Source organism: Actinacidiphila glaucinigra (assembly GCF_035918135.1).
Taxonomy (GTDB): domain Bacteria; phylum Actinomycetota; class Actinomycetes; order Streptomycetales; family Streptomycetaceae; genus Actinacidiphila; species Actinacidiphila glaucinigra.
This window is the reverse complement of sequence record NZ_CP109144.1, coordinates 5,552,844-5,607,369: the sequence shown is the minus strand read 5'-3', so window position 1 is coordinate 5,607,369 and position 54,526 is coordinate 5,552,844. Positions and strand designations below refer to the sequence as shown.

At 72.3% G+C, this 54,526-nt stretch carries 57 protein-coding genes, 4 tRNA genes and 1 riboswitch (2 of these 62 only partly in view); of the genes, 39 read left to right on the top strand and 22 right to left on the bottom strand.

The features are described from left to right. The 4 genes from OIE69_RS25205 to OIE69_RS25190 form a co-directional block, all read left to right on the top strand. Positions 1 to 216 carry the 3' end of an AAA domain-containing protein gene (locus OIE69_RS25205; RefSeq protein WP_326575866.1) on the top strand. 1,110 nt of this gene lie to the left of the window's left edge, so only the last 216 of its 1,326 coding nucleotides appear in the window; its start codon lies off the left edge, out of view; the stop codon is at positions 214 to 216. Between the two features lie 79 nt (positions 217 to 295). Next, positions 296 to 667 (top strand): hypothetical protein, encoded by a 372-nt coding sequence (locus OIE69_RS25200; RefSeq protein ID WP_326575864.1) that lies wholly within the window; start codon positions 296 to 298, stop codon positions 665 to 667. Positions 668 to 779: 112 nt separating this feature from the next. Further along, on the top strand, positions 780 to 1,328 hold the full coding sequence (locus tag OIE69_RS25195) for a bifunctional DNA primase/polymerase (RefSeq protein WP_326575862.1): 549 nt from the start codon (positions 780 to 782) through the stop codon (positions 1,326 to 1,328). A 53-nt stretch (positions 1,329 to 1,381) separates the two neighbouring features. After that, positions 1,382 to 1,454, top strand: a tRNA-Lys gene (locus tag OIE69_RS25190). A gap of 93 nt (positions 1,455 to 1,547) precedes the next feature. On the opposite strand, the gene OIE69_RS25185 is transcribed toward OIE69_RS25190, so the two are convergent. After that, positions 1,548 to 2,753, bottom strand: coding sequence for a M6 family metalloprotease domain-containing protein (locus tag OIE69_RS25185; RefSeq protein WP_326575860.1), 1,206 nt, complete (start codon positions 2,751 to 2,753; stop codon positions 1,548 to 1,550). Between the two features lie 31 nt (positions 2,754 to 2,784). Next, complete coding sequence (locus tag OIE69_RS25180; RefSeq protein ID WP_326575859.1) at positions 2,785 to 3,924, bottom strand: M6 family metalloprotease domain-containing protein; 1,140 nt, start codon at positions 3,922 to 3,924, stop codon at positions 2,785 to 2,787. Between the two features lie 426 nt (positions 3,925 to 4,350). Here OIE69_RS25180 and OIE69_RS25175 point away from each other — a divergent pair, with 426 nt between their 5' ends. Continuing rightward, positions 4,351 to 6,228 carry a putative bifunctional diguanylate cyclase/phosphodiesterase gene (locus tag OIE69_RS25175; RefSeq protein ID WP_326575857.1) on the top strand — a complete coding sequence of 626 codons (1,878 nt, stop codon included), beginning with the start codon at positions 4,351 to 4,353 and terminating at the stop codon, positions 6,226 to 6,228. A 67-nt stretch (positions 6,229 to 6,295) separates the two neighbouring features. Further along, positions 6,296 to 7,390, top strand: coding sequence for an LLM class flavin-dependent oxidoreductase (locus OIE69_RS25170; RefSeq protein WP_326575855.1), 1,095 nt, complete (start codon positions 6,296 to 6,298; stop codon positions 7,388 to 7,390). Positions 7,391 to 7,456: 66 nt separating this feature from the next. Here the strand turns inward: OIE69_RS25170 and OIE69_RS25165 are convergent, their stop codons facing one another. Then, on the bottom strand, positions 7,457 to 7,963 hold the full coding sequence (locus OIE69_RS25165; protein WP_326575853.1) for a hypothetical protein: 507 nt from the start codon (positions 7,961 to 7,963) through the stop codon (positions 7,457 to 7,459). A gap of 202 nt (positions 7,964 to 8,165) precedes the next feature. Next, complete coding sequence (locus OIE69_RS25160) at positions 8,166 to 9,650, bottom strand: NAD-dependent succinate-semialdehyde dehydrogenase (RefSeq protein ID WP_326575851.1); 1,485 nt, start codon at positions 9,648 to 9,650, stop codon at positions 8,166 to 8,168. A 141-nt stretch (positions 9,651 to 9,791) separates the two neighbouring features. Between OIE69_RS25160 and ehuB the strand changes: the two genes are divergently transcribed. The 5 genes from ehuB to OIE69_RS25135 all read left to right on the top strand — a co-directional run bounded on the left by ehuB (position 9,792) and on the right by OIE69_RS25135 (position 13,841). Next, positions 9,792 to 10,709, top strand: a complete 918-nt coding sequence (gene ehuB, locus OIE69_RS25155; RefSeq protein ID WP_326575849.1) for an ectoine/hydroxyectoine ABC transporter substrate-binding protein EhuB — start codon at positions 9,792 to 9,794, stop codon at positions 10,707 to 10,709. A gap of 48 nt (positions 10,710 to 10,757) precedes the next feature. Beyond that, positions 10,758 to 11,435 carry an ectoine/hydroxyectoine ABC transporter permease subunit EhuC gene (ehuC, locus tag OIE69_RS25150; RefSeq protein ID WP_326581406.1) on the top strand — a complete coding sequence of 226 codons (678 nt, stop codon included), beginning with the start codon at positions 10,758 to 10,760 and terminating at the stop codon, positions 11,433 to 11,435. Next, entirely contained in the window at positions 11,435 to 12,070 is a 636-nt protein-coding gene (gene ehuD / locus OIE69_RS25145) for an ectoine/hydroxyectoine ABC transporter permease subunit EhuD (RefSeq protein WP_326575847.1), read from the top strand. The genes ehuC and ehuD overlap by 1 nt, the downstream gene beginning before the upstream one ends. Then, complete coding sequence (gene ehuA / locus OIE69_RS25140) at positions 12,060 to 12,869, top strand: ectoine/hydroxyectoine ABC transporter ATP-binding protein EhuA (RefSeq protein WP_326575845.1); 810 nt, start codon at positions 12,060 to 12,062, stop codon at positions 12,867 to 12,869. Before ehuD ends, ehuA begins: the two co-directional genes overlap by 11 nt. A 216-nt stretch (positions 12,870 to 13,085) precedes the next feature. Continuing rightward, a complete protein-coding gene (locus tag OIE69_RS25135) occupies positions 13,086 to 13,841 on the top strand; it encodes an IclR family transcriptional regulator (protein ID WP_326575843.1) in 756 nt (251 codons plus the stop codon). Positions 13,842 to 13,920: 79 nt separating this feature from the next. Here the strand turns inward: OIE69_RS25135 and OIE69_RS25130 are convergent. From OIE69_RS25130 to OIE69_RS25120, 3 genes are all read right to left on the bottom strand, one after another. Next, a tRNA-Lys gene (locus OIE69_RS25130) sits at positions 13,921 to 13,993 on the bottom strand. A gap of 666 nt (positions 13,994 to 14,659) precedes the next feature. Continuing rightward, positions 14,660 to 15,088: a hypothetical protein gene (locus OIE69_RS25125; protein WP_326575841.1), complete on the bottom strand. Its 429-nt coding sequence runs from the start codon at positions 15,086 to 15,088 to the stop codon at positions 14,660 to 14,662. Positions 15,089 to 15,142: 54 nt separating this feature from the next. After that, positions 15,143 to 15,493: a hypothetical protein gene (locus tag OIE69_RS25120; protein WP_326575839.1), complete on the bottom strand. Its 351-nt coding sequence runs from the start codon at positions 15,491 to 15,493 to the stop codon at positions 15,143 to 15,145. Here OIE69_RS25120 and OIE69_RS44775 point away from each other — a divergent pair. From OIE69_RS44775 to glxA, 5 genes are all read left to right on the top strand, one after another. Beyond that, positions 15,405 to 15,728: a LuxR C-terminal-related transcriptional regulator gene (locus tag OIE69_RS44775; protein ID WP_392567677.1), complete on the top strand. Its 324-nt coding sequence runs from the start codon at positions 15,405 to 15,407 to the stop codon at positions 15,726 to 15,728. The genes OIE69_RS25120 and OIE69_RS44775 overlap by 89 nt on opposite strands. Next, positions 15,691 to 15,763, top strand: a tRNA-Lys gene (locus OIE69_RS25115). Before OIE69_RS44775 ends, OIE69_RS25115 begins: the two co-directional genes overlap by 38 nt. Before the next feature lie 135 nt (positions 15,764 to 15,898). After that, complete coding sequence (locus OIE69_RS25110) at positions 15,899 to 18,013, top strand: SpoIIE family protein phosphatase (RefSeq protein WP_326575837.1); 2,115 nt, start codon at positions 15,899 to 15,901, stop codon at positions 18,011 to 18,013. 431 nt (positions 18,014 to 18,444) lie between these two features. After that, the gene (locus OIE69_RS25105) at positions 18,445 to 20,247 is read left to right on the top strand and encodes a glycosyltransferase family 2 protein (RefSeq protein WP_326575835.1); all 1,803 of its coding nucleotides are present in this window, start codon (positions 18,445 to 18,447) and stop codon (positions 20,245 to 20,247) included. After that, positions 20,244 to 22,172, top strand: coding sequence for a radical copper oxidase GlxA (gene glxA, locus OIE69_RS25100; RefSeq protein WP_326575833.1), 1,929 nt, complete (start codon positions 20,244 to 20,246; stop codon positions 22,170 to 22,172). The genes OIE69_RS25105 and glxA overlap by 4 nt, the downstream gene beginning before the upstream one ends. 21 nt (positions 22,173 to 22,193) lie before the next feature. Here the strand turns inward: glxA and OIE69_RS25095 are convergent, their stop codons facing one another. After that, complete coding sequence (locus OIE69_RS25095) at positions 22,194 to 23,231, bottom strand: glycoside hydrolase family 6 protein (RefSeq protein WP_326575831.1); 1,038 nt, start codon at positions 23,229 to 23,231, stop codon at positions 22,194 to 22,196. A 172-nt stretch (positions 23,232 to 23,403) separates the two neighbouring features. Here OIE69_RS25095 and OIE69_RS25090 point away from each other — a divergent pair, with 172 nt between their 5' ends. The 3 genes from OIE69_RS25090 to OIE69_RS25080 all read left to right on the top strand — a co-directional run bounded on the left by OIE69_RS25090 (position 23,404) and on the right by OIE69_RS25080 (position 25,328). After that, positions 23,404 to 24,144 carry a GAF and ANTAR domain-containing protein gene (locus OIE69_RS25090; protein ID WP_326575829.1) on the top strand — a complete coding sequence of 247 codons (741 nt, stop codon included), beginning with the start codon at positions 23,404 to 23,406 and terminating at the stop codon, positions 24,142 to 24,144. A gap of 154 nt (positions 24,145 to 24,298) precedes the next feature. Next, entirely contained in the window at positions 24,299 to 24,652 is a 354-nt protein-coding gene (locus OIE69_RS25085) for an STAS domain-containing protein (protein ID WP_326575827.1), read from the top strand. A 247-nt stretch (positions 24,653 to 24,899) separates the two neighbouring features. Continuing rightward, complete coding sequence (locus OIE69_RS25080) at positions 24,900 to 25,328, top strand: hypothetical protein (RefSeq protein ID WP_326575825.1); 429 nt, start codon at positions 24,900 to 24,902, stop codon at positions 25,326 to 25,328. Positions 25,329 to 25,407: 79 nt separating this feature from the next. Here OIE69_RS25080 and OIE69_RS25075 read toward each other — a convergent pair whose 3' ends face one another. Continuing rightward, entirely contained in the window at positions 25,408 to 26,478 is a 1,071-nt protein-coding gene (locus OIE69_RS25075; protein WP_326575823.1) for a Gfo/Idh/MocA family oxidoreductase, read from the bottom strand. Between the two features lie 47 nt (positions 26,479 to 26,525). Between OIE69_RS25075 and OIE69_RS25070 the strand changes: the two genes are divergently transcribed. Next, positions 26,526 to 27,731, top strand: coding sequence for an ROK family transcriptional regulator (locus OIE69_RS25070; RefSeq protein ID WP_326575821.1), 1,206 nt, complete (start codon positions 26,526 to 26,528; stop codon positions 27,729 to 27,731). Continuing rightward, entirely contained in the window at positions 27,728 to 28,717 is a 990-nt protein-coding gene (locus tag OIE69_RS25065; RefSeq protein WP_326575820.1) for a hypothetical protein, read from the top strand. Before OIE69_RS25070 ends, OIE69_RS25065 begins: the two co-directional genes overlap by 4 nt. Here OIE69_RS25065 and OIE69_RS25060 read toward each other — a convergent pair. Continuing rightward, positions 28,701 to 28,943, bottom strand: a complete 243-nt coding sequence (locus OIE69_RS25060; RefSeq protein ID WP_326575819.1) for a hypothetical protein — start codon at positions 28,941 to 28,943, stop codon at positions 28,701 to 28,703. The genes OIE69_RS25065 and OIE69_RS25060 overlap by 17 nt on opposite strands. Before the next feature lie 200 nt (positions 28,944 to 29,143). Continuing rightward, on the bottom strand, positions 29,144 to 29,923 hold the full coding sequence (locus tag OIE69_RS25055) for an HAD-IIA family hydrolase (RefSeq protein WP_089225846.1): 780 nt from the start codon (positions 29,921 to 29,923) through the stop codon (positions 29,144 to 29,146). A gap of 193 nt (positions 29,924 to 30,116) precedes the next feature. Between OIE69_RS25055 and OIE69_RS25050 the strand changes: the two genes are divergently transcribed. Both OIE69_RS25050 and OIE69_RS25045 read left to right on the top strand, forming a co-directional pair. Next, positions 30,117 to 31,091, top strand: a complete 975-nt coding sequence (locus tag OIE69_RS25050) for a hypothetical protein (protein ID WP_326575818.1) — start codon at positions 30,117 to 30,119, stop codon at positions 31,089 to 31,091. Between the two features lie 4 nt (positions 31,092 to 31,095). Continuing rightward, complete coding sequence (locus OIE69_RS25045) at positions 31,096 to 31,737, top strand: class F sortase (RefSeq protein ID WP_326575817.1); 642 nt, start codon at positions 31,096 to 31,098, stop codon at positions 31,735 to 31,737. Positions 31,738 to 31,757: 20 nt separating this feature from the next. On the opposite strand, the gene bcp is transcribed toward OIE69_RS25045, so the two are convergent. Continuing rightward, positions 31,758 to 32,225 (bottom strand): thioredoxin-dependent thiol peroxidase, encoded by a 468-nt coding sequence (gene bcp / locus OIE69_RS25040; protein WP_326575816.1) that lies wholly within the window; start codon positions 32,223 to 32,225, stop codon positions 31,758 to 31,760. A gap of 100 nt (positions 32,226 to 32,325) precedes the next feature. On the opposite strand from bcp, the gene OIE69_RS25035 reads away from it, so the two are divergent. The 3 genes from OIE69_RS25035 (at position 32,326) to OIE69_RS25025 (ending at position 33,422) form a co-directional block, all read left to right on the top strand. Next, complete coding sequence (locus OIE69_RS25035) at positions 32,326 to 32,649, top strand: DUF3618 domain-containing protein (protein WP_326575815.1); 324 nt, start codon at positions 32,326 to 32,328, stop codon at positions 32,647 to 32,649. Between the two features lie 10 nt (positions 32,650 to 32,659). Next, positions 32,660 to 32,998, top strand: coding sequence for a GroES family chaperonin (locus OIE69_RS25030; RefSeq protein ID WP_026251892.1), 339 nt, complete (start codon positions 32,660 to 32,662; stop codon positions 32,996 to 32,998). Between the two features lie 7 nt (positions 32,999 to 33,005). Continuing rightward, a riboswitch (guanidine-III (ykkC-III) riboswitch) is annotated at positions 33,006 to 33,067 on the top strand. A 34-nt stretch (positions 33,068 to 33,101) separates the two neighbouring features. Further along, positions 33,102 to 33,422, top strand: a complete 321-nt coding sequence (locus OIE69_RS25025) for a DMT family transporter (protein ID WP_326575814.1) — start codon at positions 33,102 to 33,104, stop codon at positions 33,420 to 33,422. Between the two features lie 79 nt (positions 33,423 to 33,501). On the opposite strand, the gene OIE69_RS25020 is transcribed toward OIE69_RS25025, so the two are convergent. Next, the gene (locus OIE69_RS25020) at positions 33,502 to 35,733 is read right to left on the bottom strand and encodes a transglycosylase domain-containing protein (protein ID WP_326575812.1); all 2,232 of its coding nucleotides are present in this window, start codon (positions 35,731 to 35,733) and stop codon (positions 33,502 to 33,504) included. A gap of 272 nt (positions 35,734 to 36,005) precedes the next feature. On the opposite strand from OIE69_RS25020, the gene OIE69_RS25015 reads away from it, so the two are divergent. Genes OIE69_RS25015 through OIE69_RS25005 form a run of 3 tightly spaced genes read left to right on the top strand, consistent with a single transcriptional unit; the run spans position 36,006 to position 38,579 of the window. Next, positions 36,006 to 36,806 (top strand): ABC transporter permease, encoded by an 801-nt coding sequence (locus tag OIE69_RS25015; protein ID WP_326575810.1) that lies wholly within the window; start codon positions 36,006 to 36,008, stop codon positions 36,804 to 36,806. Further along, positions 36,799 to 37,602, top strand: a complete 804-nt coding sequence (locus OIE69_RS25010) for an ABC transporter permease (RefSeq protein WP_326575808.1) — start codon at positions 36,799 to 36,801, stop codon at positions 37,600 to 37,602. Before OIE69_RS25015 ends, OIE69_RS25010 begins: the two co-directional genes overlap by 8 nt. After that, complete coding sequence (locus tag OIE69_RS25005) at positions 37,602 to 38,579, top strand: ABC transporter ATP-binding protein (RefSeq protein WP_326575806.1); 978 nt, start codon at positions 37,602 to 37,604, stop codon at positions 38,577 to 38,579. The genes OIE69_RS25010 and OIE69_RS25005 overlap by 1 nt, the downstream gene beginning before the upstream one ends. A 358-nt stretch (positions 38,580 to 38,937) precedes the next feature. Here OIE69_RS25005 and OIE69_RS25000 read toward each other — a convergent pair whose 3' ends face one another. Then, the gene (locus tag OIE69_RS25000) at positions 38,938 to 40,050 is read right to left on the bottom strand and encodes an aminotransferase class V-fold PLP-dependent enzyme (RefSeq protein ID WP_326575804.1); all 1,113 of its coding nucleotides are present in this window, start codon (positions 40,048 to 40,050) and stop codon (positions 38,938 to 38,940) included. A gap of 25 nt (positions 40,051 to 40,075) precedes the next feature. Further along, the gene (locus OIE69_RS24995; RefSeq protein ID WP_326575802.1) at positions 40,076 to 41,401 is read right to left on the bottom strand and encodes an SGNH/GDSL hydrolase family protein; all 1,326 of its coding nucleotides are present in this window, start codon (positions 41,399 to 41,401) and stop codon (positions 40,076 to 40,078) included. Between the two features lie 173 nt (positions 41,402 to 41,574). Between OIE69_RS24995 and OIE69_RS24990 the strand changes: the two genes are divergently transcribed. From OIE69_RS24990 to OIE69_RS24955, 8 genes are all read left to right on the top strand, one after another. Then, positions 41,575 to 42,882 (top strand): DUF445 domain-containing protein, encoded by a 1,308-nt coding sequence (locus OIE69_RS24990; RefSeq protein ID WP_326581405.1) that lies wholly within the window; start codon positions 41,575 to 41,577, stop codon positions 42,880 to 42,882. A 71-nt stretch (positions 42,883 to 42,953) separates the two neighbouring features. Continuing rightward, complete coding sequence (locus OIE69_RS24985) at positions 42,954 to 43,715, top strand: class E sortase (RefSeq protein WP_326575800.1); 762 nt, start codon at positions 42,954 to 42,956, stop codon at positions 43,713 to 43,715. Between the two features lie 47 nt (positions 43,716 to 43,762). Beyond that, on the top strand, positions 43,763 to 44,074 hold the full coding sequence (locus OIE69_RS24980; RefSeq protein WP_392567565.1) for a DUF6412 domain-containing protein: 312 nt from the start codon (positions 43,763 to 43,765) through the stop codon (positions 44,072 to 44,074). Between the two features lie 104 nt (positions 44,075 to 44,178). Continuing rightward, positions 44,179 to 44,850 (top strand): YidC/Oxa1 family membrane protein insertase, encoded by a 672-nt coding sequence (locus OIE69_RS24975; RefSeq protein WP_326575798.1) that lies wholly within the window; start codon positions 44,179 to 44,181, stop codon positions 44,848 to 44,850. A 58-nt stretch (positions 44,851 to 44,908) separates the two neighbouring features. Continuing rightward, positions 44,909 to 45,766 carry a fumarylacetoacetate hydrolase family protein gene (locus OIE69_RS24970; protein ID WP_326575796.1) on the top strand — a complete coding sequence of 286 codons (858 nt, stop codon included), beginning with the start codon at positions 44,909 to 44,911 and terminating at the stop codon, positions 45,764 to 45,766. A 138-nt stretch (positions 45,767 to 45,904) separates the two neighbouring features. Next, positions 45,905 to 46,531: an HNH endonuclease signature motif containing protein gene (locus tag OIE69_RS24965; RefSeq protein WP_326575794.1), complete on the top strand. Its 627-nt coding sequence runs from the start codon at positions 45,905 to 45,907 to the stop codon at positions 46,529 to 46,531. Then, complete coding sequence (locus OIE69_RS24960; RefSeq protein ID WP_326575792.1) at positions 46,528 to 47,196, top strand: HNH endonuclease; 669 nt, start codon at positions 46,528 to 46,530, stop codon at positions 47,194 to 47,196. The genes OIE69_RS24965 and OIE69_RS24960 overlap by 4 nt, the downstream gene beginning before the upstream one ends. Before the next feature lie 53 nt (positions 47,197 to 47,249). Continuing rightward, positions 47,250 to 47,335: transfer RNA gene (locus OIE69_RS24955), tRNA-Leu, on the top strand. A gap of 46 nt (positions 47,336 to 47,381) precedes the next feature. Here the strand turns inward: OIE69_RS24955 and rdgB are convergent. The 4 genes from rdgB to OIE69_RS24935 all read right to left on the bottom strand — a co-directional run bounded on the left by rdgB (position 47,382) and on the right by OIE69_RS24935 (position 49,536). After that, positions 47,382 to 47,990 carry an RdgB/HAM1 family non-canonical purine NTP pyrophosphatase gene (gene rdgB, locus OIE69_RS24950; RefSeq protein ID WP_089225831.1) on the bottom strand — a complete coding sequence of 203 codons (609 nt, stop codon included), beginning with the start codon at positions 47,988 to 47,990 and terminating at the stop codon, positions 47,382 to 47,384. Between the two features lie 15 nt (positions 47,991 to 48,005). Then, a complete protein-coding gene (locus OIE69_RS24945) occupies positions 48,006 to 48,401 on the bottom strand; it encodes a hypothetical protein (protein ID WP_326575790.1) in 396 nt (131 codons plus the stop codon). A 56-nt stretch (positions 48,402 to 48,457) separates the two neighbouring features. After that, on the bottom strand, positions 48,458 to 49,204 hold the full coding sequence (gene rph, locus OIE69_RS24940) for a ribonuclease PH (protein WP_018564025.1): 747 nt from the start codon (positions 49,202 to 49,204) through the stop codon (positions 48,458 to 48,460). 98 nt (positions 49,205 to 49,302) lie between these two features. After that, on the bottom strand, positions 49,303 to 49,536 hold the full coding sequence (locus OIE69_RS24935) for a glucose PTS transporter subunit EIIB (RefSeq protein ID WP_018564026.1): 234 nt from the start codon (positions 49,534 to 49,536) through the stop codon (positions 49,303 to 49,305). A gap of 139 nt (positions 49,537 to 49,675) precedes the next feature. On the opposite strand from OIE69_RS24935, the gene OIE69_RS24930 reads away from it, so the two are divergent. Further along, entirely contained in the window at positions 49,676 to 51,004 is a 1,329-nt protein-coding gene (locus tag OIE69_RS24930) for a PTS transporter subunit EIIC (protein ID WP_326575786.1), read from the top strand. Between the two features lie 120 nt (positions 51,005 to 51,124). After that, entirely contained in the window at positions 51,125 to 52,378 is a 1,254-nt protein-coding gene (locus OIE69_RS24925; RefSeq protein WP_326575784.1) for a PTS transporter subunit EIIC, read from the top strand. 76 nt (positions 52,379 to 52,454) lie between these two features. Here OIE69_RS24925 and OIE69_RS24920 read toward each other — a convergent pair whose 3' ends face one another. The 3 genes from OIE69_RS24920 to OIE69_RS24910 all read right to left on the bottom strand — a co-directional run. Further along, a complete protein-coding gene (locus OIE69_RS24920) occupies positions 52,455 to 53,207 on the bottom strand; it encodes an MBL fold metallo-hydrolase (protein WP_326575782.1) in 753 nt (250 codons plus the stop codon). 228 nt (positions 53,208 to 53,435) lie between these two features. After that, positions 53,436 to 54,386 (bottom strand): PLP-dependent cysteine synthase family protein, encoded by a 951-nt coding sequence (locus OIE69_RS24915; RefSeq protein WP_326575780.1) that lies wholly within the window; start codon positions 54,384 to 54,386, stop codon positions 53,436 to 53,438. Further along, positions 54,386 to 54,526, bottom strand: the 3' end of a protein-coding gene (locus tag OIE69_RS24910) for a MoaD/ThiS family protein (RefSeq protein WP_326575777.1). 165 nt of this gene lie beyond the right edge of the window; 141 of the gene's 306 nt are visible here — the last part of the coding sequence; its start codon lies beyond the right edge, outside the window; its stop codon occupies positions 54,386 to 54,388. Before OIE69_RS24910 ends, OIE69_RS24915 begins: the two co-directional genes overlap by 1 nt.

Here is a 54,526-nt window from a genome sequence, read left to right as displayed (position 1 = left end):
TTCCACCTGGAGACCGGACGCCTGTGCGTGCTGGCCTCGCGCCACCGGCACGCGTGCATCGTGGTGTGCCGGGCGGGGGTCTCGGAGCTGCTGGACGAGCACCCCTCGACGGAGCCGGTGCAGCTGGGCGTGACGGTGAAGTTCCCGGACGGCTGGGAGGCCAACCACGCCGTGCTGGCCCACCTGTCGGAGCACCGCGTGACCTGGCGGCCGTAGCGCGCCCCCGCCGTCCGCCCGGGGCACTCTTGCGCGGGGCGGGACAATGGAAGGCGCCGACGATCCTGGAGGTACGTTCATGTCCGAGCCGCAGTCGGCTCACAGCGCGGCGGGAAAGCAGCCCGCCCCGCGCCTGAAACCCGCCCAGCTGCTGTTCGAGCCCGCCGCCCTGGCCGAGGACGAGGAGCACTTCTTCGACCTGGAGTCCATCGAGGACCCCCGTGAGCTCCTGGGCCGCGCGTCGGAGCTCGCCCTCGCCTTCCGCGCGGCCGCGGACCGGGCGACGGAGTTCCAGGCCATAGCAGCCGCCCAGCTCGCCGACCCCAAGCGTTTCGACCGGCTGACCCCCGCCGCCATCGGTGAGCAGGCGGGCTGGTCGGAGGACTATGCCAAGCGGATGATCGAGTTCGGCGAGGGCCTGATGCGGGGCGGCGACGCGGCGCTGTCCTGACGGCGCACCTGGCATATGCGTGCGGGGCAAGGTACCCGACACATGGCGGGCGTGTCCGGCCTTCGGGCGATGTCGCGTAGCGAAACGTTCACTCACGGTAGTTGTATGGGTCATGAGTGATCGGCAGTGGCACACATGGCCGGGGGGCGTGCCGGAGTCCGCCTCCCACCCATCCCCGTACGCGCAGTACCCCACCCCCGACGGGGCCGACTGGCTCGCCTCCGCCAGCGCCTTCCCGCGCAGCGTGCGCGCCCTGTGGTCCGCACGGCCCACGGCGCCCAGCGTGCTGCCCTGCGGGACGGCCTTCGACGCGGTGAACCTCCCGGCCCTGTTCGGACGCAAGGTCCTGGAGCACCTGTGGTCCGCGGGCCCGGGCTCCGGCCCGGCCGCCACGCTGCGCGGACGGCTGCTGCTGCTCGCAGAGCCGGGCACCGCCGCACGCCTCCCCTCACTGCTGACCTGGGAGGAGTGGGGGCCGGCGGTGCCACCGGTGCTGTGCCACGGCGCCGGGGACTTGGTGGCGCTGCCCCCGCCGTACAGCGACACCGGCCACGGGCGCTCGCGCTGGCTGGTGGCCCCCGACACACGCCGTCCCTGGCTCCCCGGGGCCGACGTCCTGCTGTGGGCCTGCGTCCGCGCGGCCCGCGCGGAGGCCGGTTGATTATCGATTTTCACCCGCCCGCAAGCGGATGCTAATGTCTACGACGTCAGCGAGCGCCGCTAGCTCAACTGGCAGAGCAGCTGACTCTTAATCAGCGGGTTCGGGGTTCGAGTCCCTGGCGGCGCACTCACGGCAAGGCCGTTGACCAGGGCGCTCTCCCATCGGGAGGGCGCCTTTCGTCATGTCCGGCCGCGTCTTCGACCGCGGGTCCCGAAAGTCCTAGGGGCCGTCCCACAGCGGGCGCGAGGTGGTGATCCGCACGGTCCAGCCCTCGTCCTCCGGGTCGCGGCCGAGCACCTCGACGGTGAGGCCGCGGGCGCGGTCGGTGAAGCGTCCGCCGGAGGAGAACGGGGCGTCGTTGAGCGCGTTGAAGGTGGCGCTGCTGTACTCGCAGGCGGTCGTGCGCGGGTGGGCGTCCTCGACGGTGACGGGCCCGTGCCCCGAGTCGACGTCGGTGCGCACCTGGTAGACCAGCACCCCCTCACGGCAGGCCTCGCTGTCGTTGCCGCGGGTGGCGCGCGCCTCGACCACGTACGCCCGGGTCCGGCCGAGGGGGATGACGGCCGCCTTGCGGCCGCCGGGCACCTCGACCGGTGTGAGGTGCACCGAGCGGGCGCCCGGGTCGCGGACGCAGACGACCTGCCAGTCGTCGAGCCAGCCCAGCCGCCACTTGTGCCAGGCGAAGAGATCGCCCTGCAGCCCCCAGTCCAGGGACATGCTGTCCCACTGGCCGGCGAGGGTGTCGGTGCGCCCGAAGTCCTCGACGGAGTACAGGTCGGGCAGCCCGAAGGCGTGTCCGTTCTCGTGGCTGAGCACCCGCGCGCCGGACTGGTCGTGGCCGTAGACCAGCGAGACCCGGTCCAGGCCCGCGCCGTCGTCGGTGGTGGCGGCCGAGGCGCCGGTCCAGGTCACCGAGAGGACGGCCTGTTCGGCGGGCGGACCGGCGTTGGGCGTCACCAGGACGTTGACCAGGTCGTACCCGGAGAAGTCGATCTGCCGGTCGGCGACGCGCAGCAGGTCCCGCATCATGGCCGTGTGCGTGCGCCAGTCGTAGCCGCGCCCTATCCCGTACGAGTGGAAGGGCTTCGGCATGCGGATGTAGCGCAGCACCGGCGTGGAGACGTAGCGCAGCTTCCCGTACGAGGCGCGGTAGAACCAGTGCCGCACGGCGGGGAAGAACTCGCTGTAGCGCTCGGCGGCGCTGTACGGGGCGTGCTTGTCGGGGAAGTCGACGAGCAGGGTGAGGGCCCGCACCTCGCCGGTGGCGCGGGCGAACTGACGGCCGTCCGCGCCGCCGAACCCCTCGGACATCGTGACGCCCGGCGCGGCGCGCAGCGCGCAGGGACGGTCGGCCGGCGGGGCCGCGGCGGGCACGCCCTCGGTGACGGCGGTGCTGCCGGCCGCGAGCAGGAGCACTGTTGCCACGACCGCGAGTGCCCGGGGACCGCGCATCGCCTCAGCCCTGGGTGACCTGGACGGTCCAGGACCCGTCGGAGTGGCGGTCGGCGACGTGGACGCGCGCCGACCGGCCGAGGGCGTACGTCTCCCCCGTCCGCAGCGGCGCGTCGGCCAGCGGCGGGTACACCGAGGACTCCCGGCAGCCGTCGCTGGCCGGGTGGGCGTCGACGACGTCCACGGGGCCGTCGCCTGACGACACGTCGGCCCGGACGCGGTACATCAGCACACCCTGGCTGCAGGTGAGGCGGTCGTTGCCGAGGGCGGCGCGGGCCTCGATGGCGACGGCGCCCTCCAGGCCCGCGGGCAGCACCAGCAGCTTGGTGCCGCCGGGCTGCTCCACGGGGCTCAGGCGGAAGGTGTGCGTGCCGCCCTCGGTGACGCAGCGGACCTGCGACTGCCGGAGCCAGCCCAGCTTCCACTTGTGCCAGGCGAAGAAGTCCGGGGACAGACCGAACTGACTGCCCATGAGGTCCCAGTCGCCGACGTGGGTGTCCCAGTCGGCGTTGCTGCCCGCGGGTGGCCGGTAGTAGAGGTCGGGCAGGTCGAAGGCGTGCCCGGTCTCGTGGGCCAGCACGTTGATGTCCGGGGGGTGGCCCTCGAAGACGGTGACGAAGCGGTGCAGGTCCGCGCCGTCGACCCGGACCGGCCGGCCCAGGTTGACCACCTTGGTGGCGTCCGGGTCGACGCCCGGCGCGTCGGGGTCGGCGACCAGGTAGACGACCCCGTACCGGGAGAAGTCCACCTGCCCGTCGGCCGCCACCACGGCATCGCGCAGGTAGCGGGCGCGCAGGGCGGGGCTCCAGTCCCGGCCGATGCCGTACGCGGTGGACGGCGCGGGCATGCGCAGCCAGTACGGCAGGAGGCGCGGCCGCAGCCGGAAGGTGCCGTACGAGGCCTTCGCGAAGAAGTCGGCGGTGGCCGGGAAGTGATCGGCCGCCAGTTCGCCCGGGCTGATGGTGGGTGCGGCGTCGGGGAACGCCAGGAACACCATCAGCGCGTCAACGTCGCCACGGGCCCGCGGGTAGGCGGTGTTCCAGGCGCTGACGCCCTCGGAGTGGTGGGCCCGGGTCCGCGACAGGGCGCACAGCGAGGAGTCCGAGCCCCCTGCCGCGGGGCCGGTGACCAGCGTCCACGCCACGACGGCCGCGAAGACGCTGACGGCGGCGACGACCGCCCGGAGCCCACCGTGGGCATGCCCGCGGACGCTCCGGCGGAACCGCCGATGCGCACGTATGGGTAGCCCTGACAGCGGCACGTGGACCTCCCGTACGGGGTCGGGACACCCACATCACGCTGCTACGGTTTGCTATGTTTTGCCCTGTTGTGCTGCGCCGCCCGGGTTACCGTCCGATCACTACAGTGCGTAATGAGTGACGAAAACCGATCAATGGAATTCAGCGGCCAATCACAAATGATCAAGATCGTCTACCGCGTGCCGAGAATCACCACGACGGCGGTGGCCGCACCAATTCCCCAACGTCTATGATCGGCACATTTCCAGCATGAACGCCGCCTCTTGGCGGTCATTCGATTCCTCCACGACCACGTGTGCGAGACGACAGATATGCGGGAGCCAGCGGTGGGCGGACCCTCGGGAGGCCCGGACCTCGAACCCGAGGCGACGGCCACGACGGTCACTCAGCGTCATGCTCCGGCCCCGGAACGGTCAGTCCCGGAGAGATCGGACCCGGAGGTGCGCGACTACCGCGCCGCCTTCAACGTGGCGCGGCTGCCGATGGCGCTGGTCGACTCCGACGGCCGGGTGCGCGAGGCCAATCCGGCGTTCGGCGCGCTGCTCGGCGCGGACCCGGTACTGCTCACCACCCGCACCGCGGCGGAACTGGTCGGCCTCACCGGCGCCGGCGGCGAGGCGCCCCCGCTCGGGGAGAGCCCGGAGTACGCCGAGTACGAGGACGTGCTGACCGGACGGCGCGGGGAGTTGCGCCGCACCAGACCCGTGTGCGGACCGGACGGGCGCACGGTCTGGGCCGAGGTCGTCGTGGTGCCCGTCCCCGGCGGAGCGCTGATGTCCGTGGAGGACCTGGGCGAGACCCGCGAACTGCGCGAGCAACTGCGCCACTTGCGGATGCACGACCCGGTCACCCGGCTCCCCAACCGGCAGTTGTTCTTCGAGCGCCTCGCCACCGCGCTGGAGGGCGCCGACAGCCGCACCGGCCGGATCGGCCTGTGCTACCTCGACCTCGACGGCTTCAAGGCCATCAACGACACCCTCGGCCACCGGGTCGGCGACCGGCTGCTCAAGGCAGTCGCCGGCCGGCTGTCGGACTGCGCGGCCCGCCTCGCGCGGAGCGGGACCCTCGTCGCACGGCTGGGCGGGGACGAGTTCGCCGTCCTCGTCGAGGACTCCACCGGCACCGGGCAGGCCACCGGCCTCGCCGAGTCCGTACTGACGGCGCTGCAACTGCCGTTCGACCTCGCCGGGCAGCGCCTGGCGGTCTCGGCGAGCATCGGCGTCGTCGAGCGCGAGGCCGCCGGGGCCACCGCCACGGGCATCATGCAGGCCGCCGACACCACGCTGTACTGGGCCAAGGCCGACGGCAAGGCCCGCTGGACGCTCTTCGACCCCGAGCGCAACGCCCACCGGATGACCAAGCAGGCGCTGTCCAGCACCCTGCGGCAGGCCGTGGAGCGCGGGGAGTTCGCGCTGGAGTACCAGCCACTGGTCGAGCTGGGCAGCGGAAGTCTGCGCGGGGTCGAGGCGCTGGTGCGCTGGCGGCACCCGCACTTCGGGCTGCTCGGGCCGAACCGGTTCATCCCGCTGGCGGAGGAGAACGGCTCCATCGTCCAGCTCGGCCGCTGGGTGCTCGCCGAGTCGTGCCGCCAGGCCCGGCAGTGGCAGAAGGACTGGCCGGACGACCCGATCTTCGTCAGCGTCAACGTCGCCGTGCGCCAGGTCTGGGACTCCGACCTGGTCGCCGACGTCGCGGAGATCCTCGACGACACCGGGCTGCCGGCCGGGCTGCTGCAGCTGGAGCTCACCGAGTCCGCGGTGATGGGCTCGGCCGGCCGGCCGCTGCAGGCGCTGCACGCCCTGCAGGAGATGGGCGTACGCATCGCCATCGACGACTTCGGCACCGGCTACTCCAATCTGGCCTACCTCAGCCGGCTGCCGGTCTCCGCGCTCAAACTCGACGGCAGCTTCGTGCACGGCTTCCGGGACGGCCTGCACCCCAACCCGGCCGACGAGACGATCGTCGAGGCGCTGGTGCAGCTCGCCCACCGGCTCGGGCTGACCGTGACCGCCGAATGCGTGGAGAACGCCGAGCAGGCGGAGCGGCTGCGCCGGATCGGCTGCGACACCGGACAGGGGTGGCTGTACTCGCGTCCCGTGCCGCCCGAGGGGATCGCCGCGCTGCGCGGCGACGTGCCGGGCCGCGGGCCGGGCCCCGGCGTAGAGCCCGGCGAAGAACCCGGGGAATAGCCGGAGCCGCCGCCGGGTTGGTCGTTGCCGTAGGCAAGGAACCGGCCGCAGGAGGCGACACAGGCACGTGGACACGAACGACCCGGTACGAGGCACGACCCTCGGCAGCGCACCCGTCCCGCTCTCCGTCCTCGACCTGGCGGGCGTCGGCAGCGGCCTGACCGCGAGGGACGCCCTCCTCGCCGGGGTCGCACTGGCCCGACTCGCAGAGGCCCGCGGCTACCACCGCTACTGGGTCGCCGAGCACCATTCGATGCCCGGGGTCGCGTCCTCCTCCCCCGCAGTGATCCTCGCCCACCTCGCCGCCCACACCGAGCGGATACGCCTCGGCTCCGGCGGTGTCATGCTGCCCAACCACGCGCCGCTGGTCATCGCCGAGCAGTTCGGCACCCTTGAGGCCCTGGCGCCGGGCCGGATCGACCTCGGCCTCGGCCGTGCCCCCGGCACCGACGGCGCCACCGCCGCCGCGCTGCGCCGCACCGACCGGCTGAACGAGGGCGCCGACGAGTTCCCGCAGCAGCTGTCCGAGCTCATCCGCTTCCTGGACGACGACTTCCCCGACGGCCACCCCTACGCCCGCATCCACGCCATCCCCGGTCCCGTTCAGGGCACCGTGCCGGGCGGCGTGCAGTCGTCCGCGCGCCCGCCGATCTGGCTGCTCGGCTCCAGCACCTTCAGCGCCCGGCTGGCCGCGGTCCTCGGACTGCCCTTCGCCTTCGCCCACCACTTCTCCGCGGCGAACACCGAACCGGCGCTGGAGATGTACGCCAGGTCCTTCCGGCCCTCCGAGGTGCTGGACGAGCCGTACGCGCTGATCGGCGTGGCGGCACTGGCTGCGGAGGAGGAGAAGGACGCCCGCCGGCAGGTGCTCAGCGGCGCTCTGGCCATGCTGCGGCTGCGCACGGGACGCCCGGGCCTGGTGCCCTCCCCGGAAGAGGCGGAGGCGTACGAGTTCGGCCCCGCCGAGCGGGACTTCGTCGACGCGTGGCTCGGCAACGTGGTGCACGGCACGCCGGACGCGGTCCGCGACGGCCTGGACGCACTGGTACGCCGGACGGGCGCCCAGGAGCTGATGATCACGGCCAATGCCCACACGCCTTCCGCACGGCTGCGTTCCTACGAGCTGATCGCCGACGCGTACGGCCTGCCCGGCGGCGCCTGACCGGCCGCCGCGCGCGGCGGCCGGTGCGGGGCGCCGGTCGCCGCGCGCGGCCGCGCGACGCGGGGATCAGCCGCTCGCCGCCTCCGTTTCCCAGGGCACCCGGCTCAGGTGGCTCGCGCCCAGGAGCCGCACGAGGTTCCAGTAGTCGCCGTAGCCCGCCTCCAACCCGTCGACGAGCAGCCGCGCCGGGGGGAACGGCCGCTCGGGCCGCAGCTGTGACAGGTCGATCGGACGGGCACGGCCGGCGGCCGGATCGGTCTCCGCGTCGAAGCAGGCGAGCGCGGCACGGAGCGCGGGCTGGAAGGTGCCCTCCTCACACAGGCCCTCGATCTCGTCGAGCTCGATCGTGACGAAAGCGCCCGGCGCCTTCTCGACCGCCTGCCGCGGCAGGGCGGCGTGGGCGTCGAGCGTCCCCTCGGCGGCGAGAGCCGGTTCAGCACCGCGAGCGCGGCTTCGAGCTGGGCGAGCGCGCGTTCCTTCGTCGCCGGCGGTGCCGTGACCTGCACCGCTCCCTCTTCCTCGACCTCGAACGTCCCGGTCACGAGATCCGCCGGCCGGAACATCGCGAGCCACAGCAGCGGAACGCAAGAAACGTCGTGGGAGACGATCCCGGCCCTCTCGTCAAAGCCCTCCAACTGGCCCGACGGGTAGAGGGACGCCTCGTCCGGCGAACAGAGGTACGAAGAGTTCGACATGCCGCGAGGCCGGCGGAGCGCACCGACACGCCACCCGGACCGGCGGGTGCCGTGGGCGGCGGCGTGCGCCCGGTCGCCCGTCAGACGTCCACCGCCACGTACTTGATCTCCAGGTACTCGTCGATCCCCACGGCTCCGCCCTCGCGCCCGGTCCCGGACTGCTTGACGCCGCCGAAGGGCGCCGCGGGCGTGGAGACGACGCCCTTGTTGAGGCCGAGCATGCCCGTCTCCAGCTCCTCGGCGTAGCGGATCCCGCGCCGCAGGCTCTCCGTGAAGACGTAGCCGACCAGGCCGAACTCGGTGTCGTTGGCCAGCCGGATCGCCTCGTCGTCGTCCTCGAAGGTGACGACCGGCGCGACCGGGCCGAAGATCTCCTCGCGGAGCATGGCCGCGTCCGTCGGCACGTCGGCCAGCACGGTCGGCGGGTAGAAGTACCCGGGGCGGTCCGAGAGCGGGGCGCCGCCGGTGACCGCGCGGGCCCCGGACGCGACGGCGTCCTGCACCAGGCGGTCCACCTTGTCCAGGCCCGCGCCGTCGATGAGGGGGCCGACCTGGCTGCCGGGCTCGGTGCCGCGGCCGACGACCATGGAGCCCAGCTTCTCGGCGAGCCGCCCGGTGAAGGCCTCGGCCAGCTCGCGGTGGACGTAGATCCGGTTGGCGGCGGTGCAGGCCTCGCCGATGTTGCGCATCTTGGCGATCGCCGCACCCTCCACGGCCTTCTCCAGGTCCGCGTCCCGGCACACGATGAGCGGGGCGTTGCCACCCAGCTCCATGGAGGTCCGCAGCACCTGCCGCGCGCTGAGTTCGATGAGCTTGCGGCCGACTGCCGTGGACCCGGTGAAGGAGAGCTTGCGCAGCCGCGGGTCCTCCGTCAGGGGGCCGCTGATCTCCGCGGGGCGTGAGCTGGTGAGGACGTTGAGGACGCCGTCCGGCAGCCCGGCCTGCCCGAGGATCTCGGCGAGGGCGAGCATGGACAGCGGCGTCTGGTGGGCCGGCTTGACGATCATGGTGCAGCCCGCGGCGACGGCGGGGCCGATCTTGCGGGTGCCCATCGCCATGGGGAAGTTCCACGGGGTGATCAGCAGCGCCGGCCCCACGGGCCGGCGCATCACCCAGATCCGGCCGTTGCCGTCGGGCGCGGTGAGCCAACCGCCCTCGATCCGCACCGCCTCCTCGGAGAACCAGCGGAAGAACTCGGCGGCGTACAGGACCTCGCTGCGGGACTCCGCGACCGGTTTGCCCATCTCCAGCGTCATCAGCAGGGCGAGTTCCTGCTGCCGCTCCACGATGAGCTCGAAGGCCCGGCGCAGGATCTCGCCGCGCTCACGCGGCGCCGTGGCCGCCCATCCCTCCTGCGCCGCGGCCGCGGCGTCCATCGCGGCCCTGGCGTCCTCGGCCCCGGCGTCCGGCACGGCACACAGCGACCGCGCGGTCGACGGGTCCTCCACCTCGTACTCGCGCCCGTCGCTCGCCGGCCGCCAGCGGCCGCCGACGAGCAGTGCCTTCGGCACCCGCTCCACGACCAGCTGCTCGCGTTTGCCGTTCCCTTCGGTGCTGTCGCTCATGGCAGCTCCCTGCCTCTCGCGGACGTTCCGGACATCGGGTACCCCACCAGATTCGCATGAATGCCCCCCGTGCGCCGGGGTAGGCGCGGCCCTCGTGTGGTCACCGCGCCGCACGGAAGCGAACTACCGGAGGTCTGGTTCATGTCGGAGCGCAGTTCACTGTCCCGCAGGGGTTTCCTCTCCCGTACCGCGGCCGTCGGCGGTCTCGCGGCGGTCCCGGGGCTGCTGGCGGCGTGCAGCCGTACGCAGGCCGGCACCGGCGCGCCCACCGGCGACGGGGATCTGCTGGCCAGGCTGAGGAAGCAGGGGTACGTCCGGGTCGGCTTCGCGGGCGAGGCACCCTACGGGTACCGGGACGGCGACGAGCTGGCCGGCGAGGCGCCCACCCTCCACCGGGAGATCTTCAAGGCGCTCGGTGTGCCGGAACTGCGGCCCACGCTCACCGACTTCGGCGCGCTCATACCGGGCCTGACGGCCGACCGCTTCGACGTGGTCAGCGCGGGGATGGCGATCACCCCCGACCGCTGCCGGAAGGTGATCTTCTCGGAGCCCGAGTTCGTCTCGCCGACCGCCCTGATGGTCCGCGGGGGCAACCCCAAGGGCCTGAGCGACCTGGTGTCCTGCGCCCGCGAGAAGGCCACCGTCGGCGTGCTGAGCGCTGCGGTCGAGGCGGACTACGCGGACGCCGCCGGGGTGCCGCTGACCTCGGTGAAGTCCCTGGCCAAGCAGCAGGACGGGGTGGACGCGCTGCTCGCCGGCCGGATCGACGCCTTCGCACTGACCGGGATCTCGCTGCGCTGGCTGGCCCGCACCAACGAGGGCTCCGCGGTGGAGGTGCTCGACCCCTTCCTGCCGGTGGTCGGCGGCCGCAAGCAGTACAGCCCCGGCGGCGCGGTGTTCCGGCCCGACGCGACGGGGCTGCGCGACGCGTTCAACAAGGAGCTGGGGAAGATCACCGCCGACCCCGGCCGCTACACGTCCCTCATCGGCAAGTACGGCTTCACCAAGGCCGAGGTCCCGCCGGCGACGCTGCGCACCGCCCAGCTGTGCAAGGCCTGAGGCGGCGCCTTGTCCTCGTATCCGCACACCTTCCACGCCGGTGAACCCCTGTCCGGCCTCACGGAGTTCACGCACTCGCTGCCGAGTATCGGGGCGGGTCTGTGGGTCACCGTCCAGGCCACCGTCCTGGGCGCGGCGCTCGCGCTGCTGCTCGCCTTCGTCCTCGGCTTCATGGCGCGCTCGCGGCGGCTGCTGGTGCGCGGGAGCTCCCGGGTGGTCGTGGAGTTCTTCCGCGGCACCTCGCTGTACGTCCAGATGTTCTGGCTCTTCTTCGCGCTGCCGATCCTCGGCTTCAAGCTCGTGCCGCTCGCCTGCGCCGTGGTCGCCTTCGGGCTCAACTACGGGGCGTACGGCTCGGAGGTCGTCCGGGGTGCCCTGGACGCCGTGCCCCGCGGGCAGCGGGAGGCGGCGGTGGCGCTGAGCATGACGCCGTGGCAGCGGATGCGCCTGGTGGTCCTGCCGCAGGCCTGGCCGCAGATGATCCCGCCCTTCAACAACCTGCTGATCCAGCTGCTGAAGTGCACCCCGCTGATGTCGCTGATCACCATCTCGGACGTCACCTTCCAGATGGACCAGCTCCGTTCGACCACCGGTGACACCGCGACGGCGTACCTGCTGCTCCTGGTCGTCTACTTCGTCCTCGCCTACGCGCTCACGCTGGCCATGAACGGCCTGGAGTCCGTGGCCAAGGCGCGGCTCGGACAGCCGGCGGGAGGTCGGGCCTGATGTGGAGCTGGGAGACGGCCCGCGAGGGCCTGCCGCTGATCCTGCGCGGTTTCGGGACCACCCTGCTGGCCACGGTGCTCGGCTCGCTGCTCGCCGTCGTGCTGGGGCTGGTCATCGCGGTGCTGCGGCGCGCGCCCAGCCGCTGGGTGACGCTGCCGCTGCGGGCGGCAGTGGAGTTCGTGCGCTCGACGCCGGTGATGATCCAGCTGTTCGCGGTGTGGGTGCTGGTCCCGGGGCTGGACCCGCTCGTGATCGGGACAGCCGTGCTGGGCGTGCACTACGCGACGTACACCTCGGAGGTGTACCGGGCGGGCATCGAGGCGGTGCCGAAGGGGCAGTGGGAGGCGGCCGTCGCGCTGTCCCTGCCGCCCGTGCGCACCTGGTTCGCCGTGGTGCTGCCGCAGGCGGTGCGGAAGATCGTGCCCGCCCTCGGCAACTACGTGATCTCGATGTTCAAGGAGACGCCGTTCCTGTCGGTCATCACCGTCAACGAGATGGTGCACGAGGCGAACCGCTTCGGCAGCGACCATTTCGCCTACCTGGAGGCGTTCACCCTCGCCGCCCTGGTCTTCCTGGTCGCGAGCTGCCCCACCTCGATCCTCATGCGGAAGCTGGAGAAGCGCCTTGCTCACTGACGAGTCCCCCGCCCCCACCGAGTCCGGCGCCGCGGCGCCCGCCGTCCGCTTCGACCAGGTGGTCAAGCGGTACGGGGACAACACCGTGCTCGACCATCTCGACCTGGAGGTGGGCCGCGGCGAGCGCGTCACCCTGATCGGCCCGAGCGGTTCGGGCAAGACGACCATCCTGCGGCTGCTGATGACCCTGGAGCGGGTCACCGAGGGCGTCGTCCATGTCGACGGGGAGCCCTTCTCGCACATGCCGGGCCGCGGCGGCCGGCTCGTGCCGGCCGACGAGAGGCACCTGCGCGACAGACGGCGCCGGATCGGCATGGTGTTCCAGCACTTCAACCTCTTCCCGAACATGAAGGTGCTGGACAACGTCACCGAAGCCCCGGTGCACGTCCTCGGCATGGACCGCGACGAGGCCGCCGAGCGCGCCCGCGGGCTGCTGGAACTGGTGGGACTCGCCGACAAGCAGGACGCCCACCCCACCCGGCTCTCCGGCGGCCAGCAGCAGCGGGTGGCCATCGCCCGGGCGCTCGCGATGCGGCCCGACATCCTGCTGCTGGACGAGGTCACTTCGGCGCTCGACCCCGAACTGGTGGCCGGCGTGCTGGACGTGCTCAGGGACATCGCCCGCGGCACGGACATCACCCTGCTCTGCGTCACCCACGAGATGGGGTTCGCCCGGGACGTCTCGGACCGCGTACTGATGTTCGACGGCGGACGGGTCGTCGAGTCCGGTCCGCCGGAGCGGATTTTCGGCTCCCCGGAGCACAGCAGGACCCGGGAATTCCTCGGTGCGGTGCTCTGACGAAAAATTGGTCCGTGCCCTTGACATATGCCAGAGTGCCGCGTTCCTGCGTATACGCCTGCGACCCGCTACATAAAGCTCCAACGGGCTCTACTGCAAACCACATTGAGGCTATCGTGGAAAACGGCCCGGCTGCCGGGCCCGGCTGTCGTGCCCGGCAGCCGTGACCAGCAGCTACAGCAAGGACGCAAACGGTCACACCTGTAGGGGGACACCGTGGCGCTTGAGCACCGACAGGTCGCGCCGGTCTACGCGGTCCAGCACGCGCTGCGCGTGCTCGAGACCGTGGACAAGCACAGGAACGGCGTCACCGCCGAGCAGCTCGCCCGCGAAATCGGGGTACCCATCGGTTATCTCGGCCAACTCCTCGCCATGCTCAACCGCGAGCGCTATCTCAACGCCCTGCCCGGCGGCGGCTACGCGGTCGGCGAGTCGCTGGTCCTGCTGGGCAGCGCCAGCCGCGACCTGGCGCTCGGCAAGAAGATCAAGAAGATCCTGATGGCGCTGCGCGACGAGGTCGGCGCAGCCGTCTACTTCAGCCGCTACGACGACGGCGAGGTCAAGATCGTCGACTTCGCGGACGGCCCGGAAGCACCCAAGGTCAACGAGTGGGTGGACTTCCGCTTCGCCGCCCACGCCAGCGCGGTCGGCAAGTGCCTGCTCACCCAACTCGACCACAACGGGCGCCGCGACCACCTGTCCCGGCACAAGACCGTACGGCTCACGTCCAAGACCACGATCAGCGAGAAGCTGCTGCTGACCAAGCTGGAGAGCCAGCCGGCCAGCACGCCCACCCTCGACCTCCAGGAGTACGCGATCGGCACGGTCTGCGCCGCCATCCCGATCACCGTCGGCAAGACGGTCGGCTGCCTCGCCCTCTCCCTCCCCCTCACCCAGGCCCACCGCCTCAAGGGCGCGGCCGACACCCTCAACGAGCGCGCGGCGCCGGTGCTGCTCTCACTGACCCTCTGAAGCCGTACGGCGCACCGCGCCGCGCCCACCGGAACACGACGAAGGGCGCCCCTCCCGGAGGAGGGGCGCCCTGTCGCTGTGCGCCGCCAGGGACTCGAACCCCGAACCCGCTGATTAAGAGTCAGCTGCTCTGCCAGTTGAGCTAGCGGCGCGTGCAGGACAATCATACGGGGTCGGAAAGGGTGCTCATGACCACTGCACCCGGCCCCGGAGCCGGCCCTGATCGGCACGGTCCGAACGCGCGGACACCCCCTGCACGCGGGCATGCTGAAGGGCCCGGCAAGAGGGGGGAGGTATGCCGGGCCCATCAGCGTGGGGGGAGGGGGTGTGGCTTTTTGGGGGGGTGTTGTTGTCTTTGGGGTCTGCCCGGGGGTCGACTACCAGATGATGTCGTTGGGAGCCGCCGACCGGTTGATGTCGCCGGGCGCCGGCTGCGCGGACGCAGTCGTCGCACCGATCAACCCCAACGAGATGGCGGCAACGACGCCCAGTACTGCACGGAGGGCGTGGCGGCGAATCGAAGTCATGGCAGACCTGTCCTGGGGGTTCGTGCTCGGGTGATGCGGATCCGGATGCCGGTCCGGTCTGGGGGAACCGTACGGCTGACTGAATTCTGTCGGACCGCGAGCCACTGGTCTGTAGTTTTCGCGTTCCGGAATCGGACATGGCCCTATGCGGACACATGGGACCGGATGGCCCCCGATGGGTCCATACACGCGTCCTGACACGTACCCTGAGCGCAGCCGGGGGTGATGTGAAGCATTGGGGGTGCGGGCAGTGACCGACGACGACCTTATGCGCGCCCGGGCGCAAGAACTCTATGCACTGGCGCTCGCCGAGGCGGATTGGTCTCCGGAAAGCGTCTGCGCGCGCACGGGCTGGACGCACAACGAGCTGGACGAAACGCTCCTCTGCCTGTCCGAACTGGGTCTGGCGGCGCATTTCCCCTCGTCGCGGAGCGGCTGGGCCGTGCACTCGCCCGCCACCGCCATGGCCCAGCTCATCGAGGGCAGCCGCCGGCGGACCGAGGAGCTCATCCAGACGATCACCACCGCCCACACCGCACTCAGCAAGGTGGCGTCCGAGTTCCAGCCGGTGCACATGCGGCAGCTCGCGGAGGCGCGCATCGAGGTCGCCGCCCAGCCCTCCCAGATCGCGGCGATCCTCGACGAGGCCGCCAGCACCGTGACGACCGAGATCCTCTCGATGCACCCCAGCGTGCCGCCCGAGCTGGTGCACCTCTTCAAGGCGGACGACCGCAATCGTGAGGCGCTGAGCCGCGGCGTGCGGCAGCGCTCCATCTACCTGGCCACCGCGGCCGCGGTGCCGAATGTCCGCACCCATCTGCGGACCTTCGTCAACGACGGCGGGGAGATACGCACCGCCGCGACGATCCCGATGAAGATGATCATCGTCGACCACACCCTCGCCGTCGTGCCGGCGTTCGGACTCGACGAGGGCGCCGGCGACGGCAACTCGGGCTCCGCCATGGTCCTGCGCAGCCCCGCCATGGTCGCCGTGCTGCGGCAGATGTTCGAGCACTGCTGGGCCGCGGCCTCGGACTTGTTCACCGACGACGTCGGCGCCGCGCCCGCCGCGCGCCACCGCGAGGTCGTCCGGCTGCTCGCCTCGGGGCTGACGGACGAGGCCATCGGCCGGAAGCTCGGGCTGTCGGACCGGACGGTGCGGCGGATAGTGGCCGAGCTGATGCAGCAGATCGGGGCCGACAGCCGGTTCCAGGCCGGGGTGAAGATGGTCCGCCTCGGCTGGCTGGACGACGACCCCGCGCTCCTGGACGACGTGGTCGGAAGCACCTCCGCAGGTCCGGTAGGATCCTCTCTGTCGGTGAGCGCCGCTAGCTCAACTGGCAGAGCAGCTGACTCTTAATCAGCGGGTTCGGGGTTCGAGTCCCTGGCGGCGCACAGCGAGAGGGCGTCCTTCCTTCGGGAAGGGCGCCCTCGTTCGTTTGTGCGACAAGGGCGGCATCCTGGTTGACTCGGTGCGAAAATATCCCGTAACGATGATGTGAGAGCTCTACGGGGGCTCACGAGGAGGCCATGCACGCGCACGATCCGCCGCCGCCCGGCACGGGCAGGGAGGCCCGGCCGAGTCCAGGGGCCGCCTCGCCCGGGGGCCTGCTCGACCTTCTGCAGGTCGCGGCGATGGTGCTGGACCGCACCGGTCACATCGTGCTGTGGAGCCCGGAGGCCGAACGCCTGTTCGGTTACTCGGCGGCCGAGGCCCTCGGCCAGAACGCCGGCCTGCTGCTGGTGGCGCCGGACAAGCTGGAGCTGGTCACCGAGCTGTTCAAGCAGGTCAGGGCGGGTGCCATCTGGCAGGGAGTGTTCCCGATCGTGCACGCCGACGGCACGACCCGGGACGTCGAGTTCCGCAACATGCGGATGCACGACGTGGACGGCGGCGTCTACGCGCTGGGCCTGGGCGCCGACCTCTCCACGGTGCGGCGCGTGGAGACGGACATGGCGCTGTCCAGCAGCCTCGTCGACCAGTCCCCGATCGGGCTCGCCGTCTTCGACACCGACCTGCGGATCGTCCGGGTCAACCGGGCCATGGAGGAGCTGCACGGCCTGCCCGCCGCCGCCATGCTGGGGCGCCGGGTGCGCGAGATCTCACGGGGGTCGGAGTTCCGGGTGATCGAGGCCCGGATGCGGGAGGTGCTGGAGACCGGGGAACCGCTGCTGGACCAGGACACGGTGGTCAGGACCTACGCCGACCAGGAGCACGACCACGCCTGGTCGATCTCGTACTACCGGATCCAGGACGCCACCGGGCGGGTGCTGGGCCTGGCCGCGTCGATCGCGGACTTCACCGAGCGCCACCAGGCGGCCGAGGAGATCGCGGAGGCCCGTGGCCGGCTCGCGGTGATCGCCGAGGCCGGGACCCGGATCGGCACCACGCTGGACCTGCAGCAGACCGCGCAGGAGCTGGCCTCGGTGGTGGTGCCGACGCTCGCCGACATCGCCACCGTCGACGTACTGGACGAGGTGCTGCGCGGCGGCCCGGTGCCGAAGGTGCGCGCCCAGCAGTCCGCCGAGTTCCGGGCGCTGGCCGTCGCGGCCGCCGACTCCGGCGAGGCGATCGGCGCCGTCGACCCGGTCGGCGAGCTGGCCCGGTACACCGACGACCGGCTGATCACCAAGACCGTGCGGGAGGGCCTGCCGGTGGTCGTGCACCGGGTGAGCAGCCGCATGCTGCGCCGCATAGCCCGCGACGACCGGGCCGCCGCCCAGCTGAAACGGGCGGGGGCGCACTCCTACCTCGCCGCGCCGCTCATCGCCCGCGGCGAGGTGCTGGGGGTGGTCGGGATGTTCCGCACCCGCAACCAGAAGCCCTTCGACGACGAGGACCGGACCCTGGCGCTGGAGCTGGCCGCCCGGGCCGCGATCTCCATCGACAACGCGCGGCTGTACGCGGGCGAGCGCAACGCCGCCCTCACCCTCCAGCGCAGTCTGCTGCCGCACGAGCCGCCGCGCGTGGACGGGATGGAGATCTCCGCGCGGTACATCCCCGCCGTCCGGGAGGTCGGCGGGGACTGGTACGACGTCCTGCAGCTGCGGGACGGCAAGGTCGGGCTGATCGTCGGGGACGTGATGGGCAAGGGCCTGCACGCGGCGGCGATCATGGGCCAGCTGCGCACGGCGACCCGGGCCTTCTCCCGGCTCGACCTGCCGCCGCACGAGGTGCTGGCGCACCTCGACAACATCACCGGCAGCGCCGAGGGCGATTTCATCGCCACCTGCGTCTATGCCGTCTGCGACCCCGCGACGGGCCGCTGCCAGTTCTCCACCGCCGGGCACCTGCCGCCGGTGCTGGTGCCGCCGGGCGGCCGGGCCGAGCTGATCGACCTGCCCAGCGCGGTGCCGCTGGGCGTCGGCGGGATCCGCTTCCGCACGGTGGAGCGCAAGCTCTCCGAGGGCACCTTGCTGGCGCTGTTCACCGACGGGCTGGTCGAGGACCGGCGGCAGTCCATCGACGTGGGGCTGCGCACGCTGATGCGCGTCCTCAAGCTCAAGAGCCGCCACCGCACGCTGGAGGACACCTGCGACGTCGTCCTGGGCGCCGGGCTGCAGTCACCCGACGACGACGTCGCCCTGCTGCTGGCCCGGATGGGGGCGCCGGCGGCCGGGGACGAGGCGGCCGACGAGTCCTGAGCCGCCGACCGAGGCGAGCGCCCGACGGCCGTACGGTCCTGCCGTCGGCCACCCACCCACAACGGGACTAAATCGCTCATACGACCGGTTAACAACTCGTTTCACACCTTGCGATCAAGACGGGCATTCAGGGAGGCTGGGACCGCAGGACATGTATGCGCCAAACGGACCTATGCGCCCTTACCGGTGAACGAACGGGTCCGTTTCGGCGGCTTTTTCGTGTGGGGGCCCGGGGGCGGCCCTCAGGGGGCGAGGGGGGTGAATTCAGGCGTTACCTCACGGTGGTCCGGTCGTTGACGAGTCATAGCCAGCCTCACGCGACCCGGAGGCCACAGAACGCCCACGCATGCCCCGGGGGCGGGGGGCCGCAGCGCCCGGGGCACCAACACCGCCGCGACAGCGGCGCGACATGCTTCGGGGGGAGCATCCACATGCCGCCGACACCCGGCGCCCAGCAGTACACGACCGACCCTCGGGCCGGAACACCCGTGCCCGTCATACCCCAGCAGTCCCGCCCCGGCCCGTCCCGGCCGGACCCCGGCGCGGTCGCGCCCCGGTACGACTACGAGCACTACAGCAGACTCGCGGGCCCGCTCACCGAGCCGGAGCCCGGCGTCCCGTACCGGGTGAAGTACCGCAGCCTGCTCTCCGAGGAGCCCCACCGGATACGCGCGGCACTGCTGCTCGGCGCGGCCCCGGTGCTCTCGGCGGTGCTGCTCGTCTGGCTGATGCAGCCGGCCCACTGGACCCGCCGGGAGAACGCGCCGGGCTGGATGGTCGCCTGCGACGCCGTGATGCTGATATCCATCGGCCTGATCGAGCTCTTCCGGCTGATCAACGTGACGTCCAACGCGCACGCGACGCTCGTCGCGCGCGATCCGGTACCCGTGGTCCCCGAGAAGGGCGGCAAGGTCGCCTTCGTGACCACCTTCGTCCCGGGCAAGGAGCCCCTGGCGATGGTGCGGGCGACCCTGGAGGCCGCGGTCCGCCTGCGCCACCGCGGCACCCTGCACATCTGGCTCCTGGACGAGGGCGACGACCCCGACGTCAAGCGCCTGTGCGAGCGCCTGAACGTACGCCACTTCACCCGCAAGGGCGTCGAACGCTGGAACCGGCCCAGCGGCGCCTTCCGCGCCCGCACCAAGCACGGCAACTACAACGCCTGGCTCGACGCCCACGGCGACGACTACGACTTCTTCGCCTCCGTCGACACCGACCACGTCCCGCTCCCCAACTTCCTGGAGCGGATGCTCGGATACTTCCGCGACCCGGACGTCGCCTTCGTCGTCGGGCCGCAGGTCTACGGCAACTACGACAGCGCGGTCACCAAGGCCGCCGAGAGCCAGCAGTTCCTCTTCCACGCGCTCATCCAGCGGGCCGGCAACCGCTACGGCTCCCCCATGTTCGTCGGGACCAACAACGCGGTGCGCATCAGCGCCGTCAAGAGCGTGGGCGGGCTGTACGACTCCATCACCGAGGACATGGCCACCGGTCTGGAACTGCACCGGCACCGCAACCCCGCCACCGGCCGCAAGTGGAGCTCGGTCTACACCCCGGACGTCCTCGCCGTCGGCGAGGGACCGTCCTCCTGGACCGACTTCTTCACCCAGCAGCTGCGCTGGAGCCGCGGCACCTACGAGACGCTCATCAAGCAGTTCTGGAAGGTGCCGTTCACCCTCTCCCCCGGGCGTCTGCTCAACTACTCGCTGATGGTCGTCTACTACCCGATGACGGCGGTCAACTGGGTTCTGGGCGGCCTCAGCTGCGCGCTCTTCCTGGGTCTCGGCGCCTCCGGCATCCAGATCGACTCCGAGGTCTGGATGATGCTGTACAGCGACGCCGCGGCGCTGCAGATCGGCCTGTACGTCTGGAACCGGCGGCACAACGTCAGCCCGCACGAGCCGGAGGGCTCCTCGGGCGCGGCGGGCATGGTGATGTCGGCGCTGTCCGCGCCGATCTACGCCCGCTCGCTGATGGACGCGGTACTGCGGCGCAAGAGCAGATTCGTGGTCACCCCCAAGGGGGACTCCGCGAGCCCGGACCGGCTGCTGTCCACCTTCCGCATCCACCTGTTCTGGCTGCTCGTCTTCGGCGGCTCGCTCGCCGCCAGCTTCCTCAACGGCCACACCCACGTGGCGATGCGCACGTGGGCCACGCTGGCGTTCCTCCTGGCGCTGGCACCGGTCGCCGTCTGGTCCCTGTCCCTCGTACGTTCCAGGAGCGCCGCCCGATGAGCTACCGACCCGGCCGCAGACTGCGGAAGATAGCCGTCGGAGGCACGGCGGTGGGCGTGCTCGCGGGGATGAACGCGCCCGCGATCTACGGCTACTCCGCCGCGAAGTACCACGACTACAAGATCAACCAGCCCGGGTACAAGGCCGAGTACGGCCACTGGGACCTGGTCGAGGTCCCCGAGGAGTTCCGCGTCAACGCCATCCACGCGGCGTTGCTGCGCACCGGGAAGGTGCTGCTGATCGCCGGTTCCGGCAACGACGAGCGGAACTTCAAGGCCAAGTCGTTCAAGAGCGTGCTCTGGGACCCGGTCGAGAACACCTTCAGGGAGATCGACACCCCCAAGGACATGTTCTGCGCCGGGCACACGCAACTGGCCGACGGCACGCTGCTGGTGGCCGGCGGCACCGCCCGCTACGAGAAGCTCAAGGAGGCCGTGGACCGGGCGGGCGGCGCGATGCTCATCAAGAACGAGGACCCGGACAAGCCGCGGAACTTCCCCAAGGGCACGGTCTTCGTCAACAACGAGAACGGCCGCTCCTTCCGGTCGGAGTTCCCCGTCAACGTGCCCCGCGCCAAGAAGACCGTCGACGGCCGGACCGGGAAGGTCACCGTGACGGCGAGCGAGGCGCGGGTGTTCGTGCAGTCGCTGGTCAAGGGCGAGAAGGGCATCGTCAACACCGCGGCGCAGTACGGGATCCAAGGGCTGCGGGGCGAGGACGGGGAGAACTTCTACGGGCTGGCCACCAAGCTCGGCCTGGACAAGAAGGACTTCCAGGGGATCAGGCAGGCCTACGAGTTCGACCCGCTCGCCGAGCGCTACGTCCCGGTCGACCCGATGAACGAGGCCCGCTGGTACCCGACGCTGGTCACCCTCGCCGACGGCCGGGTGCTCTCGGTCTCCGGGCTGGACGACATCGGCCAGGTCGTCCCCGGCAAGAACGAGATCTACGACCCGAGGACCCGGAGGTGGACGTACACCACCGAGCGCTACTTCCCCACCTACCCGGCACTCTTCCTGATGAAGGGCGGGAAGATCTTCTACTCGGGTGCCAACGCGGGGTACGGACCGGCCGACGAGGGGCGGGTCCCGGGCGTGTGGGACCTGCGCACCAACCGCTTCACCGAGGTCTCCGGGCTGAAGGACGCCAAGGACCTGGAGACGGCCGGCTCGGTGCTGCTGCCGCCCGCCCAGGACCAGAAGGTCATGGTGCTGGGCGGCGGCGGGGTCGGCGAGTCGCGCTCCTCGACCACCCGCACCGCCGTGGTGGACCTGGACGCCGCCGACCCGCGGTACACGCGAGGCCCCGATCTGCCCGAGCCCACCCGCTACCTGAACGCGGTGATCCTGCCGGACGACACCCTGTTCACCACCGGCGGCTCCCGTGACTACCGGGGCCGCGGCGGCAGCGACATCCTGCGGGCGCAGATCTACGACCCGGTGGACAACGCCTTCCGCAAGGCCGCCGACCCGTCCGTGGGCCGCAACTACCACTCCGAGGCGCTGCTGCTGCCCGACGGCCGGGTCGCGGTCTTCGGCTCCAACCCGCTCTTCGGTGACGCGGCCGACACCAAGCCCGGCTTCTTCGAGCAGCGGATCGAGGTCTACACCCCGGCGTACCGCTACCGGGACTCCCGGCCCTCGCTCGGCGCGGGCCCGGCGGCCGTCCGGCGCGGCGGCACGGCCACCTACGCGACCGCGTACGCCGAGCACATCGAGACGGCGCGGCTGATGCGGCCGAGCGCGGTCACCCACGCCACCGACGTGGAGCAGCGGTCGATCGCGCTGGCCGTGGAGCACGGCGAGGGGTCGGTGAGCGTGACCGTCCCCGAGGACCCGTCGATCGTGCCGCCGGGCTGGTACATGCTGGTCGTCACCGACGACGAGGGCACGCCCTCCGAGGCGCGCTGGGTGCGGGTGACCTGACGGGTGGGGCCCGGCGCGCGGTCAGGAGGCCGCGCGCCGGGCCAGTCCCAGGGCGTACTCGGGCCACCAGTCACCGGCCCGGGGGCCGCCCTTGCAGGTGCCGTCGGAGTCGCCGGGGCGCTTGATCCACAGGTAGGCGTCGACGAGTTCGTCACCGGTGTCGGTGGTGGGCGGGGTGCCCAGGCCCCGGCCGGGCGGGTTGCACCAGGCCTCGTCGTGGGCGCCGCCGAGGGGGCCGCGGCCGTTGCGGCTGGTGTCGATGACGAAGTGCTCGCCGCCGAGCCGCGCCGACAGCTTCCTGCCGTACGCGGTGTTCGCGGCGGTGGTGTAGAAGTTCGAGGTGTTGAGGGCGAAGCCGTCGGCCCCGGCGATGCCGGCCGCGCGCAACGGGCCCGCCAGGCGGGCGGGATCGCTGACCCAGCCGGCGTTGCCGGCGTCCAGGTAGACGCGTACGCGCGGCAACGCGCCCAGGGTGTCGACGGCGTGGGTCAGCAGGGCGTAGCGCTCGTCGTGGAACTCCGCCGGTGTGCAGCCGTCGACGATGTGGGTGAGGGCGTCCGGTTCGAGCACCACCAGCGCTTCGCGGTCGCCGATACCGGCCGCGACCTCGTCCGCCCAGGCGCGGTACGCGGCGCCGTCGGCGGCGCCGCCCTGCGAGTACTGACCGCAGTCGCGGTGCGGGATGTTGTACAGCACGAGCACGGGGACCCGGCCGTCGCGGGCGGCGGCCTCGGTGTAGCGCCGGGCCCGCTGCCCGGCGTCGTCCTGGCCGATCCACTCGGCGACGGGCCGGCCGGCGATCCGTTCCAGCAGGTCGGCGTCGCCCTCCCGGCCGTCCTTGCGCCACTGTGCCGTCTGACGGGCCGCGGGCGTGTCGGGGTTGACCCAGAACGGCGCCCCTGCGGTGCTGGTGCTCTCGGGGCTGCTGCTGCCGCCCTTGCCCTGGCTCCCCCCGGACTTGCCGGTGCCGAAGCAGCCGCCGAGCGCCACGGAGAGCAGTCCGGCGGCGGACACGGCGCAGGCCGCTCTGCGCAGCGGGCCGGTGTTGGTGCCGAACATCCACTCCCCCTTGGATGGCGGGACGAGACCGGTCGCCGCCAATCCTGACATACCGAACCACCAAAGGGCCCTCGTATCGGGTCAGTCGGCGTCTTTGCCGTCGAATGCCCCGCCTCGCTCCCATGGCAGAATCCCCCGGCGAAACCGTGGCCGCCGAGGGCTGGAGCCGGACGTGACAGAGCACCCGACGCACAGGGCGCGCGAGCTGCGGCTCGCCGAGGTCTTCGTGGAGCTTGCCGACACCCTGGACCGCGACTTCGACGTGGGCGTCTTCCTGGAGCGGGTCGCCGACCGCTGTGTGGAACTGCTGGACGTGACGGCGGCCGGGCTGCTGCTGGACGACGGGCGCGGCGAGCTGCGGACCGCGGCCGGCTGCGGCGGGGCGGGCGAACTCCTGGTACGTCAGCGGGAGGAGGGGCCCTGCCTGGACTGCTACCGCGGCCGCGACGTGGTCACGGCCCCGGACCTGGCGCGCTGCGACGACCGCTGGCCGCGCTTCGCCCCGCTCGCCCGCGACCGGGGCTTCCACGCCACGTACGCCGTACCGCTGCGGCGCCGGGCCGAGGTGATCGGGGCGCTGAACCTGTTCCGCGGGTCGCCCGGGGACCCTCCGGGCGGTGACGTGGCACTGGCCCGGGCGTTCGCGGACGCCGCCGCCATCGGGATACTCCAGGAACGGACCCGGCAGCGGCAGGAGTCGCTGGCCGCCCAGTTGCAGGCCGCGCTGGACAGCCGGGTCGTTCTGGAGCAGGCCAAGGGCGTGCTGGCGGAGCGCTGGGGCGTCGGCGTGGACGAGGCGTTCACGGTGCTGCGGCGGTACGCGCGCACCCACCGGGTACGGCTGGCGGAACTGGCCCTGGGCGTCGTGGACGGCACGGTGGACTCCGACGCCCTGCGGGGGTCCGGCGGTTGATCCGCCGGCGGGGGACGTCCGGTATTCGCCCTCGGCCGGGCCGGTGCCCGCGCGTCGGGCATAGGCTTGGACCCACCACCCCGGACCCCGGTGGCGTCCCGTCCCGTTCCCGTCCCTGCCGCACTCGCCAGGCTCCCGTTCCCGGAGACGTCCCATGTCCGACGACGCCACAGACACCACGCCCCGGATCCACCGGCGCACCGACGGGTCCAGCACCCTCGTGACGCTCGGCGGCGAGGTGGACGTGCTCACCGCGCCGGGGGTGTCCGCCGCGCTGGACGCGCTGACCGGTGCCGACCGCCCGGACATCGTGGTGGACCTGCGACCGGTGGAGTTCATCGACTGCAGCGGCCTGTCGGCGCTGGTGCGCGCCCGGCGCCGCGCCGAGGAGCACTCCGGGCGCGTACGGCTGGTGTGCCGGGACGAGTTCACCCTGCGCACGCTGCGGGCGACGCGGCTGACCCGGTGCTTCACGATCCTGCCGGACTGGCCGGAGCCCACGGCCTGACGCGCGCGCCGCACACGCGCCCCGGACACGCCCTAGCCCGGCCGCGTTCAGGTGTTCTAGCCTGACAGGGCGGCCCAGGACCCCGGTCGCCGGAAGTGCCTCCTACGCCTTCAGGACGTGGTCCGGCCATGGCCAAGCTCGCGGCCTCCTCACGACTGTCCCTGTCCGATCCGCGCAATCCGCACTCGACGTCTCCTGGACCTTCTCCCTGCAGCGCGCCCCCGGCAGCGACGCCCCGGCCGCCCGGATGAGCGGGGCGGCGCTGGAGGCCCTGGCGTACGGTTCCGCCGCGACGCGGGTGGCCGAGGCCGTCGCGGTCGCCTGCGGCTTTGTCGTCGCGCACGGCCAGGCGCGCCGGTTCCGCGTCACCTTGGGCGTGGACGGCGCCCGTTGCTCGGTGTGCGTGACGGACACCGGCTACCACCGGCCGCCCGGCGGACTCGTCGGCGCGCCGCCGCGGCCGCCGTCCCCGGACGGGCCCACCCGCCTCTGCCGCATGCTCACGGGCACCGAAACGGGCGAGCCGCTGGACGGGGTGCAGGTGCACCACACCGCGGACGGCGCGGTGCTGGTGCGCTTCCGTTCCCGGCTGCCCCAACCGGACGGCCCGGGGCGGCCCCACCGCCCCTCCCCTGACGCGCCGGACCACTCCCGCGGTCCCGGCGCCCGAGGGTGAGGAGCGCCCGGCCGGCGGCTCCGGGAGGAGCGGACCGCGGGCCGGGCGCTGTACACCTCGAAAGGCGCGGGGGGTTCGGTCAGGCCTTCGGCGTGAGCGTGACGGTCCGTCCCTCGCGGGCCGAGACGGCGGCCGCCTCGATGACCGTGAGCGCGTCGGCGGCCTCGCGGGCGGTGACCGGCGGCGCGGTGCCGTCGCGCAGCGCGGCGGCGACGGCGGCGTAGTACGCGGGGTACTCGCCCGGCAGGGTCGGCACGGGGCGCACGTCGTCGCCGGCGCCCAGCAGGCCCCACTCGGCCTCCGGTTCGGTGCCCCACACGGCGCCGGGCGCGGGGCGGGCGCCGTCGCGCAGCGCGGCCTCCTGCGGGTCCAGGCCGTGCTTGACGTAACCGGCAGTGCTGCCGAGCACCCGGAAGCGGGGGCCGAGCTGCGCGGTGGTGGCGCTCATCCACAGGTGAGAGCGGACACCCCCGGCGTGGGTGACGGCCACGAAGGCGTCGTCGTCCACCTGGGCGCCGGGCCGGCGCACGTCCAGCTCGCCGTACACGGAGACGGCGGGGCCGAAGAGGGTGAGCGCCTGGTCGACGAGGTGACTGCCGAGGTCGTAGAGCAGGCCGCCGATCTCGGCGGGGTCGCCCGACTCGCGCCAGCCGCCCTTCAGGCTCGGCCGCCACCGCTCGAAGCGGGACTCGAAGCGCCACACGTCGCCCAGTTCGCCGCCCTCCAGCAGCCCGCGCAGGGTGAGGAAGTCGTTGTCCCAGCGGCGGTTCTGGAAGACCGAGAGCAGCAGGCCGCGCTCCTCGGCGAGGTCCGCGAGAGCGTGCGCCTCGGCCGCGGTGCCGGCGACCGGCTTGTCGACGACGACCGCGAGTCCGGCCTCCAGGGCAGCGGTCGCCAGCGGGACGTGGGTCCTGTTCGGCGAGGCCACGACGATCAGGTCGAGCTCGCCGGCCCGCTTCCACAGCTCGTCCGGGTTGTCGGCCAGACGGGCGTCCGGGTACTCGGCGCGGGCCTGCGCCTGGCGCTCCGGGTTGCTGGTGACGACGGTGTCCAGGACGAGGCCGTCGGTGGTGGCGATCAGCGGGGCGTGGAAGACCGAACCGGCCAGACCGTAGCCGACCAGCCCGACGCGAAGGGGTGCGGGAGACATGCGACCACTTAAGCAACGCTGTTGCCAAAGTGCAAGGGAGCCTGACAATGGGGGACGTGAACAGGGGAATCTCCGGGGCCAACCTGCCCGCGCTGCGCAGCCACAACACCGCCCTCGTCCTGGGCCTGCTGCGGACGGCGACGGTCGGCGCGGGCACCGGCATCAGCCGTCTCGAACTGGCCGAGCGCACCGGGCTCACCCCGCAGGCCGTCAGCAAGATCACCGCACGGCTGCGGGCGGACGGGCTGGTCGACGAGGCGGGATGCGGCGCCCCCACCGGCGGCAAGCCGCGCACCCTGCTGCGGCTGGCGCGCCGGGCCCGGTACGCCGCCGGGGTGCACCTGGACCGGGACGAACTGACCGTGGTGCTCGCCGACCTGGCGGGCGGCGTGGTGGACGCCAGGACTCTCCCGCTGGACCTCGGCCGCCCGGCCGGGGAGGTGCTGGAGGCGGTGGCGGGGCTGGTCCGGGAGACCGTTCGGGCCACACCCGGCGCCGACGGGGCGGTGCTGGGCGCGGGGCTCGCCTGCCCGGGCCCGCTCGACCAGGCCGCGGGGGTGCTGCACCGCGTCACGGGCCTGCCGGGATGGGACGGCTACCCGCTGCGCGACGCGCTGGCCGAACGGCTCGGGCTGCCGGTCGTGCTGGACAAGGACACCAACGCGGCGGCGCTCGCCGTGCTCCCGCCCGGCGGGGACGCGGCCCCGGGCGCCGTGCCGGGCACCGGGGACTCGTTCGGCTACCTGCACCTGGGGACCGGGCTCGGCGCGGGCCTCGTGCTCGACGGCGCCCTGCACCGCGGCGCCCGCACCGGCGCCGGGGAGTTCGGCCACCAGGCGATCGCCCCGGACGGCCCGGTGTGCGCCTGCGGCAACCGGGGCTGCCTGGAGGCGCTGTGCCTGGCCGCCGTCGGCCGCGGGGACACGGCGGAAGCCGCGCGGCTGCTCGGCGTCGGCGCCGCCAATCTGGTCTCCCTGCTGGACATCGACCGGGTGGTGCTGGGCGGCCGTACCGTGCTGGCGGACCCCGGCCTGTTCGCGCGCGAGGTGGCCGCCGCCATGGACCCGCGCACCCTGCGCGCGGCCGGACGCACGGTGCCGGTCACCGTCGCCCCGGCCGGGCGGCGCGTGGTCGCCGAGGGGGCCGCGCTGCTGGCGCTGGCGCCGCTCTTCGGCCAGACGGCGGTGGGCCGGCCGCCCGTACGGGTGCGGGGGCGGGCCGTCACGGCGTCGCGCGGTGATATCAGCGGATGACCGTGAGAGCTTCACTGCCCATGAGGTGGTGCAGCGCTCTGGCCGTCGCGACGGCCGCGGTCGTGGCGGCGGCCCCCCAGGCGGCCGCGGAGGCCTTCCCGGTCACGGCCCGGCTGCTGGGCGGCCCCCACACCTACACGGCGGGGGCCGGGCCCCGGGAGTTCCGGGTGGAACTGGAGAACACCTCGCGCGAGCGACTGCGCAACGTCCACCCCGTTCTCGTCTTCGTCGACCGCGGACGGCGGCTGACGGCCGGGCAGATCCTCCTGGAGTACCGGGTGGCGGACCCCGTCGCGAAAGCCGGGAACGCACGGGACCGTTCCTGGCGGCCGGTGGCCGTCCGGCACACGGACAACGACGAGAACATCGCCGTGGTGGGCGGCGAGGACGGACCGGGCACCACGCTGCCGTCGCGCCGGAAGGTGTCGATCGCGCTGCGGCTGCGCTTCACCGCGCCGGCGCCCGCCGGGCCGGTCACGGCGTCGGCCACGATCATGGAGCGCCGCGGTGAGGACGGCGACTGGGTCGGCGAGTCCGAGGGCTACGACTTCGACGTCGTACCGTCCCGGGGCGCCACGGCCGGGCCGCAGTCCCCGCGCCCCGGCCGGACCGGCGAGGAGGAGCGGCCGGACGGCGCCGAAGGCGGGGACGGGGGCACCGGCACCGGACCGGGCGAGGGGCCGGGCACACGGCCGGGCGGCTCGCCGGCACCGGACCCCTCCGCGGGGACCGGGCCGGGAACCGAGGCGGAGGCCGGACCGCAAGCCGGACCGGGGACCGGACCGGGGACCGGACCGGGGGCGGACCCCGGGGCCGGCCCCGTCCCGGGCAAGGGCCGCGAGACCGCCCCCGGCGCCGCCCCCGGCGCCGCCCCCGGCCTCGCCGCCACCGGCGACCCGCACCGGGCGCCCGCGCTGATGCTCACGGGCGCCGGGGTGCTCGTGGTCGTGGGCGGTGCGGCCCTGAGGTTCAGCCGCCGAGGGTGAACCAGGCACCGCGGGATTTCTGCCACGCGGGGTGGCTGAGGTCCTCGGCCTCCTTGCCGTCCCCGTACAGGTCGGCGGCGCCGTCGTCGGTCATCGGCTGCGCCCGGGCACCGGCCGCGGTGAGGTCCGGGACGTCCACGACGGCCTCCCGGGCGCCCGGGGCGGAGGTGGGCGGGCCGAGCAGCCTGACGGGGACGCCGGCGGCGCTGCCGTCCCAGGAGCACACCCAGGAGCTGGCCAGGATCAGGTACTGCCCGGCGGCGTTGCGGCGGATGTCGCGGACGCTGAGGCCGCCGAGGTCGAAGCTGACCGGGGTGCCGAACGTGGCGTCGACGGAGGTGCTGGGCTTGCCGCCGCCCGCCGCCCGCGGGGGATCGTGAAGGGTGCCGCCGCCCCCGGCCGGTCGCGGCCGGGGGCGCGCCGTCGTCAGACGAGGTCGACGAGGTCCGCGATGGAGTCCACGACGGTGGTCGGCCGGTACGGGAAGCGGTCGATGTCGCCCGACTTGGTCAGGCCGGTCAGCACCAGGAAGGTCTGCATCCCGGCCTCCAGGCCCGCCAGCACGTCGGTGTCCATGCGGTCGCCGATCATCGCGGAGGTCTCGGAGTGCGCGCCGATGGTGTTGAGGCCGGTGCGCATCATCAGCGGGTTCGGCTTGCCGACGAAGTACGGGTCCTTCCCCGTCGCCTTCGTGATCAGGGCGGCCACCGAGCCGGTGGCGGGCAGCGCCCCCTCGGGCGAGGGACCGGTGTTGTCGGGGTTGGTGGCGATGAACCGGGACCCCGCGTTGATCAGGCGGATGGCCTTGGTGAGGGCCTCGAAGGAGTAGGTCCGCGTCTCGCCCAGGATCACGAAGTCGGGCTCGTGGTCGGTCAGCACGTACCCCGCGTCGTGCAGGGCGGTGGTGAGGCCGGCCTCGCCGATGACGTACGCCGTCCCGCCGGGGTGCTGGTCGTCCAGGAAGCGGGCCGTGGCCAGCGCCGAGGTCCAGATGTTCTCGGCCGGCACGTCCAGGCCGATGCGACTGAGCCGCGCCGCCAGGTCGCGGGGGGTGTAGATCGAGTTGTTCGTCAGGACGAGGAACGGGCGGCCCGAGTCCCGCAGCCGCTTGATAAAGGCGTCCGCGCCGGGCACCGGGATGCCCTCGTGCATGAGGACGCCGTCCATGTCGGTGAGCCAGGATTCGATGGGCTTGCGCGCTGTCATGGCTGCGGACTCTAGTCCGGCCGGGTGACCTGTGCACATGCGCGCGGTGAGTGCCCCGGGTTCGCCGGTCCGGGCGACCTCCCGACCCGTCCGGCGCACCACCGCATGCGGAGGCCCGCGCGGGAAGGGACCTTCGAAACACCGGGGCCGACCAATCCGACGGCATGAGCCCGGGTGAGTGGAGGTTGTGATCATGGGCTCTGTCTTGGGGGCCGCCCGCGTTCCCTTGTGTGCCGCCGCCGCGGCGACGCTGATCGCGTTGTGCGGTCCCGCGGCCGTGGCGGACGACGGGCCGGACGACTCCAGCGGGACCAGTTTCCAGTTCGGCGGAGGCGGTGGAGGGGGTGACGGGGACGAGGACGGCGGAGGCGGCAATCCCCTCCTGCAGTTCGGCAACAAGGGCGACGACGATCAGGACAACGGCCGCCAGAACAGCAACGACGACGATGACGACGAAGAGGACAACGGTCGCGACAACGGCCGCCAGAACAGCAACGACGACGACTCCGGCCGTGACACCGACAGCCGCGACGACTCCGGACGGGACGACGACGGCCGCGAGGACAACGGCGCGGGCAACGGCCCGGACGACGGAGGCACCGGCGGGATCGGCGGCACCGGCGGCGTAGGAGGCGTCGGAGGCACCGGCGGCGTAGGAGGCGTAGGAGGCGTCGGAGGCGTCGGAGGCACCGGCGGCGTAGGAGGCACCGGCGGCACCGGCGGCGTCACGGGCGTCGGCAGCGGCCCGGTGCGGATCACCCCGGGCACGGCCGGCCCCGGCGCCGACGTCGACGTCCGCACCGACCAGTGCGACCGCGCCAAGACCGGCACCGTCAGCTCCTCCGCGTTCGTCACCCCGGTCACGCTCGCCCCGGCGAGCGACGGCGGGATGTACGCCTCCGCGGTGGTCCGCTCCGGGCTGACCCCGGGCTCCTACCGGGTCTCCATCACCTGTGACGGGAAGTCCCACGAAGGCACGCTGGCGGTCACCGAGGCCGCCTCCGGCTTCCCGTCCGCCCCCGTCCCCGCGGGCGGCGGCGCGATGGCGGCCCATCAGGCCGCCGCGGAGCAGCAGCCGGCGGGCGTGCCCGGCTTCGTGGCGGCCGGCGTGCTGGCCGTGGCAGGGGCGGCCGGGCTGGTCGTGCACCGCCGCCGCACCCGGGACTGACCCGGTGCAGGCGCGTACCGTCGCGGCCCTCGCGGCCGCCGTGGTGCTCTCCGCGGCGTGGCTGAAGGGATACGTCCACCCCGGCCTGCCCGGTTCCGGGGTCGGCGCCCCCGCGCCCGCCGCGACCGCGGGGGCCGCCGGGCGGCCCGCCCAGGTGTACGCGGCGCACACACCGCTGCCCCCGGCGCGCCCGCTGCGGATCGACATCCGCTCGGCGGGCATCCACGCCAAGCTGGTGGAGCGCGGGCTCACCGCCGACGGCGCGGTGGACCCGCCGCCGTTCAGCACGCCGGACGTGGCGGGCTGGTACGGGCGCGGCCCCGCCCCCGGGGACGCGGGGGCGGCGCTGATCGTCGGGCACGTCGACACCCGCAGCAAGGCGGCGGTCTTCTACGCCCTGAGCACGGTCACGCAGGGCGACCTGGTGGAGGTCACCCGCTCGGACGGCTCGGTCGCCGAGTTCGCCGTCGAGGGCGTGGAGATCGTCGACAAGACGGGCTTCCGCCCGGACCGGGTGTACGGCTCGGGGGTCCGCCCGGAGCTGCGACTGATCACCTGCGGCGGCACCTTCGACCACGCCACCCAGTCCTACTCGGCGAACGTCGTGGTGTACGCGGCGCTGACCGGCTCGCACACCCGGGCGTGACCGGCCCGGCAGACGGAGTGTCAGACCCCCAGGTCGCGGATGAGCTTGGCGACGTGCCCGGTGGCCTTGACGTTGTACCAGGCGTGCTCGACCCTGCCCTGCTCGTCGACGACGACGGTGGAGCGGATCACCCCGGTGACGACCTTGCCGTACAGCTTCTTCTCGCCGAAGGCGCCGTACGCGGTCAGCACCGACTTGTCGGGGTCGGCGAGCAGGGTGACCTTCAGGGACTCCTTCTCGCGGAACTTGGCCAGCTTCTCCGGCTTGTCGGGCGAGATCCCGATGACGTCGTAGCCGGCGCCCGCGAGCGCGTCGAAGTTGTCGGTGAAGTCGCAGGCCTGCTTGGTGCAGCCGGGCGTGAGGGCGGCCGGGTAGAAGTACACGATGACCTTGCGGCCCGCGTGGCCGGCGAGGGAGACCTCGTTGCCGTCGGCGTCGGAAAGGGTGAAGGCGGGGGCGGTGTCGCCGGGCTGGAGGCGCTCGCTCATGGTGCAGTTCTCCGGTTCGGGGTGCCGACGGGCATCGGCACGGGCGGGCTGACAGACTGTCTGCACGGTACCGGTCGACAAGGACGATGGAGGCGGAGCAGTGTCGGATGGCAGGAGCCCTGCTCAGATCGAGGCGGACATCGCCCTCAAGCGGCAGGCGCTGGCCGCGACGCTGGACGAGATCGCGGTGCGGGTGCATCCCAGCACGATCGCGGCGGACGCCAAGGCGAAGGTCAGCTCGGCGGTGGACCGCACCGCGGGCCGTGCGTACGTGGCGGTGAACCGCGGTGTGACCGAGCTGCGGGGCCACTTCGTGTCGGAGGACGGCGCGCCCCGCGTGGAGCGCATCGTGCCGGTCGCGGTGGCGGCGGTGGCACTGGTCGCGGTGGTGGCCGGGCTCTCACTGCGCCGCCGCCGCCGGTAACGTCGTACCTGTGAGTTCGAATACGCATGACAAGCTTCCCATCCGCATGCTGCACGACCGCGTGCTGGTGCGCTCCGACGTCCCCGAGGGCGAGCGGCGCTCCGGCGGCGGCATCCTGATCCCCGCCACGGCGGCCGTCGGCAAGCGGCTCGCCTGGGCCGAGGTCGTCGCGGTGGGACAGAACGTACGGACCGTGGAGGTCGGTGACCGGGTGCTCTTCGACCCGGAGGACCGGGCCGAGGTCGAGGTGCGCGGTACGGCGTACGTGCTGATGCGGGAGCGGGACCTGCACGCGGTGGCGGCGGAGCGGCTGCAGGGCTCGGAGGACTCCACCGGCCTGTACCTCTGAATTTGTTATCGTCGGGTCCGTAGCCTGACGAGACGCGCCGTACCAGGACCCATGAAAAGACGACGCACCCCCTGACCCCCCGAGGATCGTGGAGGTGCCCGTCATGGCATGGGTCCTGTTGTGTGCCGCCGGCCTGCTCGAGGTCGGCTGGTCGATCGGCATGAAGTACACCGACGGCTTCACCCGGCTGTGGCCCAGCGTCGGCACGGGGCTCGGCATCGTCGCGAGCATGCTGCTGCTGTCGTACGCGGCCCGGACGCTGCCGATCGGCACCGCCTACGGGGTGTGGGTCGGGATCGGCGCGGCCGGCTCGGCCGTGCTCGGCATCGTGGTGCTGGGTGAGCCGGCGACCGCCGCCCGGATCTTCTTCATCTGCCTGCTGCTGGTGTCCGTGGTCGGCCTGAAGGCGACCTCGGGGCACTGAGCGGCGCCGCACCGCGTCACACCGCGACGCACCGGGCGCCGCCGGGGAGACCCCCGGGGGCGCCCGGTGCGGTCCGTGCCTACGGGAAGTCGTCCCCGCCTCCGGGGTCGCCGTCCAGGCCGCCGATGGGCAGTCCCCCGTCGTCGGTGCCGCCGTCCTCGCCGGGGCTGGACGGGCCGCCGGGCTCGCTCGGCTCCTCGCTGGTGGGCGGTTCCTCCGTGCCGGGCGGCTCGGAGGTCTCCGGCGGGGCGGTGGTGGCCGGCGGGGCCGTGGTGGTCGGCGGGGCGGAGCTGACCGGCGGGGCGGTGGTCGGCGGGGCCTGGGCACCCGGCTCCAGCCGCAGCTTGAAGTTCTTCGCCGGCTTCCCCTTCAGCGCGTCGGCCGTGTACTGAGCCCAGATCTGCGTGGGGAAGCCGCCGCCGTTGACGCGGGGCAGTCCCGTGGTGCCGTACAGCTCCTTCTGGGCGCCGGTCTGGGAGTCCTGGCCCATGACGGCGACGACGGTGGCCAGGTCCGGGGTGTAGCCGGCGAACCAGGCGGCCCGGTCCTCCTCCGCCGTGCCGGTCTTGCCCGCGGCGGGCCGGCCCGCCGCCTGCGCGGCGGTGGCGGTGCCGCCCCGGACCACCGAACGCAGGATCGAGGTCGTGGTGTCGGCGGCCTCGCGGTGCACGGCCTGCGTGGGCCGGCGGGTGGGCAGCTGCACGTCCTGCCCGTTCTTGGTGATCTTCAGGACCATGGTGTACGGGACGTAACGGCCGTGGTTGGCGAGCGTCGCGTAGGTCTGCGCCATGTCCAGCGGGCTCGCCGTCATCGTGCCCAGCGCCATCGCCGGGCTGCTCACCAGCTTCACCTTCTCCGGCATTCCCAGCGCCCGCACCGTGTCGTTGACCTTGCCCGAGCCGACGTCCTGCGCCATCTGGGCGTAGACCGAGTTCACGGACTTGTCCATGGCGTTGGTGGCCGTGATCGCCCCGTAGGAGACGTCGTCCTCGTTCGCCGGGGCGTAGCCGGTGGGGCCGTCGGGTCCGATGACCTCGCGCTTGTTCCGGCCGTCGTAGACGGTGTACGGGGTGATGCGCCGGCCGTTCTGGGTGGTGGAGTCGTTCTGGACGGCGGAGGCGAAGATGAACGGCTTGAAGGTGGAGCCCACCTGGTAGTCCGAGCGGGTCGCGTTGTTGACGAACTGCTTGGTGAAGTCGACGCCGCCGTACATCGCGACGACCTTGCCCGTGGCCGGGTCGATGGACGCCCCGCCGACCCGCACGTACTTGTCGGCCTTGTGCACCTTCGGCTTGAGCTTGTCCAGCAGCTGCTCCTCGGCCGCCTTGACGAAGGCCTTCTCCTTCTTGCGGTCGATGGTGGTGGTGATGCGGTATCCGCCGGAGCGCAGCGTCTCCTCGTCCAGGATCTTCGCCGAGTACAGGTAGTCCTTGACGGCCTCGAGCAGGTAGCCGCGCTGGCCGGACATCCCGGTGGCGGCCTTGGCCTTGTGCGGCGTCGGGAACTCCAGCCCGGCGCGCTCGCCCTCGCTCAGCCAGCCCTCCTTGACCATGCCGTCCAGCACGTAGTCCCAGCGGGCCTCCGCCTTGGCCTTGTTCTGCGGGTGGGCCACGATGTCGTACTCGCTGGGCGCGTTGAGCAGGGTCGCCAGGTAGGCGCCCTCGGCGGCGTCGAGTTCGTCGGCGTCCTTGCCGAAGTAGGCCTGGGCGGCGGCCTGGATGCCGTAGGCGTTGCGGCCGTAGTAGCTGGTGTTGAGGTACCCCTCGAGGATCTCCTCCTTGGTCTTCTCGCGGTCCAGCTTGATCGCGATGAAGAACTCCTTGGCCTTGCGGACCGCCGTCTGCTCCTGGTTGAGGTAGTAGTTCTTGACGTACTGCTGGGTGATGGTCGAACCGGACTGCTTGCCCTTGCCGGTGACCGTGTTCCACCCCGCGCGCAGCATCGCCTTCGGGCTGACCGCGGACTCGTGGTAGAAGTTGCGGTCCTCGGCGGCGAGGGTGGCGTGCTGGGCGACCTCGGACACCTGGTCCAGGCCCACGTTCTCGCGGTTGACCGCGCCGTCGCGGACCAGTTGGGTGCCGTCGGAGTACAGGTAGACGTTGCTCTGCGCGACCGCGCCCGCGTTCGCCTTGGGGATGTCGACCAGCTGGTAGCCGATGATGAACGCCCCCGCGCACGCCAGCACGACCAACAGGAACGCGCCGAGCACCGCGCGCCAGCTCGGGATCAGCCTGCGGGCACCGGTGCGCTTCGGCTTCTTGCCGGAGGGCGGGTTCTCCCAGCCGCCGGGGGAAGCGTTGCTGCTGCTCATGTCTGTACTGACTCCTCCGCGGCCGCCGAGGGTTGTGCCGCGGCGGGAACATCTTGGGTCAATCGTGCCGTACGACCCGGCGGACACTCTCCCACCATCAGGACAAAATGGTTCATCGCTGTGCATCCGTGACAAGCCTGTGACAGGCCGAAAGCGTGACGCCCTCCACCCCGCCGGGTGAAAACTCCGTGGCAGACGGCGGTCACCGCGAGTAAGGTCGGGCGCTTGCGCGCGAACGGGCGGACCCGTTCCCCACACCGGGAGGAGGGACCATGCACCTGTACGCGACCGTGGCGGCGAGCGGCTTCCGGCGCCACGCCACGTACCGGGTTGCCACCGCGGCCGGCGTCTTCACCAACACCGTCTTCGGCTTCATCACCGCATACACCTACATCGCCCTCTGGCACGAACGGCCCCACCTCGGGGGCTACGACCAGTCCATGGCGTTGACGTACGTCTGGATCGGCCAGGCGCTGTTCGCGACGTCCTCCCTCATGGGCGGCGGCTTCCAGGACGAACTGATCGAGCGGGTCCGCAGCGGAGACATCGCCGTCGACCTGCACCGCCCCGCCGACCTGCAGGCCTGGTGGCTCGCCGCCGACCTCGGCCGGGCCGGCTACCAGCTGCTCGCCCGCGGCGCGGTGCCCATGGCCTGCGGCGCCCTCGCCTTCGACCTCGCCCTCCCGGCCTCACCCGCCACCTGGGCGTTCTTCCTGCTGTCGGTCGCCCTCGGCATCGTCGTCAGCTTCGCCCTGCGCTACCTCGTCGTCCTCAGCGTCTTCTGGCTCATGGACGGCACCGGGATCGTCGCCGTCTCGGGCCTGTCCACGCTCTTCTTCTCCGGCATGCTGCTGCCCCTCAACGCCTTTCCCGGCGACCTCTCCGCGATCGCCCTGCTGCTGCCCTGGTCGGCGCTGCTGCAGGTGCCCGCCGACATCCTGCTGGGCCGGCACACCGGCGGCGCCCTCGCCGCCGCCCTGGCCTTCCAGGCCGCCTGGGCGGTCATCCTGCTCGGCGCGGGGCGGCTGCTGCAGTCCGCGGCCACCCGCAAGGTGGTGGTCCAGGGTGGCTGAGGCACTGCGCGCCTACGGGCTGATCGTGTGGATGTGGACCCGCTCGGCCCTGGCGTACCGGGCGTCGTTCGTGATGAGCGCGGCCGTCAACTTCGCCGCCACCGGGCTGGACTTCCTCGCGATCCTGCTGATGTTCTCCCAGGTCGACCGGCTCGGCGGCTTCTCCCTGCCCGAGGTCGCCTTCCTCTACGGCACCGCCGGCACCGCCTTCGGTCTCGCCGACCTCGCCCTGGGCAGCATGGAACGCCTCGGCGGCCGGGTCCGCGACGGCACGCTCGACACCCTCCTGGTGCGGCCCGTGCCCGTCCTCGCCCAGGTCGCCGCCGACCGCTTCGCGCTGCGCAGGATCGGCCGGATCGTCCAGGGACTGCTCGTCCTGGGCTGGTCGGTGACCCGCCTGGAACTGCACTGGACCGCCCTGGACCTGGTGCTGCTGCCGGTGATGCTGCTCAGCGGCGCCGGGATCTTCGGCGCGGTCTTCGTCGCCGGCGCGGCCTTCCAGTTCTGGGCCGGCGACGCCTCGGAGGTGCAGAACTCCTTCACCTACGGCGGCGCCACCCTGCTGCAGTACCCGCCGTCGGTGTTCGCGAAGGAACTCGTGCGCGGCGTCACCTTCGTGGTGCCCCTCGCCTTCGTCAACTGGCTGCCCGCCCTGCGCATCCTGGGCCGCCAGGACCCCCTGGGCCTGCCCGGCTGGGTGGACTTCACCCCGCCCCTGGTCGCCGTCGCCTGCTGCGCCCTGGCCGGCGCCGCCTGGCGGGCGGGCCTTCGTTCGTACCGGAGCACCGGGAGCTGATGCCCGACATGACCGCCCTCATCGAACTCGACCGCGTCGAGAAGGTCTTCGACGTACGCCGCCGCACCGGCCCGCTGCGCCGGGAACGCCGGCAGGTGCGCGCCGTGGACGGCATCTCCTTCACCGTCCCCGCCGGCCAGGTGGTCGGCTACATCGGGCCCAACGGCGCCGGCAAGTCCACCACCGTCAAGATGCTCACCGGCATCCTCACCCCCAGCGGCGGCCGCCTGCGCGTCGCCGGCATCGACCCCTCCCGCGAACGCACCCGGCTCGCCCGCCGCATCGGCGTCGTCTTCGGGCAGCGCACCACCTTGTGGTGGGACCTGCCGCTGCGCGACTCCTACGAACTCGTGCGCCGCATGTACCGCATCGACGCCGCCCGCTACCGCCGCAACCTCGACCGCTGCGTCGGCCTGCTCGACCTCGCGCCGCTCCTGGACGTCCCCGTACGGCAGCTCTCGCTCGGCCAGCGCATGCGCGGCGACATCGCCGCGGCGCTCCTGCACGACCCCGAGGTGCTCTACCTCGACGAGCCGACCATCGGGCTGGACGTCGTCAGCAAGGCGAAGGTCCGCGCGTTCCTGCGGACCGTCAACACCGAGCAGGGCACCACCGTGCTGCTCACCACCCACGACCTCACCGACATCGAGCAGTTGTGCGGCCGCGTCATGGTCATCGACCACGGCCGCCTGGTGTACGACGGCGGCCTCGACGGGCTGCACGCCGCCGGCGACAGCGAGCGCACCCTCGTCGTCGACTTCGAACGGGAGCTGCCGCCGGTGGAACTGCCGGGCGCGCGCTGCGAACGCGTCGAAGGCCCCCGGCAGTGGATCGCCTTCCCCGCGGCCGCCAGCGCGGCACCCCTGGTCGCCGAACTCGCGGCGCGGCACGGCGTCGTCGACCTGTCGGTACGCGAACCCGCCATCGAGGACGTCATCGCCCGCATGTACGCGGCGAGCAGCACCGCCCCCGCCTGAGGCCGCCTCGGCCGTCCCGGCGGCGCCACGAGCACGTCCTGCGGCCGTCGCGCGGCCGACGTGACGACGCGTGCCGCAGCGGCCGGCAGCCCACCCGGCACCCACTGCCCCGACCGCGATCCGTCGCGGGCCCGGCCGGCTCGTCCCCGCACCGCGGTACTCCCCCGACCGCCGTCGCCAACGGCCCTCGCACGGCTCTGTCGCGGCATGCGCGCCCCGCGGCGGCCGGCAGCCCGCGCGCACGGTGCGGCAGCCTCCGATCGCCCGCACAGGTCTGCCCCGGCACCGCGGTGTTCCCGGCCGGGCCACCCGGCGGCCGGGGCGCGGGCCGGGCGGGGTGGTGTCCCCGCCCCGCGGGTCAGCGCAGCGAGGCCAGTGCCGCGCGCACCCGCTCCACCGCGCCCGCCGTGGTCGACGCGTGCGCCGACAGCCGCACGGAGTCCGCCCGCACCGACGGGGTCACCCCGTGCTCGTGCAGCGCCTTGGCGATCTGGGCCGGGTCCACGTCGGGCACCGCGAAGGACACGATGCCCGCCCGCTCGGCACGGCCCACCGGGGACAGCACCTGCCCGCCGGCCGAGCGGACCACATCGATCAGCTCGTCGACCCGACGCGCGACGTGGCCCTCGATCGCGGCCACCCCGACGCCCTCGACCAGCTCCAGTGCCGCCGCGAAGGCCGCCGCCGTCACCGGGCTCAGATTGGTGATGCTCCAGCGCAGCGCGTCCGGCGCGACCGGGTGCTCGGTGTCGTCGAAGACGGCGACGTCCTCGACCCCGGTCCACCCCGTCAGCGTGGGCTCCAGCCGCTCCAGGGCCCGGTCCGACAGCGCCGCGAACCCGGTCGCCCAGCTGGCCCGCAGCCACTTCTGGCCACCCGCCACGACCACGTCCGCGGCCTGCCACGGCAGCTCGACGACGCCGAACGCCTGCATCGCGTCCACCACGAGCAGCCGGTCCCCGACGACCTCGCGCAGCGCCGCCAGATCGGCCCGGTAGCCGGTGCGGAAGTCCACGGCGCTGACCGAGACCGCCACCACCTCGTCCGTCAGCGCGTCGCGCACCGCGTCCGGGGTCGGCGCGCCGTCCAGCCAGCGCGGCACCGCCCGGCCCAGGGCGGCCGCGCGCCGCCACGGGTAGTGGTTGGCGGGGAAGTCGGCCGACGGCACCAGGACGGCGCCGCCGGGCACACCGAAGGCGGCGTGGAAGATCCCGGTGGAGGCGTTGGGCAGCAGCGCCACGTGTTCGGTGTCCGTGCCCGCCAGCCGGGCCGCCGCGGCCCGGGCCCGTGGCTCGGCCCGCATCAGGTCGTTGACGGTGGTGTGATCGGCCTCCGCCGACGCCGCCAGGGCTGCCGCCGTCGCGTCCAGGACGTCCTGCGAGGGCGGACCGTAGCGGGCGAAGTCCAGGTATCCCTCGGGCTCGCCGAAGTGCTCGGCGTAGCCGGTCAGCCCGCCCGTGTGGTCCGTCATGGGTGTCGCCGTCCGTCCGTACTCGTCACACCTTGGCCGCCGCGCCGCCCTTGAGCAGCGACAACTGCACAGTCTCCGCCATGCGCAGGAATCCGGCGTCACTGGGGTGCAGGTGGTCGCCGGAGTCGTAGGCGGGCAGCAGCGCGGAAGGGCGGTTCGGGTCGCGCAGCGCCCGGTCGAAGTCGATCACCTCGTCGAACACCGTGCCCGCCCGGATCGCGGCGTTCACCTGCTGCCGCACCGCCTCGGTGTGCGTGTTGTAGCCCGCGTGGCCCCCGCACGGGGCCAGCGTGGCGCCCAGCACCCGCAGCCCGCGCTCGTGACCGCGCGCCACGATCTCCCGCAGCCCGGAGACGATCTCCTGCGCGCCGGTCCGCTGCGGCGGCCGCAGCACGTCGTTGATGCCCAGCTCGACGACGAGCGTACGGACACCGGTCTGGGACAGCGCGTCACGTTCGAGGCGGCTCAGGCCGCTGGGATTGCCGCCGTTCTCGCCGTCGCGCAGCACCCGGTTGCCGCTGATCCCCTGGTTGAGGACGCCGAGCCGAAGCCCCCGGTCCCCGGAGCCGCGCAGCCGCGTCGCCAGGCGGTCCGGCCAGCGGTGGTTCGCGCCCGGGGTGGACGTGATGCCGTCGGTGATCGAGTCGCCGAACAGCACCACCGACCCGGCCGCCTGCCGCGTGAAGACGTCCACTCCCGTGACGTAACGCCAGTACGGGGTCCGCGTGGTGTACGCGGCGCCGTCGCTGCGCGCGGCGCGCTCGCCGAACGCCATGAACGAGGTCTGCTGCGCCCGCGGGTGGTACGTCACCGGGCCCGAGACCTGCGGGGTGTACGTCGTCACCAGCAGGTCCGCCGCCTGCGGAACGGCCAGTTGCACGGGATCGCTGACGACGCTGCCGCCCGCGGGGATCCGCACCTGCGTCCGCCCTCCGAAGGTCAGCGACCGCATCGTGCCGCCCGCCGCCGCCGGCGACCCCGGGGCCGCCGCGACGGCGACCGTCGCCCGGCCGATCTGCAGCGGGGTGCGGCCGAAGAGGTTGGAGAGGTGGATGCGCGCCGAGGTGCCGCCGACACTGGTGTGCACCACGTTGCGGATCGACCACCCCGCGTAGCCGTCCGGCGCGTTCGGCTCGCCGCCCACCGGGGACGTCGACCAGGTGCCCACCCACGAACCGGACGCCGCGGGCGCGGCCTGGTTGGGGACACCGGGCAGTCCGGCCGCCACGACGGGCCCGCCGGAGCGGCCGGAGGCGTCGGTACGGCCGGCGGTGACGAGGATCGCGGCGGAGATGACCGCGGCCAGCGCGACAATTCCGGCGAGCAGTGCATAACCCGTCGATCTGGCCATGCGGTGCTTCACTCCTGGGATCAAAGGGCGGGAAACCGGCGCGATCCGCTGCCGCCATGATCCCATGGAGACGTCGGGCCTGCCCGTCTGCATTGTCGGACGCCGGGAACTCGTTGTTCGTTCCACTCGAAGAGTGTGGTGTGGACGATACGCGGAAGGAGTGGATGCGGCGGATGAAAACGGCTCCGGTGACCGGATCGGACCAAGACCCGACTCCGGCGTTCTCGTACAGCCCCGCCGACGAGGGCCGGCGGCGCGGCGTACGACGTATGAAGGTGATCGCCACCGGCCTGCTGCTGGTGGCCACCGCGGTCTACGCGCTGGCCAGATGGGCCGAGTCGGCGGGAGCCGGCGCCTGGTCCGGCTATGTCGCGGCGGCCGCCGAGGCGGGCATGGTCGGCGCGCTCGCCGACTGGTTCGCGGTGACCGCGCTCTTCCGCAGGCCCCTCGGCCTGCCCATCCCGCACACCGCGATCATCCCCACGAAGAAGGACGCGCTCGGCCGCACCCTCGGCGACTTCGTCGGCGAGAACTTCCTGTCCCCGCAGGTCGTCCGCACCCGGCTGCGCAAGGTCGGCATCGCCCGGCGGCTCGGCGCCTGGCTGGAACACCCCGAGCACGCCGACCGCGTCACCGAACAGGGCGCTGCGGCGCTGCGCGGCGCACTGACCGTGCTGCGCGACTCCGACGTCCAGGCGGTGGTCGGCGAGGCCATCACCCGGCGCGCCGACGCCCAGGAGATCGCCCCCGGCATAGGGAAGATGCTGGAGCGCGTCGTCGCCGACGGCGGGCACCGGCGGGTGGTCGACCTGGTCTGCATCCGCGCCCACGACTGGCTGGTCGAGCACTCCGACTCCGTGATGCACGCCGTCCAGGAGGGCGCCCCCGGCTGGACCCCGCGCTTCGTGGACCGCCGGGTCGGCGAACGCGTCTACAAGGAACTCGTGCGCTTCACCGCCGAGATGCGGGACATGCCGGAGCACCCCGCCCGCGGGGCGATCGACCGCTTCCTGGCCGACTTCGCCGACGAGCTCCAGTCCGACCCCGACACCCGGGCCCGCGTCGAGCGGCTCAAGAAGGACCTGATCGCCCGCAGCGAGGTCCAGGACCTCATCGAGTCCGCGTGGGGATCGGTCCGCGGCATGATCGTCGCCGCCGCCGAGGACGAGCGCAGCGAACTGCGGCTGCGCGCCCGGGCCTCACTGCTGTCCCTGGGCGCGCGGATGACGGAGGACCCCCGGCTGACCGCCAAGATCGACGGCTGGCTGGAGGACGCCGCCACGTACGTGGTCACCACCTACCGCGACGAGATCACCGCGCTGATCACCGACACCATCGCCGGCTGGGACCCGGAGCAGACCACCCGCAAGATCGAGGCCAACGTCGGACGCGACCTGCAGTTCATCCGGATCAACGGCACTGTCGTCGGCGCCCTGGCGGGCCTGGTCATCTACTCCGTGTCCCGGCTCCTCGCGGGGTAGCGGGGAGACGGGGTGACGCGGGCGGGGCCGCGGCCCTGGGAATCTGACGTGGCGTCATCTACCGTGCCGGCATGCCCACCCGCACCCCCGCCCCGCTGCGCTGGCAGGGACGCGCGCTGTGGGGCGCCGGCGAAGCCGCCCTCACTCTCGGCGCCGTCCTGCTGCTGCTCGTCGCCCACCAGCTGTGGTGGACCAACCTCCAGGCACACGCCGCCGCCACGGACCGGGTGACCACCCTGGAACGCCAATGGGACCGCGCCGGCACCCCCGCCACCCCCACCCCCGATACATCGGACCAATCCGCGGCCGACGGCGGCCCCGCCCCCGGCAACCACACCCGCACCACCGGCCGCACCCGCACCGGCACCACCAGCCCACAGCCCTCCCAGGCCTACGCCGTCCTCCGCATCCCCCGCATCGGCGTCACCGCCCCCATCGCCGAAGGCATCAGCCGCGCCAAGGTCCTCAACCACGGATACGCCGGCCACTACCCGCACACCGCCCAGCCCGGACAACCCGGCAACTTCGCCCTCGCCGGCCACCGCAACACCCACGGCGAACCCTTCCGCCACATCGACCGGCTCCGCCCCGGCGACACCCTCGTCGTCGAGACCGCCACCACGCGCTACACCTACGTCGTCCGGCAGACCGTCCCCCGCACCACCCCCGCCGACGGCACCGTCATCGCCCCCGTCCCCCACAGCACCGTCCACCCCCGCCGCCACATGACCGGCCCCGGCCACTACATCACCCTCACCACCTGCACCCCCGAGTTCACCTCCGCCTACCGCCTCGTCGTCTGGGGTGGACTCGCCGCCGCGGAACCACGCTGACCCCCCGAACGTCATCCCCTGCGGAACGAGCGAAAGGAGCAGCCCGAGTGATCCGCAGCACCGCCGCAGCCGCACGCCTGCACGGCAGCGCACTCCTGCTCCTGCTCACCGGCCTCCTGCTCACCCACACCGGCCTCACCGCCGCCGTAGCCGCCGCCGCGACCACCGCCGCCGTCGCCCTCCTGCTCGGCAGCACCCTCCGCCTCGCGGCCACCGCGGCCCCCGTACCCCGCGGACGCGTCCGCACCGCGCTGCGCGACCGCGAACACCGCACCGCCTTCCTCCCCCAGCGCGACCCCGACGCCTCCGGCCGCCCACGCCCCAGGGCCCCCGGCCGCCCCCTCCCGACGGCCGCCTAGGGGCAACGCCACCGCCACCACCAGGCACCCGCTGCCCCACCGCGCCCCGTCACGCCGCGCCCACCCCGACCGGCACGACGACACCCGCGGAGGGTCCCACCCCCATGTCCGTGTTCACGCACGCCCTGCTCAGCCTCACCCACGCCCTCACCCCCCTCACCGGACACGCCGCCGCACCCGCCGCCGCGATCGTCCTCGTCACCCTCCTCGTACGCCTCGCCCTCCACCCCCTCGCCCGCGCGGCCGCCCGCGGCGAGAAGGCCCGCGCCGCCCTCGCCCCACGCGTCGCCGAACTGCGCCGCGAGCACGCGCACGACCCCCGGGAACTCCAGCGCGCCCTCACCGGCCTCCACACCCGGGAAGGCTCCTCCCCCTTCGCCGGCATCCTGCCGACCCTCCTGCAGCTCCCCGCCTTCTTCGTGCTGTACCACGCCTCCTCCACCGCCCGGATCGCCGACGCCGAGGCCGGCGCCCTGCACGCCGCCGTCCTCGTCGTGGTCGCCGCCGTCGCCTGCTGGACCTACCGCCGCGCCCGCAAGGCCGCCCCCGACGCCGAAGGCCTCGCCAAGCACCTCCCGCTGCTCTCCTTCGGCACCCTCGTCACCGCCGCGCTCGTCCCCCCGGCCGCCGGGCTCTACATCGCCACATCCACCGCCTGGACCGCCGCCGAACGCGCCTGGCTCCACCGTCCACACCATGGTCAAGGGGTTGCGGACGCCGCCCCCGTCGCTGGAGGATCAACCAAGACCTCCGATGACCGCCCCCATCGGACATGACCACACACATGACCACGGCCATGACCCCCGCCACCCCCGACCACACCCGGAGAGTCTTGTGAAGCTGCTGCGAGTCGGCCCCGCCGGAGCCGAACGCCCGGCCCTGCTCGACCAGGACGGCACCCTGCGCGACCTGTCCGCCCTCACCCCCGACATCGACGGCCCCCTGCTCGCCGACACGGACGCCCTCACCCGCATCCGCACCGCGGCCGCCGACAGCACCCTCCCCGCCCTCGACCCCGCAGACCTGCGCGTCGGCCCCCCGCTCGGCCGCATCGGAAAGATCGTCTGCATCGGCCTCAACTACCACGACCACGCCCGCGAGACCGGCGCCGCCGTCCCCGAAGAGCCCATCCTCTTCATGAAGGCCCCCGACACCGTCGTCGGCCCCGACGACACCGTCCTCGTCCCCCGCGGCAGCCTCAAGACCGACTGGGAGGTCGAACTCGCCGTCGTCATCGGCCGCGAACTGCGCTACGCCGCCGACGAGACGGAAGCCCTCGCCGCCGTGGCCGGCTACGCCGTCTCCCACGACGTGTCCGAACGCGCCTTCCAGATCGAGCGCGGCGGCCAGTGGGACAAGGGCAAGAACTGCGAGACCTTCAACCCCCTCGGCCCCTGGCTCGTCACCGCCGACGAGATCCCCGACCCCCAGGCGCTGGGCCTGCGGCTGTGGGTCAACGGCGACCTCAAGCAGGACGGCACCACGGCCGAGCAGATCTTCCCGGTCGCCGAAGTCGTTCGCTACGTCAGCCAGTTCATGACCCTCTACCCGGGCGACGTCATCAACACCGGCACCCCCGCGGGCGTCGCCCTCGGCCGCCCCGAGCCCAAGCCCTACCTCCGGGCCGGCGACGTTGTCGAGCTCGAGATCGACGGCCTCGGCCACCAGCGCCAGACCCTCAAGGACGCGTAGCCTCCCCCGCTTACGCCGAAGGGCGCCCGGCACGACACGCCGGGCGCCCTTCGCCGTATCCCGGTCGGCGTAACCGTCGTACAAGCGGGTCGTTAAAGCGTGCGAAAGTGCAACACACGATCGCATGGGGGGATATCAATGCCCGCGAGCCCCTACACCCGCGAGCTGCTGGCCGAAGCGGCGGCGTCGTCACGGACGCTGTCCGAAGCTTTGACCAAGCTCGGTCTCGATCCGCGCAGTTCCACGCGGCGATACATCCAGGACCGGATGAGACGGCTGGGCGTGGACGCCTCGCACTTCCAGCGGGAGGGCCGCTGGACGAGGGAAGTCCTCGCCGCGGCAGTGGCTGTCTGCAGCAACATGAACGAGGTGCTGCGTCATCTGGGGGTCGAAGTGGTGGGCGGCCAGCACACCCACATCAGCCGACGCGTGCGTGCCTTCGGCATCGACACCTCGCACTTCACGTGCACTCCGCGCACACGCAGACGGCTGAGGCCGGAGGAACTCCTCACCGTGCAGGACCCGGCCACGGCACGCCGCATCCAAAGCGACCGCCTCCGGCGTGCCATGACCGGAGCAGGGCTGCTGGAACGCTGTGCGTCGTGCGGAATGGACCCGGTCTGGCGCGGGCGGCCGCTCCCGCTGGAGGTCGACCACGTCAACGGCGACTGGCGCGACAACCGCCTGGAGAACCTTCGCTTCCTCTGCCCCAACTGCCATTCGACAACGGACACCTACCGCGGAAGGAACAGGCGGAAGAAGTGAGTTCCGGCGCTCCGTACACCCGTGAAATCCTCGCGGAGGCCGCCTCGAAGTGCTCCACCATCGAGGAGGTGGTGGCCTTTCTCGGCCGGACGCCGTACGGCCGGATCCACCGCTACCTCCGCGAACGCTTCGCGCATTTCGGGATCGACATCTCGCACTTCGCGCGTCCGACGCGCGGTCGCAACAGCGCTCCGCCGAGGCCGTCGTCCGTGGAACTGACCGAAGCCGTGGCGGCATCGCACTCAGTCGCCGGAACCCTGCGGTTCCTCGGACACCCCGACAGCAGCTCGGCCCGTTCCAGGCTCCGCACATGGCTGACAGAAGACGGAATCAGCACTGCCCACTTTCTGGGCCAGGCTCATTCCCGCGGCAAACCGGGGCCCGCTCGGCCCAGGCCGGCCGATGAGGTGCTCGTCAAGAACGAGTCGGCCGGACGAACCCGGGCTCTGGTACTCCGCCGGGCGCTGAGGGAAATCGGCGTGCCCGAGCGATGCGCCGAGTGCGGAAGCGGGGCCGAGTGGCTCGGCAGGCCGATGACGCTGGAGGTCGACCACGTCAACGGTGACTGGACCGACAATCGCGCCGAGAACCTGCGGTTGCTCTGCCCGAACTGCCACGCGATCACGGACACCTGGTGCCGGGGTGGGCCCCGCCGCAAGGCCTAGAAGTTTTGCCCGTGCCCATGGCCGTGGGAGACCGCTAGGATGGCTAGCGCCCTGCGGCCGTTGCTGAATGGTATAAGCGAGGGTTTTAGGTGCCCTTGGGAGAAATCCCATGTGGGTTCGAGTCCCACCGGCCGCACCAGCGAAAGGGCCGCCGCGGAGACACTCCGCGGCGGCCCTTCGTCGTGTCACCCCACCAGTTCCCGCACCACCGGCACCAGCGCCCGGAAGGCCAGCCCGCGGTGGCTGATGGCGTTCTTCTCCTCCGCCGTGAGTTCGGCGCAGGTCCGGGACTCGCCGAGCGGCTGGAGGATCGGGTCGTAGCCGAAGCCGTTCGCGCCGTGCGGTTCGAAGCGGAGGGTGCCCAGGAGGCGGCCCTCGACGACGCGTTCGGTGCCGTCGGGGAGGGCGAGGGCGGCGGCGCACATGAAGTGGGCGGCGCGGTGCGGGGTGTCGATGTCGGAGAGCTGGGCGAGGAGGAGTTCGAGGTTGGCGCGGTCGTCGCCGTGCTTGCCGGCCCAGCGGGCGGAGAAGATGCCGGGGGCGCCTCCGAGGACGTCGACGCAGAGGCCGGAGTCGTCGGCGACGGCGGGGAGGCCGGTGGCCTGGGCGAGGGCGTGGGCCTTGAGGAGGGCGTTCTCGGCGAAGGTGACGCCGGTCTCGCGGACGTCGGGGATCTCGGGGTAGGCGTCGGCGCCGACGAGCTCCACGCCGAGTCCGGCGTCGGCCAGGATGGCGTGGAGTTCGGCGACCTTGTGGGCGTTGCGGGTGGCGAGGACCAGGCGGGTGTGCGGCATGGTCCGATTATCCCGTCAGCCGGGGGTGCAGACCTTGGAGAGTTCGGATGCGGCGTCGGCGACGGGGGTGATGTCGGGGACGTCGCCGTTCTCGGCGGCCTTCTGTGCGTTCTCGACGGCCTTCTGGAGGTCGTTGACGGCGGTGTTGACGTCGGCGTTGCCGGTCTTGTCGCCGAGGTCCGCGAGGTCGTCGGCGATCCGGTCGAGGGCGTTGGCGGCGTCCTGCGGGCTGTTGCCGGCGTTGCTGACGGCGTCCTGCAGGTTCTGGACGTCGGTGGCGACCTGGGCTGCGACGTTGGCGCAGTCGAGGGCCTTGTCGACGGCGTCGACGGCGCTGCAGCCGATGAGGGCGGTGGTGCCGAGGGCGGCCGCGGTGGCGAGCGCCGCGAGACGGCGGGTGCGTGGGTGCATACCTTTACTTACGCACCGCGCCGTCCTGAAGTTGCGCTTTGCAGACCTTTTCTTTGTCAGCCCTTGGCGATCTGTTCGAGTTCAACGAGGGCGGCGCGCTGGAGAGCGTCGAGTTCGGCGCAGCCGGCGACGGCGAGGTCGAGGAGGTTGTTCAGTTCCTTGCGGTCGAAGGGCTGGCCTTCGGCGGTGCCCTGGACCTCGACGAAGCGGCCGTCTCCGGTGCAGACGACGTTCATGTCGGTCTCCGCGCGGACGTCCTCCTCGTAGCAGAGGTCGAGCATGGGGATGCCGTCGATGATGCCGACGCTGACGGCGCTGACGGTGCCGTTGAGGGGCTGGGCCTTGGCGCGGACGAGTTTGCGGCCGTGCATCCAGGTGACGGCGTCGGCGAGGGCGACGTAGGCGCCGGTGATGGCGGCGGTGCGGGTGCCGCCGTCGGCCTGGAGGACGTCGCAGTCGAGGACGACGGTGTTCTCGCCGAGCGCCTTGTAGTCGATGACGGCGCGCAGGGAGCGGCCGATGAGGCGGCTGATCTCGTGGGTGCGGCCGCCGATCTTGCCGCGGACGGACTCGCGGTCGCCGCGGGTGTTGGTGGAGCGGGGCAGCATGGCGTACTCGGCGGTGACCCAGCCTTCGCCGCTGCCCTTGCGCCAGCGGGGGACGCCCTCGGTGACGGAGGCGGTGCAGAGGACCTTGGTGTCGCCGAAGGAGACGAGGACGGATCCTTCGGCGTGCTTGCTCCAGCCGCGCTGGATGGTGACGGGGCGGAGCTCTTCGGGGGTGCGGCCGTCGATACGAGACATGGCGTCGAGCCTAGTCGTAGCGCGGCCCGGGGCCCGTGCCGGTTCGGGAACGGGCCCCTTGCGGGTGAGGTGGGGGTGGTCCGGCGGTCAGCGCCGGGTCACATCATGTCCTCGATGTCGGCGGCGATGGGGTCGGCGTCGGTGCCGATGACGACCTGGATGGCGGTGCCCATCTTGACGACGCCGTGGGCTCCGGCGGCCTTGAGCGCGGCCTCGTCGACGAGCGAGGCGTCCTTGACCTCGGTGCGGAGACGGGTGATGCAGCCCTCGACCTCTTCGATGTTGTCGAGCCCGCCGAGCCCGGCGACGATCTTCTCTGCCTTGCTGGCCATCTGTACTCCTGGTTGGTCTCGGCCGTTCGGTCCGATTTCACACCGTAATGCAGTGATGGACCGGTTTTGCGGGGATGCATGAGTGTCCCAGCCGCGCCGCAACTGGTCTACACCACATTACCTGCCGGGAGGTGCTCCCATGGGTTCGGACGCCGCCGCGGCCGCCCCGCGTCCGAGCCGGACGTGGGGTTCCGTGCTGTTCCAGGGGCTGCAGAAGATGGGGCGCAGCCTGCAGCTGCCGATCGCGGTGCTGCCGGCGGCGGGCATCTTGAACCGGCTGGGCCAGGACGACGTCTTCGGCCCCCAGGGCCTGGGCTGGAACGCGGTGGCCGATGTCTTCGACGGCGCGGGCGGCGCCCTGCTGGACGGTTCGCTGGGGCTGCCGCTGCTGTTCGCGGTGGGCGTCGCGATCGGCATGGCGAAGAAGGCGGACGGCTCGACGGCGCTGGCCGCGGTCGCGGGTTTCCTCGTCTACTACGGGGTGCTGCACCAGTTCCCCCAGGACTGCCCGAAGGGGACGGCCTTCCTGGCGACGAGCACCATCAGCGGGGCGTGCATCCCGCCGGGGACGCCGGCGGAGGCGGCGCCCGCGGCGTACCAGAACCCGGGGGTGTTCGGCGGGATCGTGATCGGGCTGCTGACCGCCTTCTTCTGGCAGCGCTACCACCGCACGAAGCTGGTGGACTGGCTGGGCTTCTTCAACGGGCGCCGCCTCGTGCCGATCATCATGGCGTTCGTCGCGATCGTCTTCGCGGTGCTGTGCGTGTTCGTCTGGCCGCCGGTCGGCGCCGGTCTCACCGCGTTCAGCCAGTGGCTCACGGACCTCGGCTCGTACGGGGCGGGGATCTTCGGGGTGGCGAACCGGGCCTTGCTGACCGTGGGCCTGCACCAGTTCCTCAATGTCTTCGTGTGGTTCCAGTTCGGCAGTTTCACCAAGCCGGACGGGACGGTGGTGCACGGGGACATCACGCGTTTCCTGGCGGGTGACCCGACGGCCGGGCAGTTCACCTCGGGGTTCTTCCCGATCATGATGTTCGCCCTGCCGGCCGCGGCCCTGGCGATCACGCACTGCGCGCGTCCGTCCCGCCGCAAGGAGGTCGGGGGGCTGATGCTGTCGGTGGCGCTGACCTCGTTCGTGACGGGCATCACCGAGCCGATCGAGTACTCGTTCCTCTTCGTCGCGCCGGCGCTGTACGCGATCCACGCGGTGCTGACCGGGGTGTCCATGGCGGTGACGTGGGGCCTGGGCGTGCACGACGGGTTCACGTTCTCGGCGGGGCTGATCGACTACGTCATCAACTGGAACCTCGCGACGAAGCCGTGGCTGATCGTCCCGATCGGGCTGGTCTTCGCGGCGGTGTACTACGCGCTCTTCCGCTTCGTGATCACCAGGTTCGACCTGGCGACGCCCGGACGTGAGCCGGAGGAGGTCGCGGAGGGGATGGAACGGGACAACGTCAAGGCGTAGCCGCGGGACCACGCTCGGGATTGTGGTCTAGACCACACCGGAGGAAGCTTTCCTTGACGCGTTGCTTACATGTTAATACTGGTCTACACCACTCGGTGGTTTAGACCAGGAGGACCCCCCATGACAACCGCCACCGCATCGGCGGCCCCCGCAGCGAAGAAGTGGGGCTCCGGCCTTTTCCAGGGCCTGCAGAAGATCGGCCGGAGCCTGCAGCTGCCGATCGCCGTCCTGCCGGCGGCGGGCATTCTGCTCCGTCTCGGCCAGCCTGACGTGTTCGGCGCGGACGGCCTCGGCTGGGACAAGGTCGCGTCGGTGTTCGCGACCGCCGGCGGCGCCGTGTTCGACAACCTGCCGCTGCTGTTCTGCATCGGCGTCGCGATCGGCTTCGCCAAGAAGGCCGACGGCTCGACCGCGCTCGCGGCGCTGGTCGGCTTCCTGGTCTACAGCAACGTGCTCAAGGCCTTCCCCGTCACGGAGGCCAAGGTCCAGGCAGGCGCGGACATAGCCGCGACGTACAACAATCCGGGCGTCCTCGGCGGCATCATCATGGGCCTGCTGTCCGCCGTCCTGTGGCAGCGCTACCACCGCAAGCGGCTGGTGGACTGGCTCGGCTTCTTCAACGGCCGCCGGCTGGTACCGATCATCATGGCGTTCGTCGGCGTCCTGGTCGGCGTCTTCTTCGGTCTGGTGTGGGAGCCCATCGGCGAGGGCATCAGCAAGTTCGGCGAGCAGGTGACCGATCTCGGCTCCTTCGGCGCTGCGCTGTTCGGCCTGATCAACCGTGGCCTGATCCCCATCGGCATGCACCAGTTCGTGAACTCGGTGGCCTGGTTCCAGCTGGGTGACTTCACCAACTCCGCGGGCACCGTCGTCCACGGCGACCTGACCCGCTTCTTCGCCGGGGACCCTCACGCCGGACAGTTCATGACCGGCTTCTTCCCGATCATGATGTTCGGCCTGCCCGCCGCCGCCCTGGCCATCGCGCACACGGCCCGCCCGGAGCGCCGCAAGGCCGTCATGGGCATGATGCTCTCGCTGGCGCTGACCTCCTTCGTGACCGGTGTGACCGAGCCGATCGAGTTCTCCTTCATGTTCATCGCACCGCTGCTGTACGCGATCCACGCGGTGCTCACGGCGGTCTCCATGGCCGTGACCTGGGCCTTCGGGGTGCACACGGGCTTCACATTCTCGGCCGGCGCCATCGACTACCTGCTCAACTGGAACCTGTCGACCAAGCCATGGCTGATCATCCCGATCGGCCTGGTCTTCTCGGTGGTCTACTACGTGGTCTTCCGCTTCGCGATCACCAAGTTCGACCTCCCCACCCCGGGCCGGGAGCCCGAGGAGGAGAACGAGGACCTCGTCAAGGCGTAGCGCCCGACGGAGCACACGCCGAAGCCCCCGGAACCACCTGGTTCCGGGGGCTTCGTGCTGCTCGGGGGCGGGACGGTCAGACCTCGTAGACCGCGCCGGCCTTCGCCACCTCGACAGGGCCGTCGTAGACCTCGCGGGCGTGCTCGAGGGCGATCCGCGGGTCGGTCCACGGCGGGATGTGGGTGAGCACCAGGCGCCCGGCGCCCGCGCGGTCCGCGTACTGGCCGGCCTCGCGGCCGTTGAGGTGCAGATCGGGGATGTCCTCCTTGCCGTACGTGAAGGAGGACTCGCACAGGAAGAGGTCGGTGCCCTCGGTGAGGGTCTGCAGCGCGTCGCAGGGGCCGGTGTCACCCGAATAGGTGATGGCGCGACCGGCGTGCTCGACACGGAAGCCGTACGCCTCGACGGGGTGGCTGACGACGTCCGCGGTGATGGTGAAGGGGCCGAGGCGGAAGGTGCCGGGTTCGAGGGTGCGGAAGTCGAAGACCTCGCTCATGCACTTCTCGTCGGGCACGTCCCCGTACGCGCTGGCCAGCCGCCGCTCGGTGCCCTCGGGCCCGTAGACGGGGATGGCGTGGGCGGGGCCGCCCTCGTGCCGGTAGTAGCGCGCGACGAAGTACCCGCACATGTCGATGCAGTGGTCGGCGTGCAGATGGCTGAGCAGGATGGCGTCGAGGTCGTAGAGACCGCAGTGGCGCTGCAGCTCGCCGAGGGCACCGTTGCCCATGTCGAGGAGCAGCCTGAAGCCGTCGGCCTCGATGAGGTAGCTCGAGCAGGCCGATTCCGCGGACGGGAACGAACCCGAGCAGCCGACGACGGTGAGCTTCATGTGCAGAAACCTCCGTGGATTGTTCCGGGGGTCTTGCGGTGGCGCGCCACGACGCCCCCGCTCCGCAGGGGGAGGGGGGAGGGGCGGGAGCGACCCGCCATGTGCTCTTGAGCGTAAGGCGCACGGCGTGTGCCTGCTCCTCCGCGGAGCTCCGTTGTGGGCGGAATCACCAGTACGGCGCCCTCGTCGCCGGAAGTCCGACGGGACGAGGGCGCCGTGGGAGGAGGGTCAGGCCCAGAGCTGGCCGTGCAGGGCGGCGACGGCCGCCTCGGTCGACTCGGCGGTGTAGATGCCGGTCGACAGGTACTTCCAGCCGCCGTCGGCGACGACGAACACGATGTCGGCGTGCTCTCCGGCGCGTTCGGCCTTGCGGGCCACGCCGAGGGCGGCGTGCAGGGCGGCTCCGGTGGAGACGCCCGCGAAGATGCCCTCCTGCTGGAGCAGTTCGCGGGTGCGGCGGACGGCGTCCTCGGAGCCGACGGAGAAGCGCGTGGTGAGGACGGACTCGTCGTAGAGCTCGGGGATGAAGCCCTCGTCGAGGTTGCGCAGTCCGTAGACGAGGTCGTCGTAGCGGGGCTCGGCGGCGACGATCTGCACGCCGGGGACCTTCTCGCGCAGGTAGCGGCCGACGCCCATGAGGGTGCCGGTGGTGCCGAGTCCGGCGACGAAGTGGGTGACGGAGGGGAGGTCGGCGAGGATCTCGGGACCGGTGGCTGCGTAGTGGGCGCCGGCGTTGTCCGGGTTGCCGTACTGGTAGAGCATCACCCAGTCGGGGTGCTCGGCGGCCAGTTCCTTGGCGACGCGGACGGCGGTGTTGGAGCCGCCGACGGCCGGGGAGGGGATGATCTCGGCGCCCCACATCGTGAGCAGCTCGCGCCGCTCGGACGAGGTGTTCTCGGGCATGACGCAGACCATGCGGTAGCCCTTGAGCCTGGCCGCCATGGCGAGCGAGATGCCGGTGTTGCCGGAGGTGGGCTCCAGGATCGTGCAGCCCGGGGTGAGGCGTCCGGCGCGCTCGGCCTGCTCGATCATGTGCAGGGCCGGGCGGTCCTTGACGGAGCCCGTGGGGTTGCGGTCCTCCAGCTTGGCCCAGACGGAGACCTCGGCGGAGGGGGACAGGCGCGGCAGCCGTACCAGCGGGGTGTTGCCGACGGCTGCCAGCGGGCTGTCGTACCGCATCAGCGCCCGCCGACGCGGTCGGCCGGCAGACCGCTGCCGCCCGCGACGGCCGGGAGGATGGTGACGCTGTCGCCGTCGGCGAGCTTGGTGGCGATGCCGTCGAGGAAGCGGACGTCCTCGTCGTTGAGGTAGACGTTCAC

Bases quoted from the DNA above. Each gene is read 5' to 3' on its own strand.
- OIE69_RS24945 (WP_326575790.1), bottom strand. From the start codon at position 48,401: ATGCACCCACGCACCCGCCGTCTCGCGGCGCTCGCCACCGCGGCCGCC.
- OIE69_RS25085 (WP_326575827.1), top strand. From the start codon at position 24,299: ATGTCCGACGACGCCACAGACACCACGCCCCGGATCCACCGGCGCACC.
- OIE69_RS24920 (WP_326575782.1), bottom strand. From the start codon at position 53,207: ATGAAGCTCACCGTCGTCGGCTGCTCGGGTTCGTTCCCGTCCGCGGAA.
- OIE69_RS25005 (WP_326575806.1), top strand. From the start codon at position 37,602: ATGCCCGACATGACCGCCCTCATCGAACTCGACCGCGTCGAGAAGGTC.
- OIE69_RS25160 (WP_326575851.1), bottom strand. From the start codon at position 9,650: ATGAGCGACAGCACCGAAGGGAACGGCAAACGCGAGCAGCTGGTCGTG.
- bcp (WP_326575816.1), bottom strand. From the start codon at position 32,225: ATGAGCGAGCGCCTCCAGCCCGGCGACACCGCCCCCGCCTTCACCCTT.
- OIE69_RS24985 (WP_326575800.1), top strand. From the start codon at position 42,954: ATGCCCACCCGCACCCCCGCCCCGCTGCGCTGGCAGGGACGCGCGCTG.
- rph (WP_018564025.1), bottom strand. From the start codon at position 49,204: ATGTCTCGTATCGACGGCCGCACCCCCGAAGAGCTCCGCCCCGTCACC.
- OIE69_RS24935 (WP_018564026.1), bottom strand. From the start codon at position 49,536: ATGGCCAGCAAGGCAGAGAAGATCGTCGCCGGGCTCGGCGGGCTCGAC.
- OIE69_RS25105 (WP_326575835.1), top strand. From the start codon at position 18,445: ATGCCGCCGACACCCGGCGCCCAGCAGTACACGACCGACCCTCGGGCC.
- OIE69_RS25120 (WP_326575839.1), bottom strand. From the start codon at position 15,493: ATGGCCTCGTCCGTCAGCCCCGAGGCGAGCAGCCGGACGACCTCGCGG.
- OIE69_RS25050 (WP_326575818.1), top strand. From the start codon at position 30,117: ATGGGCTCTGTCTTGGGGGCCGCCCGCGTTCCCTTGTGTGCCGCCGCC.
- OIE69_RS25015 (WP_326575810.1), top strand. From the start codon at position 36,006: ATGCACCTGTACGCGACCGTGGCGGCGAGCGGCTTCCGGCGCCACGCC.
- OIE69_RS25065 (WP_326575820.1), top strand. From the start codon at position 27,728: ATGACCGTGAGAGCTTCACTGCCCATGAGGTGGTGCAGCGCTCTGGCC.
- OIE69_RS25020 (WP_326575812.1), bottom strand. From the start codon at position 35,733: ATGAGCAGCAGCAACGCTTCCCCCGGCGGCTGGGAGAACCCGCCCTCC.
- OIE69_RS24930 (WP_326575786.1), top strand. From the start codon at position 49,676: ATGGGTTCGGACGCCGCCGCGGCCGCCCCGCGTCCGAGCCGGACGTGG.
- ehuB (WP_326575849.1), top strand. From the start codon at position 9,792: ATGTCGGAGCGCAGTTCACTGTCCCGCAGGGGTTTCCTCTCCCGTACC.
- OIE69_RS24990 (WP_326581405.1), top strand. From the start codon at position 41,575: ATGAAAACGGCTCCGGTGACCGGATCGGACCAAGACCCGACTCCGGCG.
- OIE69_RS25075 (WP_326575823.1), bottom strand. From the start codon at position 26,478: ATGTCTCCCGCACCCCTTCGCGTCGGGCTGGTCGGCTACGGTCTGGCC.
- OIE69_RS24965 (WP_326575794.1), top strand. From the start codon at position 45,905: ATGCCCGCGAGCCCCTACACCCGCGAGCTGCTGGCCGAAGCGGCGGCG.
- OIE69_RS24995 (WP_326575802.1), bottom strand. From the start codon at position 41,401: ATGGCCAGATCGACGGGTTATGCACTGCTCGCCGGAATTGTCGCGCTG.
- OIE69_RS24925 (WP_326575784.1), top strand. From the start codon at position 51,125: ATGACAACCGCCACCGCATCGGCGGCCCCCGCAGCGAAGAAGTGGGGC.
- OIE69_RS25175 (WP_326575857.1), top strand. From the start codon at position 4,351: ATGCGGGAGCCAGCGGTGGGCGGACCCTCGGGAGGCCCGGACCTCGAA.
- glxA (WP_326575833.1), top strand. From the start codon at position 20,244: ATGAGCTACCGACCCGGCCGCAGACTGCGGAAGATAGCCGTCGGAGGC.
- OIE69_RS25095 (WP_326575831.1), bottom strand. From the start codon at position 23,231: ATGTTCGGCACCAACACCGGCCCGCTGCGCAGAGCGGCCTGCGCCGTG.
- OIE69_RS25025 (WP_326575814.1), top strand. From the start codon at position 33,102: ATGGCATGGGTCCTGTTGTGTGCCGCCGGCCTGCTCGAGGTCGGCTGG.
- ehuD (WP_326575847.1), top strand. From the start codon at position 11,435: ATGTGGAGCTGGGAGACGGCCCGCGAGGGCCTGCCGCTGATCCTGCGC.
- OIE69_RS25000 (WP_326575804.1), bottom strand. From the start codon at position 40,050: ATGACGGACCACACGGGCGGGCTGACCGGCTACGCCGAGCACTTCGGC.
- OIE69_RS25200 (WP_326575864.1), top strand. From the start codon at position 296: ATGTCCGAGCCGCAGTCGGCTCACAGCGCGGCGGGAAAGCAGCCCGCC.
- OIE69_RS24975 (WP_326575798.1), top strand. From the start codon at position 44,179: ATGTCCGTGTTCACGCACGCCCTGCTCAGCCTCACCCACGCCCTCACC.
- OIE69_RS24915 (WP_326575780.1), bottom strand. From the start codon at position 54,386: ATGCGGTACGACAGCCCGCTGGCAGCCGTCGGCAACACCCCGCTGGTA.
- OIE69_RS25055 (WP_089225846.1), bottom strand. From the start codon at position 29,923: ATGACAGCGCGCAAGCCCATCGAATCCTGGCTCACCGACATGGACGGC.
- OIE69_RS25080 (WP_326575825.1), top strand. From the start codon at position 24,900: ATGAGCGGGGCGGCGCTGGAGGCCCTGGCGTACGGTTCCGCCGCGACG.
- OIE69_RS25195 (WP_326575862.1), top strand. From the start codon at position 780: ATGAGTGATCGGCAGTGGCACACATGGCCGGGGGGCGTGCCGGAGTCC.
- OIE69_RS25110 (WP_326575837.1), top strand. From the start codon at position 15,899: ATGCACGCGCACGATCCGCCGCCGCCCGGCACGGGCAGGGAGGCCCGG.
- rdgB (WP_089225831.1), bottom strand. From the start codon at position 47,990: ATGCCGCACACCCGCCTGGTCCTCGCCACCCGCAACGCCCACAAGGTC.
- OIE69_RS25070 (WP_326575821.1), top strand. From the start codon at position 26,526: ATGGGGGACGTGAACAGGGGAATCTCCGGGGCCAACCTGCCCGCGCTG.